Genomic DNA, 57671 nt, shown 5'->3' on the forward strand with positions numbered 1-57671 from the left:
GTGATGACGGTATGGTTTTAGGGAACTGGATAGAATTCGCAGTTTCATCGGAAAACACGGACACTTCTCTAGCCGTGCAGCTATATGTTGTTGACGCTAGTGGCAATTATGTCGGTCGCGATGGGCAGACTGGTGCCGGCGTTACGTTGTCCGACGCGATCCATGGCACACTTGGCGTGGTGACTGACGACAGTGGTGCAACGGTTGCACAGGGGGCCCAGTCTATTTTTCTTGAAGAGGGACAAACGGTCAGATTCGCGCAGCTTACGGGCGCGGATACGATCGACAGCACCAAAACCGTTTCCATAAATCCGGCACAAGATGGATCTTATGAAATCGTATATAACAACGTTTCAATAACGGCGTCTGTTCAGAATACACTCGATGGTGCCGCAATGCTCGCGGATGCGCAGCGCCAGTTAGACATGCCTCTGGTCTATGTTGAACAGGGTGCCACGGTTAACATCAACGCTGACGTGAATACCGTTCAAACAAACAGTATTGGTTTCGTTCGTGTTGATGTGGCGCTGGACGGCAGCGTCACTCTGAACGGTGAAGCGTTTGCCAACACGGACGCTTTCAGAAGCAAAGTCGTCAAGGCGCTGGACGGCGGCTATAGATATGAGTTTGGCGATGCCGGTATCACGCCACCAGCTTGGACCGTGGCTGGGCATAGCGGCTTCTACGCTCCTGTTATTATGACTGAAACTGGGAATGTCTTTGTTATAGGAGATACCAATAATGGTGGTGCCGAGCACATTAGGATGTTCGGCGAAAATATGTTTGGATTCGAGGACTTGACCGCGTCGGAAAACAGCGATTTCGATTACAATGATGTCGTCGTTGAGCTGTTGCTGTCCGGTGTCACAGGTGCAGAAAGCTTGTTTGTTTAAGAGTCTAAGATATCTGACTGTCATCCGCGCAGGACTGTAGCATATCGAGACTATCTTCTTGACTTGCATTCCCGAAGTCTATGCTAATCAATCCGGGTAAGGTGCATTAACGAAAGCGTTTAAAATGCATAGCAAGGCTAAGATGCAGGTCAGGGTCACGTCCGGTGCCGTGCTTGCGGGCTTTGTCTGTCTGGCTGTTTTGGTGGCATTTGTCACGGCCCCCCTTCTTGAACGCTATTTTCAAAATCAAGCCGGAATACGGGCAAAAGCTACGCTTCAATTGACCGTCGCAGGCTTGAACGGTGCACTTCAGCGCTACGAACCATTGCCGTCTCTGATTGCTGAGCGTCCGGTCCTCGTTGACCTTTTAAAAGCGCCTGAAGACCAAACTATGCTCATGCAAGTGAATGAAGATTTAAGACTGGCGGCCTACCGGCTCAAGGCTTCAGATGTCTACGTCATGGATGTAACCGGCCTTACCCTGGCGGCGAGCAGTTATCAAAAAAAACTGTCTTTCGTCGGCCGGAGTTTTGGCTACAGGCCATATTTCACCCAGGCTCTGGAAGGTGGCACCGGTCGTTTTTTTGCTCTGGGGACCACCTCTGGTGAGCGTGGTTACTTCTTTGCTGCCCCAATCGAAGACAATGAGCGGGTTCTGGGGGTTGTTGCGGTCAAGTTTACTGTTGACGGTTTCGAGGAAGCGTGGCGCAACGGCGACCACCAAGTTGCCGTATCTGATCTGAAGGGCGTTGTGTTCATGGCGAGCCGTCCAGATTGGCATTTCCGAACACTGCAGCCCCTTACAAAAACAGAGCGCGCCGAAATAGAAGCCAATCGCCAATATCCGCTAGACAAGCTCACGCCGCTCGTAAACGTCGTCGAGCCCTTGGGCGACGGTTTGAGTTTGATCTCGATTGATGAAAACGGCGACTCCGAGCGGTACGTAACCAGCTCTCAGTATATTGCTGACGCGGGATGGACCGTAAAAATACTGGTTCCAACGACCCGAGCGAGCACACAAACACTGGCGGCGCTGCTGATTTTGGTGCTGGGGATCATGCTGGTTGGGCTGGCCGTTGGGTTCTATGTCCAGCGCAGAGCCAGATTGCTTGAACGGCTGGAAACGCAACAGGCCGCTCAAGCAATGCTTGAGACCCGTGTCGAAGAGCGGACGGCTGATCTCTACCGGACCAACGCAAAACTTGTGGAAGAAGTCGGTGAGCGTCGAGCCGCCGAGCAGCGGCTGAGGCGAACACAGGCTGAGTTGGTTCAGGCCGGAAAACTTGCGGCTTTGGGCCAAATGTCGGCTGCGCTCAGTCACGAATTCAATCAGCCATTGGCTGCGGTCAAATCTTATGCGGACAATGCCTTGAAGCTTCTCGATCGAGAGCGCACAGAGGAAACGCGAGAAAACATAAGCCGAATCTCTGAAATGGCAGATCGGATGGCGTCGATCTCTGAACACTTGCGCAATTTCGCACGTCGGCCGATGGAATAGGTGCGGCCGGTGCCGCTTGTGCAAATAACAAATGACGCTATCGCTTTGATGCAGCCGAGAATTAGATCTTCGAAAGCGCACTTGGCTTTCACATCGCCCGATGGAGATATTTGGGTCATGGGGGGGCACATCCGGTTGCAGCAAGTTATTGTCAACCTGCTCACGAATGCTCTTGATGCCATGAAGGGTTGCCCAGACCCGACAATCGAGGTGACACTTGAGCGTATGGGCGGGAACGCAGTTGTGAGGGTCCGGGACTTCGGACCCGGTGTGCCGGAGGAGGGGCTTGAAAAGGTCTTTGACCCGTTCTTCACAACCAAACAACCGGGCGAAGGAATGGGCTTGGGTCTTTCAATTTCCTACAACATTGTAAAGGACTTTGACGGCCACCTCCGTGTTAAAAACCACGCCGAGGGCGGTGCGGTATTTGATGTTGTCTTGAATATGGCCGATGCGGGACCAACACCAGCGCTGGACCAAGGCTGGCCAAACGACGTGGCCGCTGAATGAATCTCCAAAAAATCCTGTTCGTCGACGATGAAGAACATCTTCGTTTCGCAGCCAAACAAAGTCTGGAGCTTGAGGGGCTGGCCATCGAGTGCTTTGCAGAGGCACAGCCGGTCGCTTTGAAGTTGTCCAAGGACTTTGAAGGGGTTGTCGTGACGGACATCCGTTTGCCGGGCATGGACGGGACAGCGCTCATGCGCCAAGCGGTCGAAATCGATCCTGACATCCCGGTCATCCTGGTAACTGGCCATGGCGATGTGGAACTGGCTGTGAACTCCATGCGCGATGGAGCCTACGATTTTATCGAAAAGCCCTTTCCCCCTAGTCGGCTCGTGGACACGGTCAAGCGCGCTTTGGACCGCCGGCGGCTTGTTTTGGAAAACCGCATTCTCAGGCAGCAGGTCGGTGTGAAAGAAGGCATAGGGTCGGTCCTGCATGGCAGCAGCCATGGAATCCAAATACTTAAGGATCAAATCGCTGCTGTTGCTGCAGTGGATATCGATGTTCTAGTGGCTGGCGAAACGGGAAGCGGAAAGGAAGTGGTAAGCCGGGCGCTTCATGAGGCAAGCAGCCGCGCGCACATGCCTTTCGTCCATATCAATTGTGCCGCTTTGCCGGCACATCTCGTTGAAAGCGAACTGTTCGGTCATGAGGCGGGTGCTTTTCAGGGGGCGTTGCGCACGAGAGTGGGGCGATTTGAGGCTGCACGAGGCGGAACAGTCTTCCTTGATGAAATCGATAGTCTGCCGCTCGCTCTGCAAACAAAGTTGCTCCATGCCGTTCAAAATCGTGTGGTCACCAGGCTCGGGTCTAATGATCCGATTGAATTGGATGTGAGATTCATTGCGGCCACGAAGAAGGACCTTGAGCAGGAAGTGGCCAACGACAGGTTTCGTGCAGACTTGTTCTACCTACTCAACGTGGTCAGTCTGAATGTGCCGCCGCTTAAGACTCGCCGAGAGGATGTGCCGCTGCTTTTCGCACAATTGGTTAGTGAGGCCGCGGCCCGGTATGAGCGGGCAATGCCCGACATTCCCGTAGCGGTGATGACTGCCGTCGCTGCACGGGATTGGCCCGGAAATGTCCGGGAGCTGCGCAATGCAGCGGACCGCTTTGTCTTAGGGTTTGGTGCTCCCCCTACTCATGATCGGCAGTTAGATACTGAGAATAATGGGTTAGCGGAGCGCATGGCGCAGCACGAAAAATCACTCATAGCAGCAAGTCTCGCCGCCAATGGCGGTAATCTGAAAGAGACCTATGAGGCGTTGAACATTTCCAGAAAGGCGCTTTACGAAAAGATGCAAAAATACGGCCTGTCGAAAAAGGCCTTTTCAGCTGCAGACCTTTCCTGAGCGCAGTGGGGCGACTTGTGTCGGTTTCGGCACACTCGGCGCGTGATTTGTCACCTTTGAGACCCATCCGGCCAATTGATGTGGTCCATTTGTGTTCTGGCATAAAATGGGCGCTTGCCTTTTCGTCGCAGTGCTCTTTTTTACCCTAACGGCATGCTTTGGGAGGAGCGTTGTTAAATCGAGGCATCTGGTGCCTCGAGTCCCGGAAAAACAGGCATGCTGGTTCCGATGGGAACGAAAACCTTGGAGGAAAATATGAAATATGCAGCAATGACCGGTACATTCGTTGCCGTTGCAATGATCGCGACCGCTGCCTTCGCGCAGGACGAGGATCGCACCGGTTGGCCTGAGAGCTTCACGGTCGGAACAGCGTCGCAGGGTGGCACCTACTTCGCCTACGGTTCAGGTTGGGCAAACCTGGTCGGTGACGAACTCGGCATTTCGGGCGGCGGCGAAGTTACCGGCGGCCCTATGCAGAACATGGCCCTCGTTCACACAGGCGATGCGCAATTCGGCATGACGACCATGGGACCTGCTGCTGAATCGCTTGCCGGCACGAACCCCATTGCGCCGGGCCTGCAAATGGACAAGGCCTGTGCCATGTTCCCGATGTACCAAACACCGTTTTCCGTAACGGCGTTGACGTCGTCCGGCATCACCTCTATTGCCGACATCCCGGCTGGCGCCAAGATCGGCTTCGGTCCGGCAGGGTCCACGTCGGATACCTACTTCCCGCGCATGATGGAAACCCTCGGCGTCGACTTCGAGCGGCGTAACGGCGGATGGACCGATCTTGGCGGCCAATTGCAGGACGGGCTTTTGGACGTGATTGCATTTGCTGCTGGTGTTCCCGTCCCGGCCGTGAGCCAGCTTGAAGTCCAGACCGACATCAACATCATCGAGTTCACCGAGGAAGAGCGGGCAAAGATCCTGGAAGCCTTCCCCGTTTCCGAGTTTGAGATCGCAGCCAACACCTACAGCACTTTGGAAGATCCGGCCCGCTCCGTTTCCATGTGGAACTTTGCCATCGCCAACTGCGATCTGCCGGCTTCTTTCGTGAAGGCTGCGGTTGAAGTCGTGATGTCCGACAATGATCGGATGGTCGGCATCCACAAGGCCGCCCGCTCAACCCTTCCGGAGAACTGGGACAAGAACGCGGTTCTGAAGTGGCACCCGGGTGCTGCCGAGTGGTTCCAGGAGAACGCCGGCGCGGACATTCCCGCTGACATGATCTACAGCAACTAAATCACTCCGAAACTGACAATGAAAACCCTGGGGACCGCCTAACTGCGCGGTCCCCAGTCATAACATGCTACAGTCCTCCGGCAGACAGCCTGCCCGGGGAGGGGGGACCATGACGTCAACAACAACATCCGAACAAGAATACGAGCACCTGATTGCTCAGGGCGTAGACGAAGAGCCGGTCGAGCAGAACCGCCGCCTCTTCACTGGAACATCGCTTGCGGTGATGAGCGCGGTTGCGGCCTTTTATGCAGCCTTTCACATGGCAGCCTTGAACGGCCTGTCCATATACGAATTGACCGGCATTCGTGTCCCATTCCTGCCAGCCTTCCCCATGGAAACCTGGAACTTCCGGATTGTTCACGTGGCTGGGGCTCTCGTGCTGGGCTTCTTGATGTTCGGCCCGAGGCTCAGTTTTCCGGAAAAAGGCCAGGAAACCCCGGTACTGGGCTATGCCGCCTACGTATTGATGTTGCCAGCGCTTTTTGCATTGGGAATGGCGTTCTCCTTTGCTGTTGAGATCAACAATGGTCTCATGTGGAACGGGATCGACGAGCGCATCCGGTTCAACGAAGTCTATCTGTTCGGTTTGCCGCTGATTGTTGCAACGGCGGGCGGGATCGTTCTGTCATGGTTTCATCAGCGGGAAAGGTCGGGTTTTTCAGCGCCGGACGTCGTTCTGTGCGTGTGTGCCGTCGCAGTCGCCGCTTATCTGATCACGATCTACGGCACGCTGATGCGGAACTCGACCGGCACGCCGTTCGCGCCGATCGGGATCTCGATTGCGGCTGTTGCCGGAACGGCCCTGATCATGGAACTGACCCGCCGCGTCGCAGGCATGGCGCTGGTGGTGATCGCCGGTTTCTTCCTGGTCTATGTTTTTGTGGGTGACCAGCTTCCCGGGTTTTTGAACTCGCCGGACATCAGCTGGGAACGGTTTTTCAGCCAGGTCTATACCGACGCCGGTATTCTGGGGCCGACGACAGCCGTGTCCTCGACCTACATCATCCTCTTCATCATCTTTGCCGCGTTCCTCCAGGCCTCCAAGGTGGGCGACTATTTCGTCAATTTCGCCTTTGCCGCTGCCGGGCGTGCACGCGGCGGCCCGGCGAAGGTGGCCATTTTCGCATCCGGCCTCATGGGCATGATCAACGGCACGTCAGCCGGTAACGTCGTGTCGACCGGGTCGCTCACCATTCCGCTGATGAAAAAGGTCGGCTACCACCGCAAGACAGCTGGTGCGGTCGAGGCGGCAGCGTCGACCGGCGGACAGATCATGCCGCCGATCATGGGCGCCGGTGCCTTCATCATGGCCGAGATCACCGGTATCCCGTACACCGAGATCACGGTCGCGGCGATTATTCCGGCGGTGCTGTACTTTGTATCGGTCTACTTCATGGTCGATTTCGAGGCTGCGAAACTCGGCATGCGCGGCATGCGCAACGACGAGCTGCCGAAGCTCGGGCGCATGGCGAAACAGGCCTATCTGTTTGTGCCGATCTTCATCCTGATTGCTGCGCTGTTCATGGGCTACTCGGTTATCCGGGCCGGCGCATTGGCGACCGTCTCTGCCGTGGTGGTGAGTTGGGCTCTGCCGGAATACTTCGCCCTGCGTGGTGGCGTGCGTTGGACACTCCAACGGCTTCTTGTGCTTGCCGTCAGTGCTGTCCTTGTCAGCTTGCTGGTGCTGTACCTGGTCTCGCCTGCGCCAGAACCGGGCGCGGACCCTTCGGCGGCCCTGTCCGCGTTGTCGCTGATCGCAACGGTGCTCGTGATCCTGACCTTCGCCTACATCTCTTTTCGGGAACTGACCGGGGGGGCGGAAGCCGGTGTTGGCCTCAAGGGCACGTTCAAGGCGTTTGAACTTGCCGGGCACATGTCCGTCCAGATCATCGCGGTGTGTGCCTGTGCCGGCATCATCGTGGGCGTGATCTCGCTGACGGGTGTGGGCGCCAGGTTCTCTTCCCTATTGCTCAACCTCGCCGACACGAGCCAGCTTCTTGCGCTGTTCTTTGCCATGTGCATCTCGATCCTTCTGGGCATGGGCATGCCGACCACCGCCGCCTATGCCGTGGCCGCATCTGTTGTTGCCCCTGGCTTGGTACAGCTGGGAATTCCGCTGCTGACCGCGCACTTCTTCGTGTTCTACTTTGCCGTTCTATCAGCAATTACACCGCCGGTTGCCCTGGCAAGTTATGCCGCGGCGGGCATTTCCGGGGCGAACCCGATGGAAACGTCGGTCACGTCCTTCAAGATCGGCATCGCGGCCTTCATCGTGCCTTTCATGTTCTTCTACAATTCGGCCATCCTAATGGACGGAACAGTCATTGAGATCGTGCGAGCCGCGGCGACGGCAATTGTTGGGGTGTTCCTGTTGAGTTCGGGTGTCCAAGGGTGGTTCCTTGGAAAGTCGGCCGTCTGGTTCTTGCGGCTGGGACTTATTGCATCTGCGCTCTTCATGATCGAAGGCGGATTGCTTTCTGATGCGATCGGGCTCGGCCTCGCAGCCGCTGTATTCGCGGTCCAGCGATTTCTCCATCCCAAACCCGGAGCGACCGTCCCGGTAAGGGGAGCGGATTAGAGGGTGCTTGAAAAAACTGTATTCACGGGCGGCGCAGAAATGGGCTGCCCGGTTTTGTTTCCGCTGCCGGTAAACACACAAGACGGGTCTTTATCTGGATCGGAAAAAATTCAGCATCGTTTGGGCGTCGGAGTGTTTGAGCGGCACACCCGGTGGATTGTCTGTCAAACCGCTCTCTGAAAAGATTTTCGAAATAGAGCCATCTTCCACGAACATGGAATATCGCCAGCTGCGCATTCCCATGCCGTTGCTTTCCCGGCTCACCAACATGCCCATTTTTCGGGTAAACTCCGCGTTTCCGTCTGGCAGCATCATCACTTTTTCGATTGATTGTGAACGCGCGCATTGGTTCATAACGAAGGCATCATTCACCGACAGGCAGGCAACTTTATCTGCGCCAGCGGCGATCAAGTCGTCATGAAGGCTTTCATAACCGGGCAAATGTTTTTCGGAACAGGCCGGCGTGAACGCGCCCGGCACCGCAAAAAGAATGACCTTCGCCCCAGAAAAACCTCCTGTGATGTTACGTTTTTCCATATGAAAGAGCCTTGGCCGTCCGGGGCGCTCTCCCGGACCCGGATGTGAAAAACACTATCTGGCACACTCTGCGGAACCATGCGGAACTTCTCCCATTGTCATGCCGCGGAAAATCGGCCGATCCGGTAAAAGCCGACAATTGACGGGATACTTGCTCTCCTGTCAAAGTCCAGTCCGGTCCAGTCCAGTCCAGTCCAGTCCAGTCCAGTCCGGATCCGTCGACGGAGGCACGTGATGCGCATGTCCTTATTCCACCAGCCAGTCAAAACCGCGTTTTGGTTTATGCTTTTCGCTCTGGTGTTCGCGCCTTTGCAAACAGTCGCCTCAGAACGGCACGCGCTCGTCATTGGAAATGCCGACTACAACAGCAACACTCTGACAGCTCTTAAGAATCCGGCAAATGATGCAGCTCTCGTTGCCGATAGTCTGAAGACGGCGGGCTTTAAGGTTCAGCTCGTATTGAATGCTGATTTACGGGCGATGAAACGGGCGGTTCGTGATTTCACGGAGACCCTGAAGCAAGCACCACAAGGATCGCTCTCTGCATTTTATTATTCTGGGCATGGATTTGAAGCTGGCGGGCGAAATTACCTTGCTCCTCTTGAAGCCGATCTGCGTGATGAAGTAGACGCGGAATTCGAGGCGCTTTCGGTCGATTGGGTTCTGACTGCGGTCGAGAAATCTCACGACGGCGCGAACATTGTCATTCTTGATGCCTGCCGCAATACAGCGCTGACCCGTTCGGCGGGTGGAACCGCCGGAGGATTCTCCCTGTTGACCAGCACGCCGCGCGGCACCTTCATCTCTTTTGCAACCGCGCCAGGCAGCACAGCAACCGATGGGGCTGGCCTCAACAGCCCCTACACCGCTGCCATTGCGCGTGAAATGCTTGTGCCGGGTGCGACAATCGAGGCAGTTTTCAAGCGTGTGCGCCAGCAAGTGGTTGATGCGACCGGCGGCGAACAAGTGCCATGGGATCATTCATCGCTGACCGATGATATCGTCCTGCTCCAGGGAACGATGGGCGGACCCGCAGATGTTGCAAGCGCACCGGCCGGTGCCAGTGCAATGCAGCTTGAGCTCCAATTTTGGAACGACGTTAAGGACACGGACGATCGCAGCGAAATCCAGGCCTATTTGGACCGGTTTCCAAGTGGTGCGTTCTCCGAGTTGGCAAAGACGCGGCTGGAGCAAATTGGAACAGGGCCGTCCGGCGATATTGAGCAATTGTTTGCCCGCATTCAAAGCCGGTCGCTTCTTGTCGAAAATCCACAACGGCCGCATGAGTTTTATGCCAATGCCCGGCTGCGTGAGATCAAGGGCGATTATCCCAAGGCGCGCCTGGACTATTTGAAGTATTTTGCCTTCGGGGAACCACAGGTGGATCCGCATGTCCGGTTTCAGGCTGTTTTGAAAATTCAGGAAGGCCGTGCTGGAGCGCGGGAGGTCTACAATGCGTTTACACAAGGCCGGCGTGATGCAACCACACTGTTTGCCGGTATCCTCCTGGAAGACCGGGAAGAACGGGTCCGGCGCCTTACGTCCTTCTTGCAAGCCTATCCGGATTTCACGCCGGCCTACTACGCCTTGAGCCAGGATTTTTCGGCCGCACGTGTCGGCCAGCAGTCCCTTGCCGACAAGACAAAAGAGCTGGAGTTGCTGAACGAGTTTATGGCAGGTGTCGACGATGGCCGATATCTGCGCTACTTCCTGGATCAGCAAATGGCGGCCGATTGGCTCGAAGACGCTAAAACCCGGCTTGCCGCGCTGTCTGTTTTGAATTCTGCGGCTTTAGTCAATCCGATCAAGATCAACGCCATGCGCAGCAACCAAGGCTGGATGCTGAACCTGGCGATTGCCGACCGGACCCAGGAAATCTTCGTCAAACTCCCAAATAGCGATTTTAAATCAACAGGCTTCATGGCGAATTCAATGGACCCGACAACAGGCAAGCCGATTGCCTACCCGATGGTCGAATTGCCGGGAAACGCTGAAGCTATGGATATCATGGTGAAATACACCGACATCCGGGGGGAGGAGCAAGGTCCGTTCGAAATTCGTTTCAATCCCAATTTGGCGCTGATTGCGGGTCAAAAGGACATTCTTGAGCGCATGCCCAACGGATGGGTAAGTTACAGAGACTTTGATGGCAAACGCCTGGTGTATTTCACGCATCTGATTAGTTATCGCTGTGCGATTGATGAGGTCCAATACGGTCTCGATACGGACACACCTAACCAGAGTTTTGAAATCGGCGAATGCGATCCGGACAATCCGCATGCCATCCCGAGCAAGGGGCCTGGCTCGGTTGTTTACACGGACATTCCAAAGCCCACCAAGTATCTGTCCGTTAAGCTAACCTACGCCGATGGTACGCAATCCGAGGTGCAGCGTTTCGATGCGCCAAACTAAGAAAACCACCATGATGACGTCTCAATATGGCCTGCGCAGCTTGCCATGAACCGGGAACGGAAAAGCGTAAGGCCGGCCACCAGCAGTTCCTTTAAATGGGGCGCTGGCGCGCTTGCAGTTTTCATTTCCGTCCTGATTGCGCTGCCAATTGCCGGCCGCCTGGATCCGGTCCTTGGTGATCTTGTGGTCCTGAATTTGATGCCGAAGGCTTATGATGCAGAAGATCAAATCGTCGTCGTTACGATAACCGAGGAAACACTCGCAAAGTTTCCCTACCGCTCGCCGATTGACAGAGGGTTCCTAGCGGACCTGATCACCGTTATCGACGCTGCACAACCTGCAAGTATCGGGTTGGACATTCTACTGGACAGCACCAGTGAGCCTGAAAAAGACCGTCGGCTTTTCGCTGCGTTGAGCGGCGCCCAAAAGCGGATCGTGCTTGCAAGTGTATCGGACGACTTTTTAACAGAGGGGCAAGCGGAACAGCTTAAATTGTCGCTGTCGTTCGGGAGGCCGGGCTCAGTTAAGCTGCAAAGGGACGACGCCGACGGCGTTCTGCGTCACTTGCCGCAACTTCACGATGAGGGCATGCTGCTCTTGACCGAGGCGATGGCCGGGCGGCGGTTTTCTGAAACGCCATTTGCGAGCCGCATTCTCTACCAGGTGTCGCGGGACGGTACGCCCGTTCTGTTCCCGAAATATCCGGCACACACCGTTGAACTGTTGCCGCAAGAGTGGTTTCGAAACAAACACGTGCTGATTGGCACAGACCTTCCAGGCGTTGATCGCCATCCGACGCCACTTGTATCTGTCGGGGGTACGGCAGCGGGCAGCATGGCCGGCATAGAAGTCCATGCCCATTTGCTTGGCCAGCTGCTCTCTTCAAGAAATCTACCCGTTCCAACCTTCACGCAAGCGATCGGGATCTTGATGGCAGCTGCCTTAGCTGCCGCATTCGGTTTTTTAACGGTACGACAACCAAGTGTCTTTTTCTCAGGCTTGATCTTGGCGGCGTTGCTCTACTTGGGACTGGCGACGGCGCTCATCGCGGGGGAGCTGTTTATGCTCCCGATTCTTAGTCCCATTGCTGCAGCTGGCACCAGTGTCTTGCTCTTGTCACTGGTCCATTGGCGGCAGGAACGTCTTGAGCGGGCATTTGTGCTGAGCGCTTTCGAAAAATACGTCAGTCCGGAAGTTGTCCGCCGGTTGGCCTCGGGCGAAGTCGAATTGGCCCTCGGCGGTCAGAAGCGGATTGTGACCTATCTCTTCACTGATCTTGCCGGATTTACCAGTCTGTCGGAAAACCTGCCCCCAGACCAGGTGGCGGACATTTTGAATGGATATCTAGATGACGTCTGCGACGTTGTTTTCCGGCATGGAGCAACCTTGGACAAGCTCATTGGAGATGCTGTGGTTTGTTTCTTCGGTGCGCCGGAGGATGATCCGAAACAGGCTTCCAAAGCGGTTGCACTGGCGCTTGAGCTTGACGCGACAGCTCAGCGCTATCGGCAACGTCTTGCGGATCAAGGCATAGCGCTGGGCGTGACCCGGATCGGGATACATCTCGGCGAGGCCGTAATCGGAAATTTCGGCGGAAACCGCTTTTTTGACTATACCGGGATCGGTGACACGGTGAACACGGCCGCGCGTTTGGAAGGCGTGAATAAATACCTGGGGTCGCGTATTTGCGTGAGTGAAACGGTTGTTGAGAACTGCCGGGAGCAAACAGCATTCGCATTCCGGCCCTTAGGCGCGCTTGTACTGAAAGGTCGCCAGCAAGGCCTCGCTTGCTATGAGCCAATGTCGGCTAATCAGGCCGGACAAGAATGGTTCGGCGCCTATTGTGCGGCGTACGAGGCTATGCGCCGGAAAGAATCGAATGTCCAAACGCTTTTTGAACGAGTTTTGGCTAAGAAGGGGAATGACGGACCAACGAACTTTCACCTGGCCCGCCTGAATAGCGGGCAAACCGGTGAACAGGTCGTTTTTTCCGACAAGTAACCCTTTGGTATCGGGGGGGCGGAATGCAGAAGCGAATTCTAGCCGGGCTCTGTGTGTTGATGCTGCTCAATGTGTCTGCGCATTCGCAGACAATTGTGGTCGCTGCGACCGGAGCGGAGGATTACATGCCCGGCACTCAACTCGATCCGGAACAAGCAATCGACCTTCCTAAGGGGGCTCGCCTGACACTCTTGTCGCAAAGCGGGGCCATGCAGGTGATTGACGGTCCATTTTCCGGGATACCTGTCTCGCCATACGCCCCTGACGCAGCCAAGGATGGATCAGCTGGCTGGTCTGCTGTGCTTGCCCTGGTTGGTGATCCCGACGCCCGGTCGGAAGTGATGGGGGCTTCGCGGAAGACCGATGGTCCTTTTAGAGTCCCTCCCGACATTTGGCATGTCGCCGTCGACAGCTCCGGACCCAGATGTATCGAACCGGGTAAGGTTGTCCTTTGGAGGCGTGACACGGACACCGATGTTACGATTTCAGCCCGCAGCGCCGCCGGGCGGCTAACAGATGTGCAGTGGCCTGCGGAGCGGAATGCGTTCTCTTTACCAGAAGAATTCGCCGAAGACGGACGGCTCATCCTTTCCATGGACGGCACTTTGCGAGAACTCAATCTCTCTGTTACGCCCGAAACGCTTCAAGCCGCTGCGCCCGGGGCGGTTCTGACCTGGCTGGTTGAGCAAAAGTGCCAGCGCCAGGCGCTGGCACTGATTGAGCAAGTCCACGCCGGAGTGGGGCTTCAGAACTAAAACGGTCGCGCTAAAAGGGTATGCCTATGGATCGGGAAAAGCTGCTTCGAGGCGTTTTGGCCAGCATGATCCAGGGTGTTGCCGCGTTTGATCAAAATCTTGCGCTTGTCGCCTGGAACCAGCGGTTTCGCGAGCTGCGCAGCTATCCAGATTCGTTGATATTCGAAGGCCAAAAACTTGAGGCGTTGGTCCGCTACGATGCGGAGCAGGGCGAATTCGGCCCGGGGGATATCGACACATTGGTCCGGCCCGTGATGGAATTGGCACGCCGATTTGAACATCATTCCTTTGAACGCCAGCGCCGGGATGGCAGCTATATTGAGGTCAAGGGCGGTCCGCTCCCCGGAGGAGGTTTTGTCAGCACCTATTCCGATGTCACCGAGCGAGTTGAGGCGCGCCAGCAGCTGTACAAACAAATGGAGGAGCTCAAGGAAGCGCGGCAGACAACCTTGGAAATGATGCAACGCGCCGAAGAAAACCGTCAGAGGGCCGAAGAACTTCGAGAAAGGGCGGAAAGCGCGACCAAAGCCAAGGATTTGTTCCTTGCGACCATGAGCCATGAAATCCGAACACCGATGAACGGTGTTGTCGGCATGATCGATCTGTTGACCCATACAGATCTTGATCCAGAACAGCGGCAGATGGCTTCGACCATTCGTGAGTCCGCATTTTCTTTGCTAACCATCATCAATGACATCCTCGATTTTTCGAAAATCGAAGCGGGCAAGATGACCCTCGAGGCGGTGCCGATGTCGATTGCGGAGGTTATGGATGGTGTCGCGGAAACCATGTCGCCGAACGCGATTGCAAATGGAATAGAATTTGCGAGCTTCTGTGATCCCTATATTCCGCCTGCCGTGCTGGGGGATCCCGTGCGTCTCAGGCAAATCCTATTCAACCTCGTGGGCAATGCGGTCAAGTTCACAGAAGCTGGCCAGGTGACCATCCGGGCTGATCTGGTTGGGCGCGATAGTGTAAGCGCTTCAGTGCGGTTTTCTGTCGCGGACGAAGGTATTGGCATGACTGAGGCTCAAATTGAGCAACTGTTCCAACCATTTCAGCAAGCAGATGTGTCGACCACCCGTCGGTTCGGTGGAACGGGTCTAGGACTCACTATCGTTAGCCGGTTGCTTGACATGATAGGGGGCGAAATCAATGTCACCAGCACGCCCGGCGTAGGAAGCACATTTTCCGCCACCATCCCGTACCGTGTGGCTGAGCAAACCGAGGTAAAATCGGAAAATATTCTGGCCGACATTGAAGTGCTGGCTATCATGTCCAAAAATTCGTTCTGCCGCGAAGTCCTGCAGCGTTATCTGGAATTTGCCGGCGCCTCAGTGGAGTTTCTTGCGGAGCCAAACTGCGCACCGGCGAAGCTATTGGAAAGGACCACCAAGAAAACAGGCCGAATTGTGCTCTTTTTGGGAAGTGGAATTTCAGAGGCAAGCAAGGCTGAACTGGTCGCAAAATTGCGCGGTGACCCTGAACTTGTTGAGCTACAGGTGGTTAATGAGCGGGCACAAGCAGGTCTTAAAGATGTTGACCGCATGGCAGGCGTAACGACGGTCTCCGGTAGGCCTCTTACGCAGGGCAAGCTGATTACCGCAATACGGTCTGCGCTTGGTCAAACACTCCCGAGCAAACAACTCAAAGCAGCCGCATGGCAACGGCCAAAAGCGCCGACCGTCGGCTGTGCAATCGACAACAACGAACTGATCCTCATTGTCGAAGACAACAGGACGAACCAAGATGTGATTCAGCGTCAGGTTCGGTTGCTCGGCTATCAGTGTGAGATCGCCGGAGACGGGGAGGCTGGACTAAAGGCGCTCAGAACGGGGCGATATGCGCTTGCTCTGTCTGATGTTCACATGCCGAAACTTGATGGTCTTGAGATGGTACGCGCCTTGCGCGGCTCCGCTGAGCCTGAGATGGCTGAAATTCCAGTAATCGCCATCACGGCCAATGCGCTTCAGGGAGAGCGTGAGCGCTGTATGACAGCGGGAATGAACGGTTTCCTGACCAAGCCGCTGGAAATGCCTAAACTTGATGAGGTCCTTCAAATCTGGTTGCCGCATGCGGCGTGCTTGAATACCGCCGGTGCTGAAACCTCGCTCCAGAAGGCTTCAGCACATTCAAGTGCCAACGAAAGTACTTTGCCAGGGGGGGCAGCGGTTGCACCGTTGGATCTAAGCGCTCTCCAAGAGGTTTTTGGTGATGATGGTGAAACCATTCGAGACGTGCTAGCAGACTTCCTCGATCCGGCCTGGGACATCATCGCCGAGATTGAGAGTGGTTACGAAATGCGCAATGCTTCAGAAATAGGTGCCGCAGGACACAAGCTGAAGTCTTCGGCAAAGGCCGTGGGGGCTCATGCCCTTTCGGATCTATGTCTTTCATTGGAAAAAGCCGCCAAAGGCGAAGATTGGCCAGTGATTCATGATCGCTACCCAGAGCTGCGACCGTCGATGCAAGCAGTTGCTGAGTATATTTCCCGTGTTTAAGCATATTGGATTTGCCGCATGCCGCAGGACAAGATTTTGATTGTTGATGATGAAAAATTCATCACGAACTTGACCACCAAGATCTTGAATAAACTCGGATGGGAGCGTGTGCTTACCGCCGGGAACGGCCATGAGGGTTTGGCAGTTTACGAGGCTGAGTCTCCCAACGTGATCCTGTGTGATTTGAACATGCCCGGAATGGATGGCTTGGAGTTTCTCCGTCACCTCGCGGAAAAAGAGGCCTCATGCGGGATCATTTTGGTAAGTGGTGAAGACAAGCGCATTTTGCAGACAGCTGCGCAACTTGGGCAGGCTCACCGCCTGAACATTCTGGGGTCGCTGCAAAAGCCGATAAAGCCCGTTCCGCTTAAAGCTGTTCTCGGCACCTATACACAAAGGCAAACTTTTGCGCCGAGAGCGCCGCTTGAGTTGCTGAGTTTGGAAGATGTGAAGGCAGGTCTGTCGGAAGGTCGAATTAATGTGTTTTTCCAGCCCAAAGTCTCTGTTGCCGACCGGTCGCTAATTGGGGTTGAGGCACTTGTCCGTTGGCGGAAGCTGGATGGGAATCTCATTCCACCCGCGGCATTTTTGCCAGTTGTCGAGGAAAACGGCTTGATCGATGAGATGACCGATCAGGTGTTTCAAAAGGCTGTCTCGGCCATGGCCGCTTGGAGCCTGGCTGGACTTTCGATCAAGGTGGCGGTGAACTTTTCGGTCGAGTCTCTGACGCGCTACGAGGTGCTGGATCTGGTTCACTCAGCCATTGAGCGGGAAGGTGTAGACCCACAAAACCTCATCATTGAGGTGACGGAAAGCCGAATTATGGAAGATGTCACCGCGCCGCTCGAGATCCTCACGCGATTGCGCATGAAGGGTATCGGCCTCTCGATCGATGATTTTGGCACCGGCGCATCCTCCATGCAGCAGTTGAAGCGGATCCCTTTTACCGAACTGAAGATCGACCGTGCATTCGTGGCCGGCGCGCCAACTGATGACGAAGCCAGGGCCATGCTCGAATCAAGTGTTGCGCTGGCCAAACGCCTCGGTCTAACGACTGTTGCCGAAGGCGTTGAAACCAAGGAAGAATGGCACCTGATAGCTGAACTCGGCGTGGATGTGGTGCAAGGATATTTCGTCGCGAGACCAATGCCATCTGAAGATTTGCTTGCTTGGGCCCAACGAAATGGCGATGTCTCTGCCTAGATAGCTTTTTGCCGTCGCGCTGGCCCTTCTGAAGGCGGGGTGGGCCTGGCTGTTGAATTGCAACACCGCTCAGCCGCAGAGGGCCGGTCCAATACAGGCCTGACCCTAAGCTGGATGATCACATGGTGGGTATACCGTGTCGTGTTTTGGGTGCGCCCGCGATCAAGCGGTACAAAGGTGGCAGGCGACACGGGCTTTTTCGGGGCCGAATACCCTAACTTCCGGCCGTTCCCGCCGGCACTGGTCTGCAGTCAGTTCGCACCTTGGATGGAAACTGCAGCCGCTGGGCTTATTGATCGGATCCGGGATCTCGCCTGACACAATCTCCGCTGTGCGCCCAAAAGCATCAATATGCGGAGCCGCATCCATCAGCATGCGGGTATAGGGGTGACGTGGATTGTCAAAGAGCGTGTCCCGGTCCGCGACCTCAACCAGTCGGCCGAGATAGAGCACACCGATCTGGTCCGCCATATACCTGATTACCGACAGGTCGTGGCTGATGAACAGGTAAGTCAGGCCCAATTCGCGTTGAAGTGCCTTCATCAGGTTCAAAACCTGGCTCTGGACAGAAACATCAAGCGCGGATGTCGGCTCGTCGCACACAATGAACTCAGGATTCGATGCAAGTGCACGCGCAATAGCGATACGTTGACGCTGACCACCGGAGAATTCATGTGGAAATTTTTCGCCGTCGGATTTCGCAAGCCCGACCTGATCCAGAAGCTCTTCGACCCGCTTGTCGATCTCGCCGGAGGGCAGCAGATTGAAAGCTCTGACCGGTTCGCCGATAATGTGCTTGACCCGCCAGCGTGGGTTCAAAGACGCATAAGGGCTCTGAAATATCATCTGGATACGCCGGCGCATCGCCAGCTTCTGTTTTTCGTTGGTGATCGAAAACAGATTTTGGCCGTCGATGAGGACCTGGCCCGTCGTGGGCTTTTGCAGACCAACGATCATGCGACCGATGGTCGATTTGCCGGAGCCGCTTTCGCCCACGAGGGCAAAGGTCTTGCCCTTCGGAATGTCAAAATCCACTGTGTCGACTGCCGTCAGGAACCGCTTTTGCTCCATGGCCAGCATCCGGTTCAACCAAGGCTTGGACACATCGAATACCGCGCTAAGGTCGCGCGCTTGGATCAGGGGCGTGTCACCGCTCATTCGGATGCTCCGGACGTCTCTTTTGTGTTTTGATAGGCAGGGTCATAGAGCCAACAGGCAACTTCGCTGCCTTCGACCGGCTCCAGAACCGGGATGTCCTGGAAACATGGCGAAAACGCCTTGCCGCACCGTGCATTAAAGGCGCAGCCCTTCGGTATGGCACGCAGGTTTGGCATGGACCCCGGGATCTGGCTGAGCGTATGAAGCGAGCCGGTCGTGGATGGCGTCGATGCCATCAGCCCGACGGTATAAGGATGTGACGGGGTGCTCAGCACATTGCGCGTTGGTCCGATTTCGGCAATCCGTCCCGCATAAAGAACAGCCACACGATCGGTTGTCTCTGCGATTACGCCCATATCGTGGGTGATCAATATTACCGCAGTGCCGCGTTCCCTGCACAGGCGCTTCAGCAGTGCCATGATCTGAGCCTGCACCGAAACGTCAAGCGCCGTTGTCGGCTCGTCGGCAATGATGAGCTCAGGTTCCGCCGCCAGTGCCAAGGCGATCACCACACGCTGGCGCATGCCGCCGGAAAACTGATGGGGGTAGGCGTCAATACGTGCTGCCGCCGCCGGAATGCCAACCTCTTCCAAGAGACCGATTGCGCGAGCTCTTGCATCGTTCGCAGACAACGGCAAATGAGTCCGGATAGTCTGGATCAGCTGCTGTCCGACAGTCATGAGTGGATTGAGGCTGGTCAGTGGATCCTGAAATACCATTGCGATCCGCTTGCCGCGGATATGGCGCAGGCGTTCCTCAGGCAGATTGTCGATCCGCTCTCCGTTCAAGCGGATTTCGCCACCACTGATGCGGCCCGGTCGATCGATCAGGCCGATAATTGCCGACCCGCACATGGACTTGCCGGCGCCGCTTTCGCCGACAAGGCCAACGATTTCGCCTGCGCGGACATCAAAGCCAACCCGGTCAACAGGGCGCAAGACCCCGCTGCGTGTCGGAAACTCGACGATAAGGTCGGAGACTTGGAGTAGGGGAGAGTTTGACACGGGCCTATCGCAATTTGGGGTTCAATACATCACGCAACCAGTCACCGAAAAGGTTTACTGATAAGGCAAGTGCGAGCAGTGTGAGAGACGGGAACAGCAGGATCCACCACTCCCCGGACAGGATGTATTGACGACCTACATTGATCAGCGTTCCGAGAGAAGGCTGTGTTTTTGGGGCACCAACGCCGAGGAAGCTCAAAGTCGCTTCGGCGATGATAGCGAGCGCAAGACTGATAGTCGCAATCACCAGAATTGGGCCCGTAACGTTCGGAAGAATGTGGCGCAGCATGATGCTCCAGCGCGTCAACCCGATCAGATGGCCAGCTTGAACATATTCTTTTTGACGCTCAACCAGCGTTGCCCCGCGCACGGTCCGGGCAAACTGAACCCATTCGGACAGTCCAATGGAGATAATCAGCACCCAAATCGCCATTTCATCACGCAGATCCGGTGGAATGAGGCCTTTGCCAATGCCGTACAGCAGCATCGCGACCATGATCGACGGAAAGGTCATCTGAATGTCGGCTATGCGCATGATGACGCCGTCGATCCAGCCCCCGACATAACCCGACAGAAGGCCGAGGACGACGCCCAACGTCATGGCAAAAAGAACTGCGACAACGCCGACGAACAAGGAAATGCGCAAGCCGAAGAGGATTGTCGATAAGACGTCACGACCTTGGTCATCCGTTCCAAGCAGGAAGTAGTCGCCTGTAAATTCATTGGCTGTCATCGGCTTGGTGAAGCCGTTCATCAAATTGAGGCTCGAAGGATCGAATGGTGTGTAAGGAGACAGCAGCGGCGAAAAGATCGCCCCGAGCACCAGTACTGCGAAGGTGAGTGACGAAACAATGATGACCGGCGATGATTTGTAGGAATGCCAAATGTCCGACTGCGCCCAGCGTTGCCAGGTTGTTTTCGCAACGGTTTCCTTGAATTCCGGGCGGGCCGATGCGCCCTTGGGGATTTGTGTGTCCATGGTGCCTCTCGACCTCAGTTGTTGCTGACACTGAGACGCGGGTCGATGGTGAAGTAGAGAAGGTCGACTATGAGGTTGATGGTCACGAAAATGACCGCAACCAGCAGCAGATAGGCCGACATGACCGGGATATCGACGAAGTTAACGGCGTTGATGAACAATAGGCCGACGCCGGGCCACTGAAACACGCTTTCCGTAATGATGGCGAACGCAACGATTGAACCGAATTGAAGACCGGTGACGGTGATGACCGGCACGAGCGTGTTTTTCATTGCGTGGCCGAAATTGATGGTTTTCTGGCTGAGCCCCCGGGCGCGCGCGAAGCGAATGTAGTCTGTCCGAAGCACCTCCAGCATTTCGGAGCGCACCAGCCGCATGATCAAGGTCATTTGATAAAGGCCAAGCGTGATTGCCGGCAAAATCATTGATTTGAGGCCGTCGACGGTCAGGATCGCAAGATCCACGCCGAAAAAGCTTCTTGTGTCGCCCCTGCCGAAGGAGGGAAGCCAGCCGAGATTGACCGCGAACAGCCAGATCAAAAACACACCGATCAAAAATGTCGGCAGCGAAACTCCGATCAGCGAAGTGGTCATTATGAAATTGGCTATATAGCCGTCGCGCTTGATAGCCGTGTAAACCCCAAGCGTAAATCCGAGTGATATGGCGATGACCCCAGACAAGAAGGCGAGTTCCAAGGTTGCGGGCAAACGCTCCATGATCACTTCGCCAACCGGCAGGCCAACACGATAGGAAACACCGAAATCTCCGGACAGCGCTCGGCCAAAGAACCGGACATATTGAACGATGATGGGATCGTTCAGTCCAAGACGCTCTTCCAATGCGGCCCGGTCGGCAACGGTCGCCTCCTGACCCAGCATGTTTTCCACCGGATCGCCCATGAATTTGAACATGGCAAAGGATACGAACCCGACCGCCATCAAAACGAGAAGGGCCTGAGCCAGCCGGCGGATTATGAATGCGAGCATGGTTTTTCGCCAATCAAACGGACCGCCGATTCCCGGTGGCCACTATAAGTCTTCTGATGGGTTGGGGCTTATACGTATACTGCCGGCATAAGCCAAGTTTTTTCGAGAGTATTTTAAATCAAAAATACACCTGCGCAAAAACAAGCTGACGGCCGATCAGAAAAACAAAAGTGCGCCAACGTACTTACCGGATTTCCAGTCCGCACGTTGGCGCGCTTCTCAGTGTTACTTCTTATAAGTCAGGAACTTGAAGTGCGGCTGATCTTCAGGCTGTACTGCAAACTCGATAGTGTCAGACATTCCCCAGTTCAGAACCTGGTGGTGCACAGGGAGGTACAGTGTGTCTTCCTTGAGCGTTTCCCAGATTTCAGCGATCGTACCATTCCGAACTTCCTGGTCGGTTTCAGAAGCAAGAGACGCAATTTTAGCGTCCAATTCCGGGTTCGAATATCCGGTTGCGTTCCAAGAACCGAGCTTGTCGGTTGTTGTGTGTGCGAGGAAATTAAAGATGTATTCCGAATCGAATGTCGGGACACCCCAGCCGAGCATGTAGAAGTCGGTTGTTTTGTTCTGGATCAGCGGGAAGTGCTGAGCTTTTGGTTTGGCGTCAAGATTCACGTTGATGCCGATCTGGCCGAGCATGCCGACAGCCGCCTGACAAATTGCTTCGTCATTGACGTAACGGTCGTTCGGGCAGTTCAGCGTCAGGCCAAAACCATCGGCGTAGCCGGCTTCTTCCATTAACGCCTTGGCGGCCGCGACATCATAGTCGGGATATGCGTCAAGTTCTTCCGTCCAGCCGTTGACGAATGGTGGCATAATGACCCCGGTTGGCTGCGATTGTTCGCGCATGACGACTTTCTTGATGGCATCCCGGTTGATCGCCATGTTCATCGCCTTGCGGACGCGGACATCGGCAAGTGGGTTTTTGCCTTCCACGGTGTCGTTTTCCAGGTCATCGGCGCCGAGATTCATGCCGAAGAAGATCGTACGGTTTTGCGGAGCAGTGCTCAGGGTCAAGCCATCTGTTTCACCCACGCGGGCCAGATCCTGAACCGGCACATCCTGAATGAGATCAACTTCACCGGATAGAAGTGCGGAAACACGAGTCGCGCTTTCTTGGATCGGAGTGTAGATGATTTCAGTGACTTCCAGCGGGAACTTGCCCTTGCCCCAATAGTCCGGGTTCTGTTTCAACACTGTTTCAGAATCTTGCTTCCGGCTTTCAAGCACGTATGCGCCGGTACCGTTGGTGCTGCGCACACAAGGATTGTCTCCGCCCGCTGCGACGTCCTGTGGCTCTTCACAACCATTGGAAACTGCCCAGTCGGAGTCCATTATGAACAGGTTTGTCAGGTTGTTCGGCAAGAGTGGGTTCGGGCCATTGGTTTCGATATGAACAGTGCTGTCGTCCACCTTGCGGACTTCCTTGATCGAGGACAACAGCTCTTTCATGGCCGATGTGGGCTGCATTGCGCGATTTAGCGAAAAAACGACATCATCGGCGGTAAAGTCTTCGCCGCCATGGAACTTCACGCCATCTCGCAGCTTGAATTCCCAAACATTGGGGTTGTCGGTCGGTGCCCAGCTGGTCGCCAGCGCGGGAATGATTTTCGCTTCCATGTCGCGCTGAAGCAGCGGCTCGTAAATCTGGTGCGCGAGAGTGTGGGTCGGCCCCTCGTTCTGCGCATGCGGGTCAAGTGTTATCGAATCGCCTGCACGCGCCCAGCGCAGGGTCTCAGCATTCGCCGCGCCAATACCTGCGCAAAGTGCAAGGCTGGCAGCAGTGAGTTTAAGAAGTGACTTATTCATTGTGTTCCCCTTGTGTAAAGCCGGGCCCGATTGTTCGGTTGTGTCTTATCATGACGCCCGGCTATGCCTCTAAGGACATGTCCGATAACGGAAACTCTGAGTGAATTTGATCACAAAGCATGCCGTTGCCGGATATCCTGGCAAGTAACAGAGCCTTCCGGCTTTGCGGAGTCAAGAGGTATGTAAAAATACGAATTCTTTCATCGCAGAAACATTTTTCCCTGTGTGGCCAAATAGGAGGGAAGAAGTCTCGCGGACGCTGCGTCCGTCGGGTTTGACGGCTCACTTACTGGTGGCCATCAGCCACCAGTAAGTGAAAATCTCTGATCAGGCGATCACAGCGTCTTCAGCCGTTTCCAATGTCAGTCCCACAACAACCGGGTCGTGGTCGGAGGAGGCGAACACATCAGCGCTATAAAACCCAGGGTCCGTGAAACTCTGATCATAGTTCAGCAGATCAGGTTCGTCGGCGTTAATATGCCATTCGGTAAGTCCGGTGACCTGGTTGGCTAGACTGTCGCTGGCAAGCGCCTGATCAAGCGTGCCGCGCTGACCGTCAAACACGAAGCTATAGGCGTTTTGCTGGCCAACAAACACATCAATCAGATCGATATAACCGGCATCATCACGTACAGCCTGTACCGCATCTTCTTCAGCATAGGCATTGAAGTCACCCATAAGCAGGTAATCCGCATCGTCAACGCCAATGGCAGCAAGCGCATCAGCGTAAGAGCCCTCCAGCCAGGTGATCAGTTCCCGCGATGCGTCGAGCCTGGCTTGGTTCCAGTAGGCTTGGCCGTTGGCTTGGTCAAAGTTTGGATCAACCAGAAGCGCTGTGAGAGCTGCATTCACTGCCGCCTCCTGATCGGCTGGAATTTTGCCCTCGTCCAGCGCGGTTCGAATGCTTTCGGCCAAGTCTTGGAGGTTGCTATCTCCTTTTGATTTGAAATGGATTGATGCGAGTGTGAATGTCTCGCCGCTGTCGATTTCTTCGAAGGTAGCAACGGTCGCCGGCCGGTTGCGTTGGAAGTCACCTAGCTGATCGCTGGTCTCTACAAACGGATTTAGGGCGTCTGCGATTTGGAAAGTGGCTGCTGCCGAAGCTTCATTAAAGACAAGCATGTCGGCGTGGACCAGTCTCATTTTTGTGGTGTCATAAATGATGCCGGTCATAATGGCGTCAGTGCCCACGTAGCCAGGCTCTCCGGTTTCAAGGGGATTGACGAAAGCGTAATCCGCGCCGGTTCCCTCTGCTTGAGCCTTTGCATTGAGTGCCGCAACGAGCGTCGCAATCGCAGAACCACTTCCAAAGCCATTGTTCTCGATCTCCTGCAAGGCGATTACATCGCCGCCTGTCTCAGTGATCGCATCAACCAGTTTTGCTGTTTGCCGATCGAGCTCGGCTTGGGTGTCTGCGCCGCGCGGGCTGAGGGTGCCTCCCGGTCCGGTGCCACCCGAAAAAGTCGTGAAATAATTTAGAACGTTGAAACTTGCGACCTGTATCGAACCGCCTACAGGTTCTGGAGTTTCGAGCCGCGCTCCTGAATTCGTTTTTTCATCAATAGACAAGGTTCCTTCGATCAGCGCTTTGTATTCACCGAATTCAAAGGACAAGATACCTTCGACAGGCGCATCGAGCTTTGAACCCAGCCTTAAGGTCGGACCGGTTTCCGAAAAGACATCGCCGTTGCCGAGAATGCCGTCGCCGTCGTCCCCATCGGATGTGTTCACGATATACCTGTAGGTGTCCGTGTTTTGGCTCGACACGCCATCTGTGATCGAAAGTCGGTTGTTTTGGTTTGCCTCGGCGAGCGCAGCAACGTCTGTGGCCTCGTTTTGAGCGTCAAACAATTGGGTCGGCTGGATTTGGTTGCCAGCGCTGATTGCGATGTCGCCGAACCGGTCGAAGTTGAAGTTCTCGACGATCGTCAACCGTTCACCTTCGATGCCGCTCGTAACGCTTATCCGCATGCCTTCGTATTGTTCGAAATCCGTTGCCATATGCGATAATTGAATATCTGCTTGCGTGGGCAGGGCAGTGGTGCCGAGCCTCGTGATGCCGAGTGTGCCCCCCAGCCGTGTGAACCCGAAATATTCTTCGACCGTTCCCGCGACATTGACTAAATCGCCAGCCTCGACATCAGGCGTTCCGCCGGTGAAGACAAAAATGCCCTCCGATGTCCGGGCATCGTCATCCGCATCAGCGTCTTCTTCTTGCAAGAAAAATCCGTTCTCGGTCGTGTAGGTGACAACGGCCGATACCTGCACGTACTCTCCGGTCAACAGAGACGCGTCTCCGCTGCCTTGAACTTCGGAGATGAGATGCGGGGTCGGCTCGCTGGTGCCGCCGTCATCCTTATTTGCGGCACCTTTTGTATTGCCGGTTGGGCCGTTCCAGGTGCCATCCTCATTGCGCTGAAGTGACTGGCCGGCTGCAGTTGAGCTCGTTTCGCTCACCCCAATGTCAGCCGAAGCCCGTTCTGTGCCATCGAGTTCCGCCGACGTAAACGTTCCCGCATAAGACAAAAACTCAAGAACTGTTCCGTTGTCCAGCAACGCAATGCCGTCCGGCGCACCGTTCTGTATGCCGTTAGCCGGTAGCTCCCAGACATAATAGTTTAAAGCCTCGTCGGTGCTGCCGGACAGGTTGCTCACGAATTCTGTGTTGTAGACCGAGCCGTTGTTGCCATTGACCAGCAGCACTTCCAAGCCGGACGTATCGGTGCCAGCAGCCACACGGATCTCGACAAATTCTCCGGTATCGGTGCCCGAGTTGTCGTAGTGGACCTCATTGATCCGCGCCTGTACCCAAGGTGTTTCCACGATGTCTGTGACCGTGACTTCAACTGATTTCTCGTTTGAGGCACCGTTCAGGTCGGTAGCCACCAAGGTTACATCATAGGTGTTGTCGCGGTTAGCGTCGGAGGGTGTTTCGAAATCCGGAGCGACTTTGAAACGCACTTCTCCAGTGACCGCGTCAACCGTGAGCAATTCAGAGTCCTTGCCGACCAGTGAAAATGTGATGGGATCGTCTTCAGCATCCGTCGCTGTCGCTGTGAATACAGGGTCTTCGTTGTTTTCAGTGAAGTCGTAGTGCTCTGCGATGCTAAGTTCTGGGGCATCATTTGCGCCGGTAATGCTAACGGTTACGGTTGCTGATGAAAGTCCCCCATGCTCATCGTCAATTGTATAGGCAAACGTATCGGTTGCCGTTTCCCCGGTCTTTAGCGCATCGAACAGAGTGGCTGGAGAATACGTTATGACCCCCGACTGAAGGTCAATGACCGCGCCTTTCTTACTCATCTTGTCGATGCTAGACAGTGCGATGATGTCGCCATCAAAATCTGCGTCGTTGGCTAGTAGGTCGGCTACAGCCAGGGTCAGTTGGGCGTCTTCCTCCCCTACAACAGCATCATCTCGCGCCAGAGCGGCGTTGTTTCTTCCATCGAGGTAGACGGTATAACTGTCCGCTTCGAAGCGGAGCGCTTCTATATTTATTAAAGTATCAGTTTCGATCAGTTCCCCCGGCACACCAACCGATGTGACGAAGGCCGTTGATAAGAACAAGCCATTTTGTATGTTGATTTCGAAATTGAGGATCGACCCTTGAAAGCTCACGGTGTCGAAGCCTAAGCCCCCATCAATGTAGTCCGCGCCCAATCCGCCCGTAATCCGGTCGTTGCCAAGGCCGGCAAAGATCCGGTCATTTCCAGCTCCTCCATCGACCAAGTCATTTCCTAGACCGGAAAATATGGTATCGGACCCAGCGTTCGCTCTAACACTGTCGTCTCCGGCAAAACCGAAAACCAATTCTGATTGGTCTGTTCCGATAAGTTCGTCTGCGTGCGTGCTGCCCGTTAAGAACCGAAATGGCATGATGGCTCCATATTAAACTTAAAGTAGTTAAATATGCGTCATCTATCTTGTCGTGTATGTCAAGCATGCGACAAACCTGCATTTGGTTTGCTGAGCCGCTTGAAAAAGGCTCTTTTAAACGCAGTTATTTCGGTCGGTTCCGAAGAAGGCGATCGGGCGGACATTCACGGGACGTAAAAAACGCAGAAAAAAGGCTGTATAAACAGGCCAACAGATCAAGCAGCTGATATCAAGCTGGGTCTGATGCCTTTCACTAAAGATCTTTTGGGGGGTGCAATGCGTTCAAAGATTGTGCCCAGATTGATGACCCGGACAGTTCAGTTCAGAGAACTCCCCTGGTCTGGAAGCTTAGTTCTCTGTCCTGAGGTTGCAGGCGTTTTGCTGTGATTCTAGCCGCCAGCAACACATCCCGGAAGGACGTGTTGCCGAATAAACGCAAGCACCGTCTATATCAGCGCGCTTTTTGGCGCTCGATCACATCCAAGACTGCAACCATCACAATGCCGTAGAGCACATGCCCAACCAGGGCGACCCAGACAATCCCAGTGAAATTCAAGAAGAACGGCAGACCTGCGACCGAGGTTATGCCGCCGATGGCAAAAAGCCAAAGCCCGAAGCCGTAAATCGCGGAAGGCACGAACCAGTGCGTGTTGCCGATTACCCGCTGCCAAATCGGCGCGAAGATATACATCCAACCAATCGGATAGCCGATAAGTCCAACAAGGTAAAAGTGAACGAAGTAGCCGGCAAAGGCATTGTTGGGCAGTCCGAGACTACCAAGCAGGCTTTGCGCCAATCCGTGGGGGGAGAGGTTTGCAAAGCCCAAGCCGGGGCTGACAACTTGCCCCCAAAAATCAAAGGCAATAGTGGCGAAAAAGCCTGAGATAAACATGAGTCCCAGAGTGTCAAAGTTTATCTTCGGCAAGGCCGCCGTGAGCGGGCGGTTAGTGGATAAGGCAAGCATAATCAGTCTCCAATAGATTGAGCGGGAGGATGGTCATGGGGCTTTGAATTAAAATTTGGCTTGTTATGCGGTTTGCGGGGCCACGGCGTTTTTGTGCTGATGCGGTTTGCCGAAGTCGCTCCAGTCGATTGACCGACACAAACGAACGAACAAATCCACCACCGGGGTGTGGCGCCTACCCCGCTTGGTGATCACAGAAACCGTAGGTTCGATGTCCGGCTCGACAAGCAGCCGATTTTGCAATTGCGGATGGGATGCCAGGCTTTGCGGCATGACGGCACAGCCAAGCCCGGCAATCACCATCGCCTGGATCCAGGACTCGTGCTCGCTTTTGAAACGCGAATCTATTGACCCATCGTCCTTGAAGCCGGCGGCCTCAAGAAAGGTCAGGTATTCGCAGTTGATCCGCTCAAGGTAACGCTCACCATCCAGCGCTTGAAGCGGGACCTGATCCATATGTGCGAAGCGGTGGCCCTGCGGAAAAGCGATCACGTATTTTTCAGTGAAGAGCGGGGTCGCGGACAAGTCGTCCGAATACGCTGGCAAGGCAGCAAGAGCGATGTCGATCTCGCCGTCCTGGAGCATGTCGACAACCCTTTGGCCGGACCCCTCTCGCAAACACAACTTGAGCTCAGGTGCCTCGCGCTGAAAGAAGTCGATGAGGCTCATCAGGCTTTCAGGTGCAATGGTGCACATGCAACCGAGTGTCAACGTCGAGTTTCGAAGGTTCTGAAAATCGAGCGCATCCTTGTGCGCAAACTCAGTGAGCGCAAGGGCTTGTTCCAGGCGTGGCAGGATGGCGCGGCCAAGCTCGGTCAGATGCGTTCTGCGGCCTTCGCGCCGGAACAAGGGGCCACCAAACTCGTCTTCCAGTTTCTTGATCGCTTTTGTGAGCGAGGGCTGAGAAACACCACATTGTTCGGCAGCGCGTGTGAAATTAAGCGTTTCTGCAACCGCGACAAAATATCTGAGCTGATGCAACTCCATCGGACTTTTCCGTACCTTGCTTCCACGACACTCGATCAAGACAACTTGAATACATGAGAACCATGCGTGTGTCTCATAGCCTGGATGCATCGTTCCGATAGACCCTAGGGTTCTACTATCTCACTCACGCAAGGGCAATATTCCGGTCAACGGCACTGATACGCCGGCCTAAGTCATCTGACTGTTGGAGATTTGCAATGAAAAGCCCTGCGCTGTTTCTTGGAATGAGCCTCGGCCTCACCGCCGTATTTGCAGCCACTGGCGCCCAAGCCGGGAAGTGCCCGCCTGAGCATGTTCTCACCGAGCCGCGCGAAGTCGAGCGGGTTGGAACCAAATGGCTGACACGCGAGATCACTGCCAATGTAAAGCTCGCGGGCTGGCGCGACATGGGCGATTTCATGCTGCGTCAACGCCGTTTGAAGCTCGCTCCCGGCGGCACCGTTCCGACCCATAGCCATGCCGACCGCCCGGCAATCGTGTTCCTCGCAAAAGGAACTGTGACCGAGCACAACAGCTTCTGCGCCGTTCCGATCGCCCACCACGCTGGCGCGCCCTCCGAGGAATTCGGCGTTGGCTTCACGCATTGGTGGGAAAATACCGGCAGTGAAACCGCGACCTTCATCTCGACCGATGTCGTGCCATTTCCCGCTGACGGTACACCCTACTACGGGTGGGAGCGCGGCGTGAGCCCTGAAGCGCAATACGGTCAATAAGCCCGCGTTCGCCGTGGTTTAGACAACAGCTCAATCTCTAGCTCCGAGCGACCCAAATTTTGCTTTGGCCGCACCCTGAAAGGCTGAGTAAGCGCCATGAAACAGATTTACAAGGACACCCTGTTTGCTGCTGGTTTGTCGCTGTTGATCGCGATCGGCATTGTCGCCGCCTATGTCCAGCCGGTGGCTGCCGGGTCGGATCAGCATCAGCTCGAAACCGAGATCCGTGCGGTCTATGGGGAGTTTATGGACGCCCAAAACGCCCGGGATCTTGACCGTGTTGGGTCTTTTTTCATCGACGGCCCGGATTTCCTTTGGGTGTCGGACGGAAGGTCCGTTTGGGGCCGGAAGGCGACACTGGAGCGGATGGGCAGCTTCCAAAAAGCCGCGGTCTGGAAGGTGCACCCCGAATTGGAGCTTGCCCGCATCGTCAGGCTCGGGTCGGAATCCGCGATGATGCATTTTCCGCTTGTTCTCGAAATTGGGCAGGAAGCCAACCCGAACAGACTGGGGTTGCTGGTGAGCGCTCTGTTTGTCCGACGCGGAGAGGATTGGCGCATCGCATCGCTTTTGACCACCGGCCGGAAGTAGCTTCAGTTTCAAAGGATTTCATAAAATGACACTATCTGGAAAGACGGCCATCGTTACCGGATCATCCAGCGGCATTGGCCTCGGAATTGCCGAGGGGCTCGTAAAGGCCGGCCTCAACGTCATGATGAATGGCATTGAGCCTGCGGATGCGGTGGAGGCAGACCGAGCCCGCCTGGAAGCGCTCGGTTCAAAGGTGCTCTACACCTCTGCCAATCTTATGGACCCGGCCGGCGTCCGTGGTCTTGTGGAGGCCACTGTGGATGCATTTGGCAGCGTCGATGTCCTTGTGAACAATGCCGGCATCCAGCATGTCGCTCCGATTGAAGACTTTCCTGAAGCCAAATGGGACGCAATCATTGCGTTGAACCTGTCGAGCGCGTTTCATGCGACCAAAGCTGTTGTGCCGGGCATGAAGGCTAAAGGCTGGGGCCGGGTGGTCAACATCGCCTCGGCGCACGGGCTTGTCGCTTCACCGTTCAAGTCCGCTTATGTCACAGCAAAACACGGCATCCTTGGGCTCACCAAGACAGTAGCGCTGGAAACTGCCGAGGCGGGAATCACGGTCAACGCCATTTGCCCCGGTTACGTACTAACCCCGCTTGTCGAGAAGCAAATCCCCGATACGGCGAATGCCCGCGGTATTTCCGAGGAAGAGGTCAAACGCGACGTCTTGCTCGCAGCGCAGCCCACAAAACAATTCGTCACAGTGGAGCAACTGGCGGGGACTACGGTCTTCCTGTGCTCCGACGACGCCGCGTCGATCACCGGGTCTGCAATCCCGGTTGAAGGCGGCTGGGTTGCACATTGAATTTGCCCCGAAAGGAACAGGACATGGCGCGACGCCCAACAATTGAAAAGACCGTCAATCTGGCCCTTCAAGGGGGAGGTGCGCATGGCGCCTTCACCTGGGGCGTGCTGGATAAACTTTTTGAAGATGACCGGATCTGGATCCAGTCGATCTCCGGGACGTCGGCCGGCGCAATGAACGCCGTTGTTTCTGCTCAGGGCATGTATGACGATGGTGCAGTTGGAGCGCGCAAGGCGCTCCGCGCCTTCTGGAAGGATGTCAGTGATGCGGGCCGCATGAGCCCTATGAAGCGGACACCAATCGACCTGATCCTCGGTCAATGGAGCCTCGATTATTCGCCGGGCTACCTGATGATGGACATGTTGAACCGGGTAGCATCACCTTACGACACCAATCTGTTCAACTATAACCCCTTGCGCAGCCTGGTCGAAAAGCACGTAGACTTTAATCAGATTGGCGTTGAAGACGACACGTTCACACTATTCATTTCGGCAACGGATGTGGAGACCGGGCGCGTGCGGATTTTCCGGCGTTCCGAATTGTCTGTGGACGTCATCTTGGCATCTGCCTGCCTACCTTTCATGTTTCAGGCGGTCGAAATCGATGGGCGTCACTACTGGGACGGCGGCTTCATGGGCAACCCCGTCCTGTCGCCCTTCGCTGATCACAGCCCGGTTGATGACATTGTCATTGTCCAGATCAATCCGGTTGTGCGCGAAGGTGTGCCCAAAAGCGCACGCGAGATCCTGAACCGCGTCAACGAGATCAGTTTCAACGCCTCGCTTTTGCGCGATCTGCGCGCCATTCACGAGAAAAACACTCTCATTGACAGCGGCGAACTGGATGCGACGCGCCACAGGAGGATGCGGGTTCACATGATTGAGGCCCGCAAACGGATGCGCCCGCTCGGAGCTTCCTCAAAACTCAACACAGAATGGGCCTTCCTGGAACATTTGTTCGACATAGGGCGCGATGCCGCGGGCACCTGGTTGTCCAACAACTATGACGCCCTGGAAAAGCGGGAAACGCTGAATCTCGACGAGATGTTTGCCAATATTGGCGGCAAACCGGTCGGTGTTTGCCCGGAACTCTAGGAAACTCTGATGGCAAAAAATCTTGGCGCGGCCATGCTCATGGGGCCGACACCGGCTCTTGACGATGCACCTTCTGAGAAACGTCATGAAGTCATGATGCGGGCGTTGATTATTGCCCTCATCGCGTTTCTCACCTTGATCGACCTTTTCGGGTCACAGGCCTTGCTGCCGACGCTGGTGGCCTACTACCAGGTGTCTCCGGCCACGATGGGCTTTGCCGTCAACGCCAGCACCTTTGGCATGGCAATCGCGGGGCTGTGCGTCGCATTGTTTGCCAACCGGATCGATCGCAAGCTGGGGATTTGGCTTAGTCTTGCCTTGCTGGCGATACCGACGTTTTTGCTCGGTTTAACCGAAGACCTGACAACATTCGCGCTTTTGCGCGTGGTTCAGGGTTTTTTCATGGCAGCGGCCTTCACTCTGACCCTGACCTATCTTTCAGAGATCTGCACGGTCACAGCCGCAAGCGGCGCGATGGCCGCCTATATCACCGGCAACGTTGCTTCAAATCTGTTCGGACGGCTTCTGGCGGCCGGTGTCGCCGATAATGTCGGCCTTGCTGAAAGTTTCTATACCTTTTCGGCGCTGAACCTGGCTGGGGCCGTCTTGGCAATTTGGTATTTCGGTTTGCGCGACGGTTCGCGGCCTGAGCAACAAGCTAAGGGCATGTCGGTTTGGCAGGCATGGGCCGACCATTTTGCCAATCCGAAACTGCGTGCCAGTTTCGCCATCGGGTTCATCATCCTGTTCGCGTTTGTCGGCACGTTTACATATGTGAACTTTGTGCTCGCCGAGCCGCCCTTTGGGCTTCCTCAGGCCTATCTCGGTCTGATCTACTTCGTCTTTCTGCCGTCCATGCTCACCACCCCGGTCGCGGGCGGAATCGCTCAGAAATACGGGGCTCGGGCAGTATTCTGGGCCTCCATCCTGCTGAGCATGGCCGGGCTTTTGATGCTCTTGGCACCCTCGCTTGCCGTGGTTCTACTTGGACTTGCGCTGATTGGCGTCGGTTTGTTTTTCGGGCAAGCCGCGGCCACGGGCTATGTCGGACGCACAGCAACCCATAGCCATGCTGCCGCCAATGGTCTCTATCTGACCAGCTACTATGTGGGCGGCCTGGCTGGAGCATTCCTGCTGGGCCAGGTGTTTGTGTTTGCTGGCTGGTTGGCGGTTGTCCTGTTCTTGCTGGTGCTCCTCGCTGGAGCCTTGGTGCTCGGCCGTGATCTGAAGGAAACTGCATGACTGCAGTTCGCGTTTTCCCTTTGCTTGTCATCCTATCGCTTGCGCCCGCGCTTACTGGCTTTGAGGCAAACGCCCAATTCATCGGAACTGCTCCACCTGAGCTAGGACAATCCGTTGAATTGCCGGAGACTTTGACTCCGGCAGATGTCGACAGCCTGTTGGCACGATTGACCGACGCCCAGATCCGGGACCTGTTGCGCAGCGAATTGGCCCGCCGTGCGTAGGAAGATATTCTTGTCTGCCCTGAGGGGCCTGGAACCTTTGAAGCTGCTGCCGCCCGGTTGAACGCGATGTATGTTGAAATTTAAGAGCGTCTTCCGCGCTGGAGCGTCGCGATTGCAAATCTCGATGACCGGCTGCCTCAAGTAAATGAGCGTTTGGCATTGGCCCAATTCGGGGTTGCAGCCATGTTGGGCGCAGCCTTTGCTTTAGTAGTCGGTGGGGTAGGTGCGGCCCTTTTCGTGGGCCGTGTGCTCGCACCTGCATGGACCTATCTCAGCACGCCGTCAGGCCTGATTGGATATTGGAGCCGGTTGGGTCGAACGGTTGGGCTTGGAATGCTGGAACTCCTGCCTGTCTTTGCCTTCGTTGTCGCAACCCGTACGATTGCAGGTGCTTTAGGGGGCGCACATGGCCCGCTTGAGGGGGTTGTCTGGATTTACCACGCCGGTGTTTCTACAGGGTGGGGCTTTTTAATTCTGGTTCGCCGTGTGTTTGCGCCGGATGTTCCAGCAATACGCATAGCACGGCTTCACGACGAGGATGCAAAAGCCCTTTATGAGCTCCTGAAAACCGCGACCATTGTCGCCGTTGCCGGGTGGGTCGTCGCCGGGTGTTTTCCGAACCTTGGTTTTGGATTTCCGCCAGCGCTTGTCACTGTGGCGTTGACTGGCACCGTGGTTGCCGGCCTGTTGGGCAAAGCTCTTTGGTCAAACGCGACATATATCGCGCGAAGGGCGCAGGAAGTGTTGTCCGGGCAAGCAGGACTGGACGGCGCGCCGGGTGCTGTTGCCTATTCAGTCCCTGCCGCTGCGGGGCTTTATCTGTTCCTTAGCTGGGTCTACTGGCTCGCGAACTGGCTGGAACGTGGTCAACATGAGTTGGCCGGCCCGATTGGTGGAGTTTTCGCCTTACTCGTCCTGCCGGTTGCCGATCGTGCCGGCATCGAGATGATCGGTGGAGCGGTGCGCAGCGACAGTGAAACCGCAGACCGCCTGCGCCATGTGATGCTTGGTGCCTGGCGATCACTGATCGGCGTTGTGGCAATTTATGTGATTGTGCGTCTGTGGGGGCTGGACCTGTTAGTGTTTGCAAAGGGACCAGGTGCCCCGGTTTGGGCGTCCACACTCTTCGATATTATATTGACATTGCTTCTGGGTTATCTGGCCTGGCGGCTGATCCGCGCGGCCCTTTACCGGGATGAGCAGGCCGGCGATGGCGGAGAAGATGGTGACCCAATGGCACCGGCCGCTTCGCGACTGAGCACACTGGCGCCGCTCTTCCGCAGCATCCTTCTCGTGATCTTGAGTGTTGTTGTGACGATGATCATCCTGTCCTCCATCGGTGTTGATATCGGTCCGCTGCTGGCGTCAGCCGGGATCGTCGGTATCGCGATCGGATTTGGCGCACAAACCCTCGTGCGGGATGTGTTCTCCGGCATTGTCTTCCTGATCGATGACGCGTTCCGGATCGGGGAATACATCGAGCTCGACCAGGGCGTCAGAGGGTCCGTGGAGTGGATTTCGTTTCGCTCGCTGATCCTGCGCCACCACCGGGGGCCGGTGATCACAATCCCCTTTGGCGAGATGAAACTTGTCACCAATCACACGCGCGACTGGGTGATCTACAAGATGTCTTTCCGCCTGGAGCCGGACACCGACCCCAAGGTGGTGAAAAAGACTGTCAAAACTGTTGGTCAGGAATTCCTGGAGCACCCGGAACATGGTCCGAAATTCATCGAGCCTCTAAAGAGCCAGGGGGTTTTGAGCATTGATGACGACAGTGCTCTCATCATCCGGGTGAAGTTCAAATGCTACCCTAAAACACAGTTTATCCTGCGCCGTGAAATCTATCACCGGCTGCGAGAAGTGTTTGCTGAAAACGGGATCAAATTTGCCCGCAAGAAGGTTGAGGTTATCGGATCTTCCCCACTCGAAGCCTCCGCCGCTGAAGCCGTTCTTGCCGATGAAGTCGCCGCCACTTCGAAACCAGGCGATATCAGGTGAGTAGAAAAGCAAAGGCAATGAATGTTTACTGCTAAGGCAAGATCGATATTCGCCGGCGGTGGCCGAGCCCGAGCGCTGGAGACGGGCCTCCTGCGATTGAGCATCAATGATTGTTTGGCTCCGGTTTGGCGATGATTTACCGAAATCGGAACGGTCGTGCCGCCTGCTGCGCGCCGTTATTTGTCACACCATACGCTTAGGGCTGCTTTGGAAATACGACGTGACAGGTTCGTGACAGGGTTTGCCGTTAGGCTCCACGCAAGTCCGCCGGGAGGAACCGCTGCTGCGGTCCGGTGGCTCAAATCGGTTTTTCGAAAAACCGGACTATGTGGAGGAAAACATGACATTCATGAAAATGACCCGCCGGGTCGTTCTGGCTGCTGCTGCAGTTTCGATGACGTTCGCGACGCCTTCATTCGCTGCGGATGAGGCTGTCGAATCAATTCACTTCCTAATCCCGGGCGGGGCCGGCGGCGGTTGGGATGGCACCGCTCGCGGTACGGGAGAAGCGCTCACCAAGGCGGGCCTGGTCGGCACTGCTTCTTATGAAAACATGTCGGGCGGCGGTGGCGGCAAGGCGATCGGCTACCTGATCGAAAACGCCGCGTCCAACCACGGAACGCTGATGGTCAATTCGACCCCGATCGTGATCCGGTCTTTGACCGGGGTCTTCCCGCAAAACTTCCGTGACCTGACATTGGTTGCCGGAACGATTGGCGACTACGCCGCTGTGGTTGTTGGAAAAGATAGCCCGATCAACTCCATGACCGACCTCATCGCAGCCTACAAGGCTGATCCGTCCGGTACCGCCATCGGTGGTGGTTCCGTTCCAGGCGGCATGGACCACCTGGTCGCGGCCATGGCGATGGAAGCTGCTGGCGAAGATCCGACAGCGTTCAAATACATCCCCTATGATGCGGGCGGGAAAGCGATGGCAGCGCTTCTGTCGGGTGAAATTGCGGCTCTGTCTACCGGCTTTTCCGAAGCGGTTGACCTTGCCAACGCTGGTGAAGTCAAGATTATCGGTGTGACAGCCGACGAGCGGGTCGCCGCCTACGAAGATGCTCCCACCATGAAGGAACAGGGCATCGACACGACCTTTGTGAATTGGCGCGGTTTCTTTGCAGCGCCGGGTCTGCCGGAAGAGCAGCTGATCGCCTACCAAACCGCTCTGACAAAGATGTACGACACTCCGGAGTGGGAAGAAGTCCGCGCACGTAACGGCTGGGTCAACATTCACAACAATGGCGATGATTTCCGGGCCTTCCTCGAAAACCAGGAACAGGTCATCGGCGATCTAATGAAGAAGCTTGGTTTCCTCTGATCCGACCACTACACCGGCGCAGGCCATCCGGTCTGCGCCGTCTTTGTATATGTGAATAACGTCAACCGCCGAAAGTGCGGTCGTTCCAAGAAACCAAAAACGGGGGGAGGGAGCCATGGCGCTCGATCGCTGGATCGCCATGATCATTTTGTTGATCTGTCTTGCCTATGGCTACGCGGCCTATTTCACGATGGATGATAGCCTGGCGCCGTTCATGCGGCGCAATCCAATCTGGCCATCGACCTTTCCTAAAATTCTATCGGTCATGGCGATTATTTGCTCTCTTCTGATCCTGTTGGGATTTGAAAAAAGCAGCGGAGAACCGAAGCCGACCGAAATCAACTATCGCCGATTAACGGACTATAAGCTCGGTCAGGCAATCGCTCTTCTCGGTTTGATGATAGCCTATGCGCTCTTGTTGCGGCCGGCCGGATTTCTGCTGTCCACTGTCAGCTTCTTGTTCATCGGGTCCTTCATTCTCGGCGAGCGCAAGTACCTGGTGATGATTCTGGCCTCCGCGATTGCGGCGGGGGTCGTCTGGTATCTGGTGGATCGGGTGCTCGGGATTTTCCTGAGCCCGCTGCCCATGTTCCTCGCGAACGGAGGCTGATATGCTCGAAGGAATTCTTATCGGGCTGAGCACAGCCTTTTCCATTACGAATATCTTGATGGTTGTTGGCGGGTGTCTGATCGGCACCTTCATCGGCATGCTGCCGGGTCTTGGCCCAATGTCGATCATTGCCATCATGATCCCGGTCGCCATTTCCATCGGGGATCCGTCGGCGGCCCTGATCCTGCTCGCAGGTGTTTACTACGGCGCGATCTTCGGCGGCTCGACGTCCTCGATCCTGATCAACGCACCGGGCGTCGCCTCGACGGTGGCCACCAGCTTTGACGGCTATCCACTTGCCCGTCAGGGCAAGGCGGGCAAGGCTTTGACCGTTGCGGCCATCTCGTCGTTTGCCGGCGGGTCGATCGGGGCGGTTCTTCTGATGATCTTCGCCCCGGCTCTGGCATCGGTCGCGCTCCTGTTCCACTCTGCCGAGTACTTTGCCTTGATGGTGGTCGGCCTGTCGGCGATTGCAGCCTTTGCCGGGACCGGTCAGGTGATCAAGGCGCTGCTTATGACCATTCTCGGGGTCATCATGGCGACCGTTGGCGAGGGTGCACTTTTCAACATGCCGCGCTTCACCATGGGATTGATGGACCTCCAGTCCGGATTCGGCTTTATCACGCTCGCCATGGCGATGTTCGCCTTGCCCGAAGCGCTGTATCTCGTTCTGGATCCCAGCCGGTCGAAGACGGAAGGCGGTACCAACGAGATCAAGGATCTGCGGATCACGAAGGCAGAAGCCAAGGCGATCACACCCGTGATCGGGCGTCAGTCCATCCAAGGCTTTCTGATCGGTGTGCTGCCCGGTGCGGGGGCGACGATTGCCTCGTTCCTGGGGTACGCGGTGGAACGGAACATTGCGCCCAAGGAAGAACAGGAGCAATTCGGAAAAGGCTCGGTCAAGGGCCTGGCCGCGCCGGAAAGCGCCAACAACGCTGCCTGCACGGGATCGTTTGTTCCGCTCCTGACCCTCGGGATCCCGGGGTCCGGCACGACCGCCATCCTGCTAGGCGCTTTGATTGCGCTGAACGTTTCCCCTGGACCGCGTCTGATGATCGATCAGCCGGAAATCTTTTGGGCGGTGATCATCTCGATGTATCTGGGCAACGTGATCCTTTTGATACTCAACTTGCCGCTGATCCCCTACATTGCAAAAATCCTTGCCGTTCCGCGAAACTTCCTGATTCCGTTCATTTTGTTCTTCACCTTGATGGGCGCTTACATCGGGCAGAACAACTCGACCGAGTTGCTGATCCTGGTTGGTTTCGGGATTTGCGCGACGGTCCTCCGCTTCGCCGACTATCCGCTTGCGCCGCTTCTGATCGGTTTCATCCTCGGACGGATGCTGGAGGACAACTTCTCCCGCTCCATGCAGCTTTACGACGGCATCAGCTTCATCTATGAGCGCCCGATGACCTTGGGCCTCTTGGTGCTGGCGGTTATTCTTGTCGTTCTGCCGAGCTACCGTGCCCGCCGGGCACGCGCGCGGGCCGAAGGCGTTGCCGACGGCGATTGAGACCAAAGGAGACAGGGACCCCGGATATGACAAAGCCACTTGAGGGAATCCGGGTTCTCGACCTCACCAACGTGCTGGCAGGCCCTTTCGCCTGTCACCAACTTGCTCATCTTGGGGCGGAGGTCATCAAGGTCGAAGCCGTCGGGCGGGGTGATCTTGCCCGCAATCTCGGTGCCGACCCGGACCTGTCGGCCAAGGGCATGGGCATAAGCTTTCTGGCTCAAAACGCCGGTAAAAAGTCCCTGACGCTTAACCTCAAGGATCCGCGTGGCAAGGAGGTTCTGAAGTGCCTCGTTGCTGGCGCGGATGTACTTGTCGAGAACTTCCGGCCCGGTGTTATGGACCGGTTGGGGCTTGGATACGACGTTTTGAAAAGCGAAGCACCGCATCTGATTTACTGCGCCATTTCGGGCTTCGGTCAGGACGGACCCTGGGCCCACCGCCCCGCCTATGACCAGATCGTGCAAGGCGCATCCGGCGTCATGTCGATTACGGGTGATGCGCAGAGCGCGCCCTTACGTGTCGGATATCCGCTGGCTGATACGGTCGGTGGTTTGACCGCTGCCATGGCGATCTGCGGAGCGCTGAATGCGGAACCGCGTGGGGCGTTCATTGATGTCTCGATGCTCGAGTCGGTTCTGGCCACGATGGGGTGGGTTGTCTCCAATCATCTGATCGGGGGTGTCGAACCGCAGGCCAACGGCAATGAGAACCCGACATCCGCGCCCTCCGGCGCTTTTCAGTGTGCCGATGGTTTGATCAACATTGCCGCGAACAAGGACGAGCAGTGGGACCTACTCGCAAAACACCTAGGCCGTGACGATCTCATCGCTCACACAGACTTTGCGACCCGTGAGGACAGGAAGCGCAATCGTTTGCGCCTGAAGGCCGAATTGGAGACCGTCCTGACAAAACGTCCGGCGCGCGACTGGGCTCGGGAACTGAACAAGCTCGGGGTTCCTGCGGGGGCGGTTCTGACCGTGCCAGAAGTGCTTCAACATCCGCAGATCCGTGATCGCGATTTTCTGGCACGCTTCGATGAAATTCCAGATGTTGGCAAGGCCATTGATCTCATGCGGATCGGGGCGATGATCGACGGAAAACGGCCATCTGTTGATGCGCCGCCACCAGTGCTGGGGGCAGACACCAAAGACATTCTGACTGCTCTTGGCTACGGTGCTGAAGTCATAGAGGCGATGCGCAAGGAGGGGGTCGTTTGAGCGACAACACGGATGTTGCCGACTGGTGGCGCACGTCGATCATCGACATGGAGCCGGGAAGGATCGCATTGCGCGGCCATCCGGTTGAGGACCTGATCGGGAACAGGGGCTTTGCCCAGATGATCTGGTTGATGGTCACGGGCAAGGAGATATCCGGTCAACGCGCCCGGCTTTTCGAAGCCGCACTCGTTGCTGCGGTTGACCATGGCCCGCAAGCGCCCTCGATTGCTGCAGCCCGCATGGCAACGACTTGCGGCATTGGCTTGCAATCGGCCATGGCAACCGGTCTCAATATGCTCGGCGATGTTCATGGCGGCGCGGGCGAACAGGCCGTAGACCTTTTCCGCGCCATTGAGGCCGCTGGTCTTGAGGAGCTCAAGGCCACACTCGACCGCTGGCGCACCCAGAACGGGCGTTTTATCCCAGGCTTTGGCCACCGGTTCCACAAGCCGGTCGATCCGAGGGCCCCCCGGCTTCTGGGACTGGTAGACGAGGCTGCGGCCTCCGGTGAGGTTATCGGAAGCTTTGCAAAAATCGGCCGGGCCATCGAAGCGCATCTAGCAGATGAACGCGGCAAACCGGTGCCAATGAACATCGATGGGGCAACCGCTGTCATCTATGCGGAACTTGGCTGTCCGGCCCCGCTCGCACGTGGTTTTTTCGGATTGTCCCGCTCGGTCGGAATTCTGGCACACGCCTGGGAACAGAGGGAACAGGGCGGGCGCAACAAGGGGCCAACGCCGCCGCAGTATCGATGGACTTTTGACGGCGCCTAGCCTGCAAGATGATCCCGCCGCAGATGGTGAATACTGAAATCTACACCAAACACGCTTGCGTCGACCGCGGAGCCGGGTCATGACTTTTTAAGGAGGAACTTGTAGGTGCGCTTGTTATTGGTCGAAGACACCTTTGACATGGCTGAAGCAATCATGATCCAGCTCGACCGCTCCGGGGTGGCCTGCGATCTTGCCAAAACCCTTGCAGAAGCGCGCGCTTGCGTCGACGTGCAGCGTTACGACGTGATCGTTCTGGACATCAACCTTCCTGACGGACGCGGGACAGACCTTCTAAAAGACTTGAGGTCCGTAGGCGACCGGACGCCTGTGCTAATGCTGACAGCAGAGTTCTCGGTTGATGACCGGGTGTCGTCGTTGAATTCCGGCGCAGACGACTATCTCGTCAAACCCTTCGACCATCGGGAACTAGAAGCCCGGATCCGCGCGCTTTACCGGCGGGAGCAAGGCGACAAGGCCGAAGAGGTGACAGTCGGCGCGCTCATCTTCAATGCGACAGCGCGGGTTGCGCGCAATGCCGACGGCCCGTTGAACCTCACGCGGCGGGAATTCAGCCTGCTGGAATTGCTGGTTCGCAACCGCGGCCAGACCATGAGCAAGGAAAGGCTGTTCGAGGGGCTGTTCAGCTTCGACGATACGGATGTCAGCATGAATGCACTGGAGCTTTATGTCGCGCGGCTCCGCAAAAAATTGTCAGGATGCGCCGTCCGCATCGAAACCCAGCGCGGGCTCGGTTACAAGCTGGAAGCCGATGCCTGATTTCCAGCAACGTTTCGACCTGTCATCCCTGACGTTAAGGGTCGCATTCGGCGTAACGCTTCTTCTCGTCATTGGAGGACTATTGGTTTCAATTGCCGCATTTGCCTATGGGCGGGAAGCGGCCCGAAGCGCCTATGACCGGCTGCTTCTGGGAGCTGCCAATGACATTGCCTCATCGATTGCGGTCCAGGACGGGCGAGCCGTCTTGGAGTTGCGGGTATCGGCGTTTGAGCTGCTGGCGCTGGCGCCTGATGATCGCATTGGCTACCGCATTATCGGGCCGGACGGAACCACGCTGACCGGGTATGATGAAATCGTGGTGCCGGCTGAGCGGCGCAATTCACGGGATGGCTTTTTCGATAGCAGCTTCTTTGGAGAGGAAGCCCGCTTCGCAATTGTCACGAAACGTTTTGCAGAGCGCACCTTGAACGGCACCATGCAGGTGATTGTTGGCCAGACACTAAAAGCGCGTGAAGCGATGGCCTATGAGATCACACGTCAGGCAGTCTATGTCCTGATAATATCCGGGTTTGCGATGGCGTTGCTTGCAACGGTTGTTGTTCGATCGGTGCTCCGGCCCCTGAAGACGATTGCGGGGGGATTGCGGGCTCGAGATCCGCATGATCTGACGCCCCTCAATACGGCGGTTCCAAAGGAAACGGCAGTCATGATTCAGGCCTTGAATGCCTTCATGGCGCGGCTTGACCGCCAGATGAATTCCATGAGACACCTGATTTCAGATACTGCGCATCAGCTGCGCACGCCGGTCGCCGCCTTGCGGGCACAAGCGGACCTTTTGGCGGACGAGGCGGATCCGGAGCGGCGGGAAAGGATCGCGGAGCGGATCCAGTCGCGCTCGGAAGGGCTCGGCCGCCTGTTGGATCAGCTCCTGAGCCAGGCGCTTGTGGTTCACCGGGGCGACAGTGCGCGCCGTGAGGATGTGGATCTCAGGGACATTGCGTTGGAAGTGTTTGAGGAGGGCGACCATCGTCTGCTTTTCCCTCAAAAGGATGTGTCGCTCGATGTAGGAGATGTCCCGCTTCCAGTGTTTGCAGATGCGCCGTCACTCGCCGAAGCGTTGAAAAATCTTTTGAGCAATGCCTTGAAATACGGAAAGGCGCCGATCGTGGTTGGGGCGAGCAAAAAAAGCGGCACGGTCTTCATCTATGCACAAGATGCCGGTGAAGGCCCCGATCCGGAAACGTTGAGCCTGCTCGGCGAGCGGTTCTCCAACGACACACCGACACGCCAGAGCGGCAGCGGCCTGGGGTTGGCAATCGCGCATTCCGTTGCTTGTGCCTTTGGCGGAACTCTGGAGCTTGCCAGACAGGATGGCGGTGGTTTTCGGGCCGCGCTTGTTTTTAAGCCCGATGATCCCGGTGCAGTCTGATGAGATGGCTGTTTCTTCGGTTTTGGTTGTTATTCAGTGCCGTTCCGATTGCTGGCCTTTCAAGTGCAACTCACGGCCAGGAGCTTGTCAAATCCTACGGCCCTGACGGCGCCTCCGAAACGCTGCTTCTCAGGTCGACGACAGACATTGAGGTGTTCGGCCCGGTTGTTGACGCGTTCCTTGCAACGCGTCCCGGCCTCAAAATTGTATACGAACAATGGGGTTCAAACGATCTTTATGAGCTTAGCCGCAAAGAATGTCGGGACGGAGCTTCAGTTGCCGATCTCGTGATCAGCTCCGGCGTACATCAGATGGTCAAACTCGTGAACGAGGCTTGCGCTGCAGCCTACAGCTCCCGGCAGACCGCGGGTCTACCGGAGGCGCTGCGTTGGCGCGACGAGCTTTGGGGCATCACCCGTGAACCGGCGGTGATCATTTACAATCGCGATCTTGTTCCGGAAGAGGATGTCCCCCGAACACGGTTCGATCTCTTGGATCTGCTCCGGCCCGCTGGGTCGCCCTATGCGGGGCATGTCGCCACCTATGATATCGAACGGTCGGGCCTCGGCTATCTTTTTGCCTTTTCCGATGCGCGTGAAGCCAGCACATTCGGGGCTTTGCAGGAGTCCTTTGGTCGAACCCAAGCTGTCTCGACATGCTGCTCGGCTGATATTATCCGGAACGTGGCCGAGGGTCGCTATCTACTCGCCTACAATGTATTGGGATCGTATGCGCAGGGCTATCAGGCGAAGGATGGCCGGATCGGGATTGTCTTGCCATCCGATTATACGATTGTTCTGTCGCGCGCCCTGATGATCCCGAAAACGAGTTCGCAATTCGAACGCGCAGCGGAGTTTCTTGATTTCCTGCTGTCAGATACCGGCATGTTTGCGCTTCGCAAGGCCCTTTTGATTAGCCCGATGCTGGATGCCGAAGACGGCAGTGAGGCAGAAACACTGAGTTCGACCGCACTCCGCCCAATCGGCCTGTCGCCGGCGCTCCTGGTGGCTCTCGACAAACTCACCCGGGAAACGTTTCTGCGCCGGTGGCGGAGCACGTTTCCAGCGCCGTAAGAATACTCCTGACTTGCCAGAAAGCTCGGCTTGCATGTTCCAGACACGCCGTGTGCCGCGAAACCAAGCAAGCTCCGCACTGTGGCTACCCAGGATTTTTGGAAATTTGGTAGCGGGAGAGGGACTCGAACCCCCGACACGCGGATTATGATTCCGCTGCTCTAACCACCTGAGCTACCCCGCCAAAGCGCCTTGCGCGAATGTGGGGTGCTTATAGTCAGGCGAAGCTGGGCCGTCAAGCGGCCAATTCAGCTTTGTTTGTGAAAAACAAGACCGCATTCCCGAGCATGGAAATTGAGCTCCAGAATAGCGTTTTTTGAGCCTTCAGCCAAGGTTTTCGAATGTGACTTGTCGATCTGTTCATACCCGCAAGACCATAGCTTCTTCAGGCGGGCAGAGCTGCCGCAGTATCGACGCTCCAAGTGCCTTGCCGGTCTGTCCGGTCGATCCAGCCACCGCCGAGTACGCGGGCTTCGGCCTCGTCGCTGTCGAAGAAGACGCAAGCCTGACCCGGTGCAACGCCGGTTTCACCGGCCAGCAGCTCGACAGAAATCGCATCGCCTGTGCGGGTAAGCCGTGCCGGTGCTGGGGCGCGGGTCGAGCGAACCTTTGCATGGACGTCGATCACGGCTCCGTCATCGAGCGGCAGGTCTCCGATCCAGTTGACCTCGCGCAGCTTGATCAGCTTGGTTGCAAGCGCTTCGCGCGAACCGACGACAACCCGACGCTCGTCCGCATCTAGTCGCACAACATAAAGTGGTTCACCGGCAGCCACCCCCAAACCGCGGCGCTGGCCCACTGTATAGTGAATAATGCCCTCGTGCTGGCCAAGAATACGCCCGTCCATGTGAACGATGTCACCTGGTTCTGCGGCATTGGGCCGTAATTTGCGAATGACCTCTGCATAGTCGCCGTTCGGGACAAAGCAGATATCCTGGCTGTCCGGTTTGTTGGCGACGGACAAACCATATTTTTCGGCCAGTGCACGCACTTCGGGTTTGGGCATGCCGCCTAGCGGGAACCTCACAAAATCGAGCTGTTCCTGAGTTGTTGCGAACAGGAAGTAGCTCTGATCCCGATCCAGGTCTGCAGGCCGGTAGAGAGCCCGTTTGTTGCCGTTCTGATGGGAGCGGACATAGTGCCCGGTGGCCAGTGCGTCGGCGCCCAAGTCCTTTGCAGTCTTCAACAGGTCGGTGAACTTGACGGTCTGATTGCAGGACACACAAGGTATAGGCGTCTCTCCGGCAATATAACTGTCGGCAAACCGATCCATCACCGCTTCCTTGAAGCGGCTTTCATAGTCGAGCACATAGTGCCGAATGCCGATGGTCTCCGCTGCCCGCCGGGCGTCATGAATATCGACGCCGGCGCAGCAGGACTTTGCTTTGCTCACCGCAGCGCCGTGATCATAAAGCTGGAGCGTCACGCCCACCACATCATATCCTTGGTCTGCCAACAGAGCAGCCACCACCGAGCTGTCAACGCCGCCCGACATTGCAACAACAACGCGTGTGTCTTCAGGCCGGCCGGGGAGGTCCAGTGAATTCAACATCTTCAAAGTCACCTAGATCGCACGTCGTCGCAGGTACTCTTTCGCCAATCGGCCAGTGCCCGCAAGCGGTATGTCTATTTTCGGGCGGTGAACCGCCGCAGGTCTAAAAGCTGAGCGCAATATACATATAAGACCCCATCTTGCCAATTCCAGCCGATTTCCACGCGGCACCGCTTGCCGGTCAGGGGAAATTATTGCCGGTCTCCTCCACGGGTGTCGTGCAGATAGCTGCTTATGGCTCTGAAATTTCAAGCATAATTGTTGGACTGCAAATGGCCCGTGTCTTGCTTTCACTTGGGTGGTTCAACCTGCCTAGATTGATTGGGGGCGATTGTGCAGCCATTCGGATTGCTCTTAAATGTTTCTCCAGCCGCGCTTGCAAGCGGTGCACTTGGCGTTGAGGCCACCGGGTTTGGTGCCGGCGGTGTCAGCGTTGTCGGGGCGCCTCCTGCCGCTGGGGCGGGCTTTTCGGGTGTTTTGTTGGCCGAGCAAAAGGCTGCGGCGACCAGCCTGATGGATCGGTTGGAGGTTCGGGAGAGCGGGGAAGTTGCCGAGAGCCTGCCTGAAGCGGCTGCAACGGAAGCGGTTTTTTCAACGTCAGCCGGCCAGCCGTTTTCCATTGGATTACCGTTTCAACAGTCAGCGGCCGCGGCGATGCCCGGGGTGCTAGCGCTTTTTCCAGATGAAGGGCTGACAGACGCTGGTGGTGTCCAGGGAGGTTTTGAGGCGCTGGGCGACACAGTCGGCGCTGGCCAGGGTGATCCGCTTGGAGCGTCGTTGTCTAGAGGCGTGTTTGATGGTGCCTTGGGCCGAGCATCTGCAGGGGCGGGCGCGGCGCAGCCTGCGGGTGTCGGCAATGTCCCGATCTTGACGGGCAGTCCGATTGCGGCGGCTTTTGCTGACGGCCCGCATGCATTGGGTTCGGCTACGGCAAACCCTGTTCCAGCGTCTCTTACCGAGACGATTTCGACCGTGCAATCTGCCTCATCTGCCAAGGAATCCGGTGCCGCTGTCCCGGCAAAATCCGAAATTGTGCCGGAAGGGGCTCGTATGACAGCTGTGCCGGGAGCAGAAAAAGCGCAAGACGCGATTGTGTTGACTTCGCAAAAGCGATGGCAAGCTGGTTTGCCGGCAGAGCTTAAAGCATCAGGCGTTAATGCAAATGGGTCTGTCGAGGCTGCCTGGAGCCGTGAAGATCAAAAAGCCTTGTTGCCGGGAGCCGACCAGAAACCGGATCTTCCAACGCAGACCGCAAAGTCTGCCGTCTTACCGGAAAAATTGACAAGCACAACAAATCCGGAATTGCCTACTGTTGCGAAAGAGCGTGCCGGTGCGGGAATTTCGCCGCAGCAGGCCGGCGGGGCAACCATGCCGTTACGATCTTTGTCCCAACAAGCCCCGGAAATGCCACTCGCAAGTTTGGCGACAACATCCAGCGCAATTTCGACCAACGGTTCCGAAGCCAATTCGATGCTACAGGCAAGTAGTGCCGAGAGTGGCGCCGGATATCAGAATCCGGCCGCGGCTGGCGCTGATGCACTTCAAAAACAAGCTGTTGCTGCGTCGGCTGCTGGTCTCGGGCTACGAGAGAATGTCGCAAACCGTCCAACTCAGGCAAATGGATTATCCGCCGCCAAAACCGGGAATTCGGTATCAGCCGCACAATCCGGCTCCACGCCAACTGCTGAGGCCCAAGCTGCCGATGATTTGTTTTTTGAAGAAAGCGCCGAAGCAGCTGAGTTGATTGCCAACAAGCCGCAGTCCGGCGTTTCGGGGGCTGCAAAACCGGCGGGCGGCGGAGCTTTACCCGCGGGTTCTGGAAACGATAGTCTGCAAGGGGCGCTTCAAGGCACTCCTGCAAGCGTGGGTAAAACACCTGAGAACCTCGACGCCGCCCGCCTGACTAGCGCGGTACCAACGAATGACGGCGTTGAGGTGCCGTTGAGTTTTGACGAGCTGAACTTTGTTCGGGTCGCGGATGCCGGCGCTGTGATCAGAAATGAGGCGCAGTCTCTACCCAATCAGGCCACGTCGGGCAATGTGACGGTTCAGGTTGCCGCTGAGATTGCGCGGAATCTTCAAAATGGACAGACGCGCTTCCAAATGCGTTTTGATCCGCCGGAATTAGGGCGAGTTGATGTTAACTTGAAAGTCTCAGCCGACGGGAGTGTTCAGGCGCATCTGATTGTTGAGCGTCCGGAGACGCTTGACATGTTCTTGCGTGACCAGCGCGGGCTGGAGCGTGCGCTTGAGGCTGCGGGCCTCAGCTCAGATGCTGAAACTCTCAAGTTTTCACTTCGAGATAACGGCGGCCAGAACCCGCAATTCGGTCAAGGTGGGGATGGCCAGTCTACCGGCCACCAGCGCTCTGCAGAACATGGAAACAACGACGCAGAACCGGAAATCACCTCGTCCGAGACACTTTCCATGAACGTTTCTGAAGGCCGGTCAGGCCTCGATATCAAAATCTAGTGCGTGCCCAGGATGGAAACACCACGCAAACCTGAGGAATGGGTATCATGACAACTGTCAGCGCAACAGGAAGCACCACTGGAGCTCAAACATCCGCTGCTTCAAGCGGCCTTTCGAGCAACTACGAGCTTTTTCTAACGCTCTTGACGACGCAGGTTCAAAACCAGGATCCGCTGGACCCGATGGACTCGGCCGAGTACACAAACCAGCTTGTTCAGTATTCGGCCGTTGAACAATCCCTACAAACCAACAGTCTGCTTGAGCAAATGCTTGCTTCTCAAAATTCAGCACAAGCGGCGAGTTATGTGAGCTACATCGGTCAGGACATCACTGCTGACGGAACCACCAAACCATTTGAGAATGGTGCGGCCAGCTGGTCCTACGAGATTGCTCAACAGGGCACGGGTACGGTCGAAATCAAAAATTCTCGAGGATCGACCGTCTATCGAACCGAGGTCACCCTCCCACAGGGAACCGGGACGTTCACATGGGATGGCCGAACCATCGACGGCACAACGGCGCCGAATGGTGATTATTCAATCGTTTTCGATGTGAAAGATGATTTCGGCGCCCCTGAAAAGGTGACCACCGACGTATCGGGACGGGTTGACGGCGTGGATCTGTCATCTGGCAGCGCGGTTTTGGATGTTGGCGGGCTCAAGATTCCGGTTTCATCCGTAAAATCGGTTTTTGCGCCTGCATAATATGTTGTCTGGAAAGTTTGATGACTGACGCGGACTGGCAAGCCCGGTCAGAAAACAATGCAATCTGCAACTCAAGTTGCTTAAGGTTAACAATATCTACGTTTTTCATTAAAATTTGAATTGAAATACTGTTTGATCTCTTAATTTTTCAGGGTTTTTTGAGGTTTTATAGTTAACAAGTTCTATAAGACCGTTTAGTTGTTTGTTAAACAGAGATCTGTATTCTCTCCCTACCTTGGTCATGGTTAGTGTGAGAGTACAATGACCGAACAAATTCGTTCGCGAGTAAAATACGTCATCGGGCCCGATGGGAGTCCCCTAACAATTGCGGATCTTCCGCCGACCTCTACCAAAAGGTGGGTGATCCGGCGAAAGGCGGAAGTTGTTGCCGCCGTTCGTGGTGGTCTGCTTTCTCTTGAGGAAGCGTGTCAGCGGTATACGCTGACTGTCGAGGAGTTTCTTTCTTGGCAGAGCTCTATCGAAAAACATGGACTTGCCGGTTTAAGAGCGACCCGGATTCAGCAATACCGAAGCTAATATTGGTTTTATGCATAAGTTTATGAACGGGGTTGATTCCCGACGATTGAGGCCGGTTTATCCGGCCTTTTTTGTTCGCTGATCCGATTTAAATTAAAGAGTTAACGTGATCGGCAATTTTTCCCCACCTGTGTTTGCAATTTGCATGTAGTGTTTTATTGAAAAACCGCCAATCATCTGGTTCTTCCCGTTAGGCATTAACCACTTGTTAACCTTCTGGGCGGCAAAAATTGCCTATTGGTTAATGCTATGGGGTTCTCAGACCAAGTCTCTGGGAATCTTTACCAAAACGGGCGGGCATTCGTGAACGGGCTAATCGAATTTATAAAAACTCTTGGACCGGCGCGTGTTGCGGCTATGGGGGCCGTGGCCGCATCTCTGGTCGGGGTTTTTGCGTTCATCATTTTTCGCGTTACGGCGCCGCAAATGACGACGCTGTACAATGATCTGGCGCTGGAGGATTCCAGCGCAATCGTTTCGCAGCTTGAATCTGCGAATGTTCCTTTCGAACTTGCGCGCGAAGGCAGCACCATTTTGGTGCCGAAGGACCAGGTTGCCCGCCTGCGTATGCGTTTGGCAGAAGAAGGCCTGCCGACCGGGGGGTCGATTGGCTATGAGATCTTTGACCGCACGGACACGCTCGGTGCGACCAGCTTCGTCCAAAATATCAATCATTTGCGGGCAATGGAAGGCGAATTGGCGCGCACGATTGGGTCCATTGACCGGATCAATGCGGCGCGCGTCCACCTCGTTATCCCTGAACGGCAGCTCTTTCAAAGAGATCGCCGACCGCCGTCGGCATCGATTGTTTTGAATGTCCGCGGTTCGCTCGGAGATCCGGAGGTGCGCGCGATCCAGCATCTGGTGGCCACTGCTGTGGAAGGACTGGATCCAGAGAGGGTTTCGGTGGTCGATGAGTCCGGTCGACTTCTCGCTTCCGGCGCCGCCGGCGATGAAAACGGCATCATGGCAACCGGCTTGCAGGACCGTGTGGTTGCGATCGAGAGCCGGCTGCGGAACCAGATTGAGGAAATCCTGAGCTCTGTCGTCGGCCCAGGGCGCGCGCGGGTTCGCGTCGCTGCCGAAGTTGACTTCAACCGGACCACAGAGACCATCGAGACCTTTGACCCAGAGGGTCAGGTCGTGCGGTCGACCCAAACCAAGGAGGAGGCATCTTCCAGCATCGATTCCCCGGATGAAGTTACTGTTGGCAACCAGTTGCCAAACGCCGGACAAAATGACGGGGAAGGAAGCGACAGGGACCAGAGCAGCCTCACCGAGGAAGTGGTCAATTATGAAATTTCCAAATCGGTCCGGACCGAAGTTGTCGAGGCTGGCCAGATCAAACGCTTGTCTGTGGCCGTTCTTGTGGATGGGACCTATGTTCCGAACGCAGATGGCGATGTCGTTTATGCGCCGCGCTCCCAAGAGGCACTCGACCGGATCGCGGTTCTGGTCCGCTCCGCGATCGGCTTTGACCCGGAACGTGGCGACTCGGTTGAAGTGGTCAATCTTCAGTTTGCATTGCCTCCGCAAACCGATCTCCTGGCCGATGCGGGCGGTTTGTTCGACTTCACCCGCGATGACATCCTCCGTTTCGCGGAATTGGGCGTCCTGTTGCTGATTTCCCTTCTCTTGCTGCTCTTTGTGGTCCGGCCGCTGCTTCGCCGGATTGTCACCCCCGAAGAGCGGGAACCTCAAGAGCTGGTCATCGGACCTGACGGCACCTTGATCTCCGACTCCGAGCTGCCGAAGGAAGATAAGGAGGAAGAAGACGAGTTCGTCATTGAGTGGCTTGAAGAGGCGAAACAAGAAGGCGCTATGCAGGCGAGTTCGATTGCGAAGGTTGGTGAGATGATCGCTGATCATCCGACAGAAGCGGTTACAATCGTGCGCGGTTGGCTGGATGAGGCAGCATAATGGCGAAGCCCGGAGATAGTCTGCAGCAACAGCTCACCGTAAGCGCCGACGAAAAAGAGCGTGAGCTCAAAGGTGCTGAACGCGCTGCTGTGCTTCTTTTGGCGCTTGGTGAAGACCATGGCGCGCCGATCTGGCAGAAGCTCGATGAAATCGAGGTTCGGCAGGTTTCAGCGGCTATGGCCAACCTTGGTCCGGTCACCCCGACCATGCTGGAAAACCTGTTCATCGATTTTGTGCGCAAGCTGAGCTCGAAGGGCGCGCTGACCGGTAATGTGGATGCAACCGAACGCCTTTTGGCCAGTTTTCTTCCTGGTGACCGCGTCAACATCATCATGGAGGAAATCCGCGGACCTGCCGGCCGCAACATGTGGGAAAAGCTTTCCAACGTTCAGGAGAACGTTCTGGCGAACTACCTCAAAAACGAGTATCCGCAGACCGTTGCTGTTGTTTTGTCAAAAATCAACTCTGACCATGCAGCCCGTGTACTTGGAATATTGCCAGAAGAACTGGCTCTTGAAGTGGTGAGCCGGATGCTGCGTATGGACGCAGTTCAAAAGGAAGTCCTCGAAAAAGTCGAGCAGACCTTGCGGGTTGAGTTCATGTCAAATCTCACCAACACATCGCGCCGGGACAGCCACGAGATGATGGCTGACATCTTCAACAACTTCGACCGCCAGACCGAAGCGAGGTTTTTGGCAGCGCTTGAAGAGGAAAATCGAGAATCGGCCGATCGAATTAAGACCCTGATGTTCACCTTTGATGATCTGCTCAAACTGGATGCGGCGAGCTGTCAGACGCTGTTGCGCCATGTGGAGAAAGATCAGCTGGCGATTGCGCTCAAGGGATCGACCGACAGCGCTCGCGATTTCTTCTTTGGCAACATGTCGTCGCGCGCGGCGAAATTGCTCAAGGACGATATGGACGCGCTCGGACCGGTCAGATTGAGAGATGTTGATGAGGCACAAACGAGCATGGTCAACAAGGCGAAAGATCTCGCCGCAAAAGGGGACATCATGATCTCGAAATCCAAGAGCGACGATGAGATCATCTACTGATGTATAGTGGTGGTGTTCGGAAACTTTCAGCGGGAAGTATGACCAACAAATCGAAATTTCTATTCGATATCGACTTCTCCGAACCGGAGGAGCCGGAGGTCGTTGCGCCGCCTGAACCTGAAATTCCGATGATGCCTGTGCAGGAGCACCAGAAGGCGCTCAAAGCAGCAAAAGCACAAGCTTTTGAAGAAGGCCGTGCCAAGGCCCTGAAAGACCTTCAGTCTGGGCAGGAAAAGCTTTTGACAGACGAGGTTCACCGCCTCGTGGATGCCGTTTCGAGGGTGCTCGACGACCTGGGTGAGCAACAAGCGGCCCAGGAAAAAGATGCGATTGGTCTTTGTTTTCTCATAGCGCGCCGGCTGTGTGCGCATTTGATCGCACGTCAGCCTCTGGCCGAGACAGTTGCCCTTGTCTCAGAGTGCCTGGGTCCGTTGCGGCGTGCGCCACATCTGGTGATCCGGGTGCCTGAAAAGGATGTTGAGGCTCTGCGGTCCAAGGTCGATCCGATTGTTCATGAAAAGGGCTTCGAGGGGCGGCTTGTCATATTGGGTGAACCGGAGCTGGCGCGCGGGGATTGTCACATCGAATGGGCAGACGGGGGAATACGGCGGGACCGAAAAGCGATCGAGCGGGACATCGATGCGAGTGTGAAGTCCTATTTTCAAGCGCAGGCGGCAGCGGCAAAGGCCCGGCGTCCGCAACACACCGGCGAGAGTACGGCCGGACAGCAGGGTGAAGAAAAATGAGTGATGAACAAGATACGGGCATCCCTCTTGATGAACTGGATGCACCAGAAGGCTTCACAGAAGGATCCGACGAACCGCATGGAGCTCAGTCGGCCGCAGACCTAGAAGCTGTCTTTGATGTTCCGGTTCGCATCTCGGCAGTCTTGGGGCATTCAAAGATGCACGTCTCGGATCTTTTGAAGCTTGCCTCGGGCACAGTGCTTGAACTTGACCGCAAAGTCGGGGAGGCGATCGACATTTATGTAAATGATCGGCTGGTCGCGCGCGGGGAGGTGGTGCTTGTTGAGGACAAGCTGGGTGTCACCATGACGGAAATCATCAAGACAGACCGCTAGAGGGCGGCCAGGAGACTAAGATGCGGCTGCTAATTGTTGGCACGCTTGGTGGACAGCTCACAACAGCTTCCAAGATCGCAATGCAGCGCGGTGCTCAAGTCACGCAGGCTGACGACGTTGAAAGCGCGTTGAAGGTTCTGCGTTCAGGGCGCGGCGCTGATCTTTTGATGGTTGATGTTAACCTCGATATCGCCAGCCTGATTCAAAAGCTCCAAAATGAGCGGGTGCACGTTCCAGTCGTCGCTTGCGGCGTTGAAACCGATGCGCAGGCGGCCGTATCCGCGATCCGGGCGGGCGCCAAGGAGTACATCCCGCTGCCACCGGATCCAGAGCTGATCGCGGCTGTTCTTTCTGCTGTGGCTCAGGAACGTGGCGAGTTCATTTATCGCGACGAAGCAATGGCCTCGGTCGTAAAACTTGCAGAGCAAGTGGCGCCGTCCGACGCGTCTGTTCTGATTACCGGTGAATCTGGAACCGGTAAGGAAGTGATCGCACGGCACGTTCACCGTTGCTCCAACCGGTCGGACAAGCCGTTTATCTCGATCAATTGTGCTGCGATCCCCGAACACCTTCTTGAGTCCGAGTTGTTCGGCCATGAGAAGGGAGCGTTCACCGGCGCTGTCGCAAGGCGGATTGGCAAATTCGAAGAAGCGGATGGCGGCACCCTGCTTTTGGACGAAATTTCAGAAATGGATGTCCGCTTGCAGGCAAAATTGCTGCGCGCGATTCAAGAGCGGGTCATTGACCGGGTTGGAGGCACCCGGCCGGTGCCAATCAATATCCGCATCTTGGCCACCTCAAATCGGGACCTTGCGGAAAGTGTGCGAGAGGGAAGCTTCCGCGAAGATCTTTTATTCCGGCTCAATGTAGTCAATTTGAAAATACCGCCGTTGCGCCAGCGTCCTGCGGATATACTAGAACTTTCCAACTTCTTTATTGAGCACTACGCCAAGGCGAACGGTGTTGCTGTCCGTCAATTGTCAGCCGAAGCACGGCAGGCATTGGCCTCCAATCCCTGGCCGGGAAATGTCCGCGAGCTGGAAAATACCATGCACCGGGCCGTTCTACTCGCTCAAGGCGAAGAAATAGGCGCCGATGCGATCCGAATGCCGGATGGGACGCCCCTTGCCGCAAACCGGGGCCCAGTTGAACGCGCGGCAGAGGCCGCCGAAGCAGCAGCTCGATCTTTCGTCGGACGTACCGTTGCGGATGTCGAACGGGATCTGATCCTCGATACGCTTGACCATTGTCTTGGAAACCGGACCCATGCAGCAAAAATTTTGGGTATTTCGATCCGCACACTTCGGAACAAGCTGAATCAGTATACGGATGAAGGGGTGCGGGTACCGTCGCCCGGAGATGTCCGGTCAGCCTAGCCCGATCTCAAGAAACCCCAGCATCACCATGCCATATCTCATGAGGACTTAAATGGCAGACACCACGGCTCAGGACAGCGGACAGACCAGCGGCAGCGCCGGCAATGTTCCTGCGCCTGTTGCACAGGCTGAAAAACCGGCCTTTGCCTTCCCCGGACTCAATGAAATCTGGGATATGTTGCGCAAAGGAGATACCGGGCTCGCAGTCGGTGTTCTGGTCATTCTGACGCTTTTGATCCTGCCCATGCCGCCGGTCATGCTGGACATGTTTCTTGCGGTCTCGATTATCTTTTCAGTTCTGGTTTTAATGACCGGACTGTTCATTCAAAAGCCGCTTGAGTTTTCGTCCTTTCCGACGGTCTTGCTGATTGCGACAATGTTGCGGCTTGGCCTGAACATCGCCTCCACCCGGCTGATCCTGTCAAACGGCCATGAGGGAACTGCTGCTGCAGGCAATGTGATCCAGTCGTTCGGCAACCTGGTGATGGGCGGGAACTTCGTTATCGGGATCATCGTATTTGCGATCCTTGTAATTGTGAATTTTGTCGTAATTACAAAAGGCTCGGGGCGTATCGCCGAAGTGGCAGCAAGGTTCACGCTGGATGCCATGCCCGGCAAGCAGATGGCGATCGACGCGGACCTATCTGCGGGACTGATTGATGAGGCTGAAGCACGGACCCGTCGGAAAAACCTTGAGGATGAAAGCTCCTTTTTCGGGGCCATGGATGGTGCCTCGAAGTTTGTTCGCGGGGATGCCATCGCCGGACTGCTGATCACCTTTATCAATATTCTGGGTGGTATCTTTATCGGCGTCGCGCAGATGGAGCTTTCCTTCAGCGAAGCGGCAAACAACTACACGCTCTTGACAATTGGCGACGGCCTTGTCTCCCAGATACCTGCCCTAATCGTTTCAACAGCTGCGGGCCTGCTTGTGTCAAAAGCCGGTGTAACCGGTGCGGCTGACAAGGCACTGGCGGAGCAGTTTACCGGCTATCCCAAAGCGCTGGGCATGTCGGCCGCGGTTATGATTGTGCTTGCGCTGCTGCCGGGCATGCCCATGATTCCGTTTCTCGGACTTGCCGGTGTTGCCGGGTACTTAGCATATCAGGTGAGCGCAAAGAAAAAGCAGGTTGCCGCTCAGGCTGCGCAGAAAAAAGCAATCGAAGCGGTGCCCAAGCCTGCTCCCGAGCCGCCGATTACCGATGCCCTGAAGATGGACGAGCTTCGCATCGAGATGGGATATGCGCTGCTGGCCCTCATTAACGGCAAGGACACCACTGGCGGGGATCAGTTGACGGAACAAATCAAAGCGCTCCGTCGCCAGATCGCCTCGGACATGGGGGTTATCATGCCTCCGGTTCGTATTCTCGACAATATTCAGCTTGGTGCAAATGACTACGTGATCAAGGTCAAGGAAGTTGAGGCGGGACGCGGCGTTCTCTACCCGAACCACTACATGGTCATGGATCCGGCTGGTGGACAGGTTAAGTTGCCCGGGACGCACACAACCGAACCTACGTTTGGATTGCCTGCGACATGGGTCGATGCGCAGTACCGCGAGGACGCGTCGTTGCGCGGATACACGGTGGTTGATCCAGCGACCGTGCTATCGACCCATTTGACCGAAACCATTAAGGCAAACATCAGCGAATTGCTGACCTATGGTGATGTTCAGAAACTGCTGAAAGAACTCCAAGGCGAGCAGGCGAAGCTGGTTGATGATCTTATTCCGTCGCAGATCACAGTCTCCGGTATCCAGCGGATCCTGCAAACGCTTCTTTCCGAGCGTATTTCTATCCGCGATCTTGGAACCATTCTGGAGGGCGTTTCCGAGGCAACCGGGATGACACGCAATACCAACAGCATCGCAGAGCATGTGCGCATGAGGCTTGGCCGCCAGATTTGTGCGGCGAACCTCTCGCCCGGTGGTTACTTGCCGCTGATTGCCATGTCTCCGCAGTGGGAGCAGGCGTTCCTGGAAGCGATTGTTGGAGATGGCGACGACAAGCAGTTGGCAATGCAACCAAGCAAACTTCAGGAATTTGTCGGTCTCGTGCGGGACGCCTTTGAGCAGGCCGCACAACAAGGTGAGGTCCCTGTCTTGCTGACATCCCCGCAAACCAGGCCGTTCATTCGTTCAATAGTCGAGCGTTTTCGGGCACAAACAACCGTTATGAGCCAGAACGAGGTTCATCCACGTGCAAAACTCAAGACGATCGGGACGATTTAGACGCGAGAGGTACTAGGGGAAGTTACGCCAGAATATTGACCCGGTTCATGACCGCTGTCGTGCTGGCATATTGCTGCGTTCCGCCCGCGTTTTGCAGAAGATACATGGTTTTTGCCTGGCCAGCTTGAGCGCTG

Annotated in this window: 46 protein-coding genes and 1 tRNA gene (2 of these 47 running past the window's edge); 35 read left to right on the forward strand and 12 right to left on the reverse strand. The window is 56.0% G+C overall.

Annotation, left to right across the window (positions count from 1 at the left end; all coding sequences use genetic code 11):
* The 6 genes from JM93_RS13380 to JM93_RS13400 all read left to right on the forward strand — a co-directional run.
* On the forward strand, window positions 1-893 hold the final stretch of the coding sequence (locus JM93_RS13380; RefSeq protein WP_145344202.1) for a hypothetical protein. The gene continues 2434 nt to the left of window position 1, outside the view; only the last 893 of its 3327 coding nucleotides appear in the window; its start codon lies off the left edge, out of view; it ends in the stop codon at window positions 891-893.
* Window positions 894-1017: 124 nt separating this feature from the next.
* Window positions 1018-2391, forward strand: a complete 1374-nt coding sequence (locus JM93_RS13385) for a sensor histidine kinase (protein ID WP_208995158.1) — start codon at window positions 1018-1020, stop codon at window positions 2389-2391.
* 81 nt (window positions 2392-2472) lie between these two features.
* Window positions 2473-2901 (forward strand): sensor histidine kinase, encoded by a 429-nt coding sequence (locus JM93_RS21965; protein WP_208995160.1) that lies wholly within the window; start codon window positions 2473-2475, stop codon window positions 2899-2901.
* Complete coding sequence (locus JM93_RS13390) at window positions 2898-4250, forward strand: sigma-54-dependent transcriptional regulator (protein WP_145344204.1); 1353 nt, start codon at window positions 2898-2900, stop codon at window positions 4248-4250. Before JM93_RS21965 ends, JM93_RS13390 begins: the two co-directional genes overlap by 4 nt.
* A 255-nt stretch (window positions 4251-4505) precedes the next feature.
* Window positions 4506-5495, forward strand: a complete 990-nt coding sequence (locus JM93_RS13395; protein WP_145344206.1) for a TAXI family TRAP transporter solute-binding subunit — start codon at window positions 4506-4508, stop codon at window positions 5493-5495.
* Between the two features lie 109 nt (window positions 5496-5604).
* Window positions 5605-8073 carry a TRAP transporter permease gene (locus tag JM93_RS13400; RefSeq protein ID WP_145344208.1) on the forward strand — a complete coding sequence of 823 codons (2469 nt, stop codon included), beginning with the start codon at window positions 5605-5607 and terminating at the stop codon, window positions 8071-8073.
* 90 nt (window positions 8074-8163) lie between these two features.
* Here JM93_RS13400 and JM93_RS13405 read toward each other — a convergent pair whose 3' ends face one another.
* Window positions 8164-8610, reverse strand: coding sequence for a redoxin family protein (locus JM93_RS13405; RefSeq protein WP_244300840.1), 447 nt, complete (start codon window positions 8608-8610; stop codon window positions 8164-8166).
* A 234-nt stretch (window positions 8611-8844) separates the two neighbouring features.
* On the opposite strand from JM93_RS13405, the gene JM93_RS13410 reads away from it, so the two are divergent.
* The 5 genes from JM93_RS13410 to JM93_RS13430 are packed head-to-tail and all read left to right on the forward strand — an operon-like array spanning window position 8845 to window position 17482.
* Entirely contained in the window at window positions 8845-11022 is a 2178-nt protein-coding gene (locus tag JM93_RS13410) for a caspase family protein (protein WP_145344210.1), read from the forward strand.
* A 45-nt stretch (window positions 11023-11067) separates the two neighbouring features.
* On the forward strand, window positions 11068-13023 hold the full coding sequence (locus tag JM93_RS13415) for an adenylate/guanylate cyclase domain-containing protein (RefSeq protein ID WP_145344212.1): 1956 nt from the start codon (window positions 11068-11070) through the stop codon (window positions 13021-13023).
* A gap of 23 nt (window positions 13024-13046) precedes the next feature.
* Entirely contained in the window at window positions 13047-13778 is a 732-nt protein-coding gene (locus tag JM93_RS13420; protein WP_145344214.1) for a hypothetical protein, read from the forward strand.
* 26 nt (window positions 13779-13804) lie between these two features.
* The gene (locus JM93_RS13425) at window positions 13805-16279 is read left to right on the forward strand and encodes a PAS-domain containing protein (RefSeq protein ID WP_170230653.1); all 2475 of its coding nucleotides are present in this window, start codon (window positions 13805-13807) and stop codon (window positions 16277-16279) included.
* A gap of 18 nt (window positions 16280-16297) precedes the next feature.
* Complete coding sequence (locus JM93_RS13430; RefSeq protein WP_145344218.1) at window positions 16298-17482, forward strand: EAL domain-containing response regulator; 1185 nt, start codon at window positions 16298-16300, stop codon at window positions 17480-17482.
* Between the two features lie 162 nt (window positions 17483-17644).
* Here JM93_RS13430 and JM93_RS13435 read toward each other — a convergent pair whose 3' ends face one another.
* The 8 genes from JM93_RS13435 to JM93_RS13470 form a co-directional block, all read right to left on the reverse strand.
* Complete coding sequence (locus JM93_RS13435) at window positions 17645-18640, reverse strand: ABC transporter ATP-binding protein (RefSeq protein WP_145344220.1); 996 nt, start codon at window positions 18638-18640, stop codon at window positions 17645-17647.
* Window positions 18637-19644, reverse strand: coding sequence for an ABC transporter ATP-binding protein (locus JM93_RS13440; RefSeq protein WP_145344222.1), 1008 nt, complete (start codon window positions 19642-19644; stop codon window positions 18637-18639). Before JM93_RS13440 ends, JM93_RS13435 begins: the two co-directional genes overlap by 4 nt.
* A gap of 4 nt (window positions 19645-19648) precedes the next feature.
* Window positions 19649-20623: an ABC transporter permease gene (locus JM93_RS13445; RefSeq protein WP_155197635.1), complete on the reverse strand. Its 975-nt coding sequence runs from the start codon at window positions 20621-20623 to the stop codon at window positions 19649-19651.
* A 14-nt stretch (window positions 20624-20637) separates the two neighbouring features.
* The gene (locus JM93_RS13450; protein ID WP_145344224.1) at window positions 20638-21609 is read right to left on the reverse strand and encodes an ABC transporter permease; all 972 of its coding nucleotides are present in this window, start codon (window positions 21607-21609) and stop codon (window positions 20638-20640) included.
* A 225-nt stretch (window positions 21610-21834) separates the two neighbouring features.
* Window positions 21835-23421: an ABC transporter substrate-binding protein gene (locus JM93_RS13455; RefSeq protein WP_145344225.1), complete on the reverse strand. Its 1587-nt coding sequence runs from the start codon at window positions 23419-23421 to the stop codon at window positions 21835-21837.
* A gap of 327 nt (window positions 23422-23748) precedes the next feature.
* Window positions 23749-27297, reverse strand: a complete 3549-nt coding sequence (locus JM93_RS13460) for an ExeM/NucH family extracellular endonuclease (RefSeq protein ID WP_145344227.1) — start codon at window positions 27295-27297, stop codon at window positions 23749-23751.
* A 451-nt stretch (window positions 27298-27748) separates the two neighbouring features.
* On the reverse strand, window positions 27749-28261 hold the full coding sequence (locus tag JM93_RS13465; protein WP_145344229.1) for a hypothetical protein: 513 nt from the start codon (window positions 28259-28261) through the stop codon (window positions 27749-27751).
* A gap of 63 nt (window positions 28262-28324) precedes the next feature.
* Window positions 28325-29248 carry a LysR family transcriptional regulator gene (locus JM93_RS13470; RefSeq protein ID WP_170230654.1) on the reverse strand — a complete coding sequence of 308 codons (924 nt, stop codon included), beginning with the start codon at window positions 29246-29248 and terminating at the stop codon, window positions 28325-28327.
* 197 nt (window positions 29249-29445) lie between these two features.
* On the opposite strand from JM93_RS13470, the gene JM93_RS13475 reads away from it, so the two are divergent.
* The 15 genes from JM93_RS13475 (at window position 29446) to JM93_RS13545 (ending at window position 44610) form a co-directional block, all read left to right on the forward strand.
* Complete coding sequence (locus JM93_RS13475) at window positions 29446-29961, forward strand: cupin (protein WP_145344233.1); 516 nt, start codon at window positions 29446-29448, stop codon at window positions 29959-29961.
* A 96-nt stretch (window positions 29962-30057) separates the two neighbouring features.
* Window positions 30058-30552 (forward strand): nuclear transport factor 2 family protein, encoded by a 495-nt coding sequence (locus JM93_RS13480; protein ID WP_145344235.1) that lies wholly within the window; start codon window positions 30058-30060, stop codon window positions 30550-30552.
* 25 nt (window positions 30553-30577) lie between these two features.
* On the forward strand, window positions 30578-31360 hold the full coding sequence (locus JM93_RS13485; protein WP_145344237.1) for a 3-hydroxybutyrate dehydrogenase: 783 nt from the start codon (window positions 30578-30580) through the stop codon (window positions 31358-31360).
* Between the two features lie 23 nt (window positions 31361-31383).
* Complete coding sequence (locus JM93_RS13490; protein WP_145344239.1) at window positions 31384-32454, forward strand: patatin-like phospholipase family protein; 1071 nt, start codon at window positions 31384-31386, stop codon at window positions 32452-32454.
* A 9-nt stretch (window positions 32455-32463) separates the two neighbouring features.
* On the forward strand, window positions 32464-33696 hold the full coding sequence (locus JM93_RS13495) for an MFS transporter (RefSeq protein ID WP_145344241.1): 1233 nt from the start codon (window positions 32464-32466) through the stop codon (window positions 33694-33696).
* Window positions 33693-33920, forward strand: coding sequence for a hypothetical protein (locus JM93_RS13500; RefSeq protein WP_145344243.1), 228 nt, complete (start codon window positions 33693-33695; stop codon window positions 33918-33920). The genes JM93_RS13495 and JM93_RS13500 overlap by 4 nt, the downstream gene beginning before the upstream one ends.
* A 183-nt stretch (window positions 33921-34103) precedes the next feature.
* Window positions 34104-35921 (forward strand): mechanosensitive ion channel family protein, encoded by a 1818-nt coding sequence (locus JM93_RS13505; RefSeq protein WP_208995162.1) that lies wholly within the window; start codon window positions 34104-34106, stop codon window positions 35919-35921.
* Between the two features lie 340 nt (window positions 35922-36261).
* Complete coding sequence (locus tag JM93_RS13510; RefSeq protein WP_145344247.1) at window positions 36262-37245, forward strand: Bug family tripartite tricarboxylate transporter substrate binding protein; 984 nt, start codon at window positions 36262-36264, stop codon at window positions 37243-37245.
* A 115-nt stretch (window positions 37246-37360) separates the two neighbouring features.
* Window positions 37361-37855, forward strand: a complete 495-nt coding sequence (locus JM93_RS13515) for a tripartite tricarboxylate transporter TctB family protein (protein ID WP_145344249.1) — start codon at window positions 37361-37363, stop codon at window positions 37853-37855.
* A gap of 1 nt (window position 37856) precedes the next feature.
* The gene (locus tag JM93_RS13520; RefSeq protein ID WP_145344251.1) at window positions 37857-39374 is read left to right on the forward strand and encodes a tripartite tricarboxylate transporter permease; all 1518 of its coding nucleotides are present in this window, start codon (window positions 37857-37859) and stop codon (window positions 39372-39374) included.
* A 26-nt stretch (window positions 39375-39400) separates the two neighbouring features.
* Window positions 39401-40594 (forward strand): CaiB/BaiF CoA transferase family protein, encoded by a 1194-nt coding sequence (locus JM93_RS13525; RefSeq protein WP_145344253.1) that lies wholly within the window; start codon window positions 39401-39403, stop codon window positions 40592-40594.
* On the forward strand, window positions 40591-41370 hold the full coding sequence (locus JM93_RS13530; RefSeq protein WP_145344255.1) for a citryl-CoA lyase: 780 nt from the start codon (window positions 40591-40593) through the stop codon (window positions 41368-41370). The genes JM93_RS13525 and JM93_RS13530 overlap by 4 nt, the downstream gene beginning before the upstream one ends.
* A 105-nt stretch (window positions 41371-41475) precedes the next feature.
* Complete coding sequence (locus tag JM93_RS13535; RefSeq protein WP_145344257.1) at window positions 41476-42147, forward strand: response regulator; 672 nt, start codon at window positions 41476-41478, stop codon at window positions 42145-42147.
* Entirely contained in the window at window positions 42140-43537 is a 1398-nt protein-coding gene (locus JM93_RS13540) for a sensor histidine kinase (protein WP_145344259.1), read from the forward strand. Before JM93_RS13535 ends, JM93_RS13540 begins: the two co-directional genes overlap by 8 nt.
* Window positions 43537-44610 carry an ABC transporter substrate-binding protein gene (locus JM93_RS13545; protein ID WP_145344261.1) on the forward strand — a complete coding sequence of 358 codons (1074 nt, stop codon included), beginning with the start codon at window positions 43537-43539 and terminating at the stop codon, window positions 44608-44610. Before JM93_RS13540 ends, JM93_RS13545 begins: the two co-directional genes overlap by 1 nt.
* A gap of 107 nt (window positions 44611-44717) precedes the next feature.
* On the opposite strand, the gene JM93_RS13550 is transcribed toward JM93_RS13545, so the two are convergent.
* Together JM93_RS13550 and mnmA are read right to left on the reverse strand one after the other, a co-directional pair.
* Window positions 44718-44794, reverse strand: a tRNA-Met gene (locus JM93_RS13550).
* Window positions 44795-44995: 201 nt separating this feature from the next.
* On the reverse strand, window positions 44996-46162 hold the full coding sequence (mnmA, locus tag JM93_RS13555; RefSeq protein WP_145344264.1) for a tRNA 2-thiouridine(34) synthase MnmA: 1167 nt from the start codon (window positions 46160-46162) through the stop codon (window positions 44996-44998).
* Window positions 46163-46495: 333 nt separating this feature from the next.
* On the opposite strand from mnmA, the gene JM93_RS13560 reads away from it, so the two are divergent.
* The 9 genes from JM93_RS13560 (at window position 46496) to flhA (ending at window position 57537) form a co-directional block, all read left to right on the forward strand.
* A complete protein-coding gene (locus JM93_RS13560) occupies window positions 46496-48634 on the forward strand; it encodes a flagellar hook-length control protein FliK (RefSeq protein WP_145344266.1) in 2139 nt (712 codons plus the stop codon).
* A gap of 47 nt (window positions 48635-48681) precedes the next feature.
* The gene (locus tag JM93_RS13565; protein WP_145344268.1) at window positions 48682-49338 is read left to right on the forward strand and encodes a flagellar hook assembly protein FlgD; all 657 of its coding nucleotides are present in this window, start codon (window positions 48682-48684) and stop codon (window positions 49336-49338) included.
* A gap of 261 nt (window positions 49339-49599) precedes the next feature.
* Window positions 49600-49875 (forward strand): CtrA inhibitor SciP, encoded by a 276-nt coding sequence (gene sciP, locus JM93_RS13570; RefSeq protein ID WP_145344270.1) that lies wholly within the window; start codon window positions 49600-49602, stop codon window positions 49873-49875.
* A gap of 303 nt (window positions 49876-50178) precedes the next feature.
* Window positions 50179-51795, forward strand: a complete 1617-nt coding sequence (fliF, locus tag JM93_RS13575; protein ID WP_145344272.1) for a flagellar basal-body MS-ring/collar protein FliF — start codon at window positions 50179-50181, stop codon at window positions 51793-51795.
* Window positions 51795-52850 carry a flagellar motor switch protein FliG gene (gene fliG, locus JM93_RS13580; protein ID WP_145344274.1) on the forward strand — a complete coding sequence of 352 codons (1056 nt, stop codon included), beginning with the start codon at window positions 51795-51797 and terminating at the stop codon, window positions 52848-52850. Before fliF ends, fliG begins: the two co-directional genes overlap by 1 nt.
* 38 nt (window positions 52851-52888) lie before the next feature.
* Entirely contained in the window at window positions 52889-53596 is a 708-nt protein-coding gene (locus JM93_RS13585) for a FliH/SctL family protein (protein ID WP_208995164.1), read from the forward strand.
* A complete protein-coding gene (gene fliN / locus JM93_RS13590) occupies window positions 53593-53931 on the forward strand; it encodes a flagellar motor switch protein FliN (protein ID WP_145344278.1) in 339 nt (112 codons plus the stop codon). The genes JM93_RS13585 and fliN overlap by 4 nt, the downstream gene beginning before the upstream one ends.
* 20 nt (window positions 53932-53951) lie before the next feature.
* Window positions 53952-55307: a sigma-54-dependent transcriptional regulator FlbD gene (gene flbD / locus JM93_RS13595; RefSeq protein WP_145344281.1), complete on the forward strand. Its 1356-nt coding sequence runs from the start codon at window positions 53952-53954 to the stop codon at window positions 55305-55307.
* Window positions 55308-55359: 52 nt separating this feature from the next.
* On the forward strand, window positions 55360-57537 hold the full coding sequence (gene flhA, locus JM93_RS13600) for a flagellar biosynthesis protein FlhA (protein ID WP_145344283.1): 2178 nt from the start codon (window positions 55360-55362) through the stop codon (window positions 57535-57537).
* A gap of 22 nt (window positions 57538-57559) precedes the next feature.
* On the opposite strand, the gene JM93_RS13605 is transcribed toward flhA, so the two are convergent.
* Window positions 57560-57671: the 3' end of a flagellar biosynthesis protein gene (locus JM93_RS13605; RefSeq protein ID WP_145344285.1), read on the reverse strand. It continues 164 nt past the right edge of the window; the window shows 112 of its 276 coding nt (coding positions 165-276); its start codon lies beyond the right edge, outside the window; it ends in the stop codon at window positions 57560-57562.

Origin of the sequence: Roseibium hamelinense (assembly GCF_007830545.1) — a bacterium.
Classification (GTDB): domain Bacteria; phylum Pseudomonadota; class Alphaproteobacteria; order Rhizobiales; family Stappiaceae; genus Roseibium; species Roseibium hamelinense.

Bases quoted from the DNA above. Each gene is read 5' to 3' on its own strand.
- JM93_RS13385 (WP_208995158.1), top strand. From the start codon at position 1,018: ATGCATAGCAAGGCTAAGATGCAGGTCAGGGTCACGTCCGGTGCCGTG.
- JM93_RS13390 (WP_145344204.1), top strand. From the start codon at position 2,898: ATGAATCTCCAAAAAATCCTGTTCGTCGACGATGAAGAACATCTTCGT.
- JM93_RS13395 (WP_145344206.1), top strand. From the start codon at position 4,506: ATGAAATATGCAGCAATGACCGGTACATTCGTTGCCGTTGCAATGATC.
- JM93_RS13400 (WP_145344208.1), top strand. From the start codon at position 5,605: ATGACGTCAACAACAACATCCGAACAAGAATACGAGCACCTGATTGCT.
- JM93_RS13405 (WP_244300840.1), bottom strand. From the start codon at position 8,610: ATGGAAAAACGTAACATCACAGGAGGTTTTTCTGGGGCGAAGGTCATT.
- JM93_RS13410 (WP_145344210.1), top strand. From the start codon at position 8,845: ATGCGCATGTCCTTATTCCACCAGCCAGTCAAAACCGCGTTTTGGTTT.
- JM93_RS13415 (WP_145344212.1), top strand. From the start codon at position 11,068: ATGAACCGGGAACGGAAAAGCGTAAGGCCGGCCACCAGCAGTTCCTTT.
- JM93_RS13420 (WP_145344214.1), top strand. From the start codon at position 13,047: ATGCAGAAGCGAATTCTAGCCGGGCTCTGTGTGTTGATGCTGCTCAAT.
- JM93_RS13425 (WP_170230653.1), top strand. From the start codon at position 13,805: ATGGATCGGGAAAAGCTGCTTCGAGGCGTTTTGGCCAGCATGATCCAG.
- JM93_RS13430 (WP_145344218.1), top strand. From the start codon at position 16,298: ATGCCGCAGGACAAGATTTTGATTGTTGATGATGAAAAATTCATCACG.
- JM93_RS13435 (WP_145344220.1), bottom strand. From the start codon at position 18,640: ATGAGCGGTGACACGCCCCTGATCCAAGCGCGCGACCTTAGCGCGGTA.
- JM93_RS13445 (WP_155197635.1), bottom strand. From the start codon at position 20,623: ATGGACACACAAATCCCCAAGGGCGCATCGGCCCGCCCGGAATTCAAG.
- JM93_RS13450 (WP_145344224.1), bottom strand. From the start codon at position 21,609: ATGCTCGCATTCATAATCCGCCGGCTGGCTCAGGCCCTTCTCGTTTTG.
- JM93_RS13455 (WP_145344225.1), bottom strand. From the start codon at position 23,421: ATGAATAAGTCACTTCTTAAACTCACTGCTGCCAGCCTTGCACTTTGC.
- JM93_RS13460 (WP_145344227.1), bottom strand. From the start codon at position 27,297: ATGCCATTTCGGTTCTTAACGGGCAGCACGCACGCAGACGAACTTATC.
- JM93_RS13465 (WP_145344229.1), bottom strand. From the start codon at position 28,261: ATGCTTGCCTTATCCACTAACCGCCCGCTCACGGCGGCCTTGCCGAAG.
- JM93_RS13470 (WP_170230654.1), bottom strand. From the start codon at position 29,248: ATGGAGTTGCATCAGCTCAGATATTTTGTCGCGGTTGCAGAAACGCTT.
- JM93_RS13475 (WP_145344233.1), top strand. From the start codon at position 29,446: ATGAAAAGCCCTGCGCTGTTTCTTGGAATGAGCCTCGGCCTCACCGCC.
- JM93_RS13480 (WP_145344235.1), top strand. From the start codon at position 30,058: ATGAAACAGATTTACAAGGACACCCTGTTTGCTGCTGGTTTGTCGCTG.
- JM93_RS13485 (WP_145344237.1), top strand. From the start codon at position 30,578: ATGACACTATCTGGAAAGACGGCCATCGTTACCGGATCATCCAGCGGC.
- JM93_RS13490 (WP_145344239.1), top strand. From the start codon at position 31,384: ATGGCGCGACGCCCAACAATTGAAAAGACCGTCAATCTGGCCCTTCAA.
- JM93_RS13495 (WP_145344241.1), top strand. From the start codon at position 32,464: ATGGCAAAAAATCTTGGCGCGGCCATGCTCATGGGGCCGACACCGGCT.
- JM93_RS13500 (WP_145344243.1), top strand. From the start codon at position 33,693: ATGACTGCAGTTCGCGTTTTCCCTTTGCTTGTCATCCTATCGCTTGCG.
- JM93_RS13505 (WP_208995162.1), top strand. From the start codon at position 34,104: ATGTTGGGCGCAGCCTTTGCTTTAGTAGTCGGTGGGGTAGGTGCGGCC.
- JM93_RS13510 (WP_145344247.1), top strand. From the start codon at position 36,262: ATGACATTCATGAAAATGACCCGCCGGGTCGTTCTGGCTGCTGCTGCA.
- JM93_RS13515 (WP_145344249.1), top strand. From the start codon at position 37,361: ATGGCGCTCGATCGCTGGATCGCCATGATCATTTTGTTGATCTGTCTT.
- JM93_RS13520 (WP_145344251.1), top strand. From the start codon at position 37,857: ATGCTCGAAGGAATTCTTATCGGGCTGAGCACAGCCTTTTCCATTACG.
- JM93_RS13525 (WP_145344253.1), top strand. From the start codon at position 39,401: ATGACAAAGCCACTTGAGGGAATCCGGGTTCTCGACCTCACCAACGTG.
- JM93_RS13540 (WP_145344259.1), top strand. From the start codon at position 42,140: ATGCCTGATTTCCAGCAACGTTTCGACCTGTCATCCCTGACGTTAAGG.
- JM93_RS13545 (WP_145344261.1), top strand. From the start codon at position 43,537: ATGAGATGGCTGTTTCTTCGGTTTTGGTTGTTATTCAGTGCCGTTCCG.
- mnmA (WP_145344264.1), bottom strand. From the start codon at position 46,162: ATGTTGAATTCACTGGACCTCCCCGGCCGGCCTGAAGACACACGCGTT.
- JM93_RS13565 (WP_145344268.1), top strand. From the start codon at position 48,682: ATGACAACTGTCAGCGCAACAGGAAGCACCACTGGAGCTCAAACATCC.
- sciP (WP_145344270.1), top strand. From the start codon at position 49,600: ATGACCGAACAAATTCGTTCGCGAGTAAAATACGTCATCGGGCCCGAT.
- fliG (WP_145344274.1), top strand. From the start codon at position 51,795: ATGGCGAAGCCCGGAGATAGTCTGCAGCAACAGCTCACCGTAAGCGCC.
- JM93_RS13585 (WP_208995164.1), top strand. From the start codon at position 52,889: ATGACCAACAAATCGAAATTTCTATTCGATATCGACTTCTCCGAACCG.
- fliN (WP_145344278.1), top strand. From the start codon at position 53,593: ATGAGTGATGAACAAGATACGGGCATCCCTCTTGATGAACTGGATGCA.
- flbD (WP_145344281.1), top strand. From the start codon at position 53,952: ATGCGGCTGCTAATTGTTGGCACGCTTGGTGGACAGCTCACAACAGCT.
- flhA (WP_145344283.1), top strand. From the start codon at position 55,360: ATGGCAGACACCACGGCTCAGGACAGCGGACAGACCAGCGGCAGCGCC.